The sequence below is a fragment of the Cohnella sp. AR92 genome, assembly GCF_003990975.1.
Taxonomy (GTDB): Bacteria; Bacillota; Bacilli; order Paenibacillales; family Paenibacillaceae; genus Cohnella.
Genome location: NZ_RZJR01000024.1, coordinates 1 through 50,963 on the forward strand (window position 1 = coordinate 1; position 50,963 = coordinate 50,963).

The 50,963-nt window shown below is 52.7% G+C and carries 42 protein-coding genes, 1 pseudogene and 1 riboswitch; of the genes and pseudogenes, 10 read left to right on the plus strand and 33 right to left on the minus strand.

Translation table 11 applies throughout. The annotated features are described in order from the left end of the window. Positions 1-308 precede the first annotated feature (308 nt). The 24 genes from ELR57_RS26415 to ELR57_RS26530 form a co-directional block, all read right to left on the minus strand. Positions 309-1,082, minus strand: a complete 774-nt coding sequence (locus ELR57_RS26415) for a flagellin N-terminal helical domain-containing protein (protein WP_126962705.1) — start codon at positions 1,080-1,082, stop codon at positions 309-311. A 104-nt stretch (positions 1,083-1,186) separates the two neighbouring features. Beyond that, complete coding sequence (csrA, locus tag ELR57_RS26420) at positions 1,187-1,426, minus strand: carbon storage regulator CsrA (RefSeq protein ID WP_126962707.1); 240 nt, start codon at positions 1,424-1,426, stop codon at positions 1,187-1,189. Between the two features lie 15 nt (positions 1,427-1,441). Further along, complete coding sequence (gene fliW / locus ELR57_RS26425; RefSeq protein ID WP_158630185.1) at positions 1,442-1,879, minus strand: flagellar assembly protein FliW; 438 nt, start codon at positions 1,877-1,879, stop codon at positions 1,442-1,444. Positions 1,880-1,952: 73 nt separating this feature from the next. After that, positions 1,953-2,519 (minus strand): DUF6470 family protein, encoded by a 567-nt coding sequence (locus tag ELR57_RS26430; protein WP_126962711.1) that lies wholly within the window; start codon positions 2,517-2,519, stop codon positions 1,953-1,955. 26 nt (positions 2,520-2,545) lie between these two features. Next, positions 2,546-3,478 carry a flagellar hook-associated protein FlgL gene (flgL, locus tag ELR57_RS26435; protein ID WP_126962713.1) on the minus strand — a complete coding sequence of 311 codons (933 nt, stop codon included), beginning with the start codon at positions 3,476-3,478 and terminating at the stop codon, positions 2,546-2,548. Between the two features lie 31 nt (positions 3,479-3,509). Beyond that, on the minus strand, positions 3,510-5,111 hold the full coding sequence (gene flgK, locus ELR57_RS26440) for a flagellar hook-associated protein FlgK (protein ID WP_126962715.1): 1,602 nt from the start codon (positions 5,109-5,111) through the stop codon (positions 3,510-3,512). A 36-nt stretch (positions 5,112-5,147) separates the two neighbouring features. After that, positions 5,148-5,657 (minus strand): flagellar protein FlgN, encoded by a 510-nt coding sequence (locus ELR57_RS26445; RefSeq protein ID WP_158630186.1) that lies wholly within the window; start codon positions 5,655-5,657, stop codon positions 5,148-5,150. 15 nt (positions 5,658-5,672) lie between these two features. Further along, entirely contained in the window at positions 5,673-5,942 is a 270-nt protein-coding gene (gene flgM / locus ELR57_RS26450) for a flagellar biosynthesis anti-sigma factor FlgM (protein WP_192896624.1), read from the minus strand. 78 nt (positions 5,943-6,020) lie between these two features. Further along, complete coding sequence (locus ELR57_RS26455) at positions 6,021-6,434, minus strand: TIGR03826 family flagellar region protein (RefSeq protein WP_126962721.1); 414 nt, start codon at positions 6,432-6,434, stop codon at positions 6,021-6,023. A 106-nt stretch (positions 6,435-6,540) separates the two neighbouring features. Beyond that, positions 6,541-7,323 carry a ComFC family protein gene (locus ELR57_RS26460; protein WP_126962723.1) on the minus strand — a complete coding sequence of 261 codons (783 nt, stop codon included), beginning with the start codon at positions 7,321-7,323 and terminating at the stop codon, positions 6,541-6,543. After that, the gene (locus ELR57_RS26465) at positions 7,320-9,236 is read right to left on the minus strand and encodes a helicase-related protein (protein ID WP_158630187.1); all 1,917 of its coding nucleotides are present in this window, start codon (positions 9,234-9,236) and stop codon (positions 7,320-7,322) included. Before ELR57_RS26465 ends, ELR57_RS26460 begins: the two co-directional genes overlap by 4 nt. Positions 9,237-9,549: 313 nt before the next feature. Further along, the gene (locus tag ELR57_RS26470) at positions 9,550-9,930 is read right to left on the minus strand and encodes a glycosyltransferase family A protein (protein WP_126962727.1); all 381 of its coding nucleotides are present in this window, start codon (positions 9,928-9,930) and stop codon (positions 9,550-9,552) included. Between the two features lie 738 nt (positions 9,931-10,668). Further along, on the minus strand, positions 10,669-11,391 hold the full coding sequence (locus tag ELR57_RS26475) for a response regulator (protein ID WP_126962728.1): 723 nt from the start codon (positions 11,389-11,391) through the stop codon (positions 10,669-10,671). After that, positions 11,366-12,559 carry a sensor histidine kinase gene (locus tag ELR57_RS26480; protein WP_126962730.1) on the minus strand — a complete coding sequence of 398 codons (1,194 nt, stop codon included), beginning with the start codon at positions 12,557-12,559 and terminating at the stop codon, positions 11,366-11,368. The genes ELR57_RS26475 and ELR57_RS26480 overlap by 26 nt, the downstream gene beginning before the upstream one ends. Before the next feature lie 167 nt (positions 12,560-12,726). Beyond that, positions 12,727-15,414: a stalk domain-containing protein gene (locus ELR57_RS26485; RefSeq protein ID WP_238162711.1), complete on the minus strand. Its 2,688-nt coding sequence runs from the start codon at positions 15,412-15,414 to the stop codon at positions 12,727-12,729. Positions 15,415-15,629: 215 nt separating this feature from the next. Then, positions 15,630-16,976, minus strand: coding sequence for a sugar phosphate nucleotidyltransferase (locus tag ELR57_RS26490; protein WP_126962732.1), 1,347 nt, complete (start codon positions 16,974-16,976; stop codon positions 15,630-15,632). Positions 16,977-17,116: 140 nt separating this feature from the next. Then, positions 17,117-17,617 carry a VanZ family protein gene (locus tag ELR57_RS26495; RefSeq protein ID WP_158630188.1) on the minus strand — a complete coding sequence of 167 codons (501 nt, stop codon included), beginning with the start codon at positions 17,615-17,617 and terminating at the stop codon, positions 17,117-17,119. Positions 17,618-17,633: 16 nt separating this feature from the next. Further along, positions 17,634-18,797, minus strand: coding sequence for a nucleotide sugar dehydrogenase (locus ELR57_RS26500; protein WP_126962736.1), 1,164 nt, complete (start codon positions 18,795-18,797; stop codon positions 17,634-17,636). A gap of 4 nt (positions 18,798-18,801) precedes the next feature. Continuing rightward, a complete protein-coding gene (locus ELR57_RS26505; protein ID WP_192896625.1) occupies positions 18,802-20,175 on the minus strand; it encodes a hypothetical protein in 1,374 nt (457 codons plus the stop codon). A gap of 2 nt (positions 20,176-20,177) precedes the next feature. Then, positions 20,178-20,780, minus strand: coding sequence for a YveK family protein (locus ELR57_RS26510; protein ID WP_158630189.1), 603 nt, complete (start codon positions 20,778-20,780; stop codon positions 20,178-20,180). A 222-nt stretch (positions 20,781-21,002) separates the two neighbouring features. Continuing rightward, positions 21,003-22,121: an endo-1,4-beta-xylanase gene (locus tag ELR57_RS26515; protein ID WP_126962740.1), complete on the minus strand. Its 1,119-nt coding sequence runs from the start codon at positions 22,119-22,121 to the stop codon at positions 21,003-21,005. A 26-nt stretch (positions 22,122-22,147) separates the two neighbouring features. Next, a complete protein-coding gene (locus ELR57_RS26520) occupies positions 22,148-23,257 on the minus strand; it encodes an endo-1,4-beta-xylanase (protein ID WP_126962742.1) in 1,110 nt (369 codons plus the stop codon). 96 nt (positions 23,258-23,353) lie between these two features. Further along, positions 23,354-23,437: riboswitch (cyclic di-GMP riboswitch) on the minus strand. A gap of 66 nt (positions 23,438-23,503) precedes the next feature. Beyond that, positions 23,504-24,409 carry a UTP--glucose-1-phosphate uridylyltransferase GalU gene (galU, locus tag ELR57_RS26525; protein ID WP_126962744.1) on the minus strand — a complete coding sequence of 302 codons (906 nt, stop codon included), beginning with the start codon at positions 24,407-24,409 and terminating at the stop codon, positions 23,504-23,506. Between the two features lie 48 nt (positions 24,410-24,457). Beyond that, positions 24,458-25,846 (minus strand): sugar transferase, encoded by a 1,389-nt coding sequence (locus ELR57_RS26530; protein ID WP_126962747.1) that lies wholly within the window; start codon positions 25,844-25,846, stop codon positions 24,458-24,460. Positions 25,847-26,111: 265 nt separating this feature from the next. Here ELR57_RS26530 and ELR57_RS26535 point away from each other — a divergent pair, with 265 nt between their 5' ends. The 9 genes from ELR57_RS26535 to ELR57_RS26575 all read left to right on the plus strand — a co-directional run bounded on the left by ELR57_RS26535 (position 26,112) and on the right by ELR57_RS26575 (position 35,357). After that, positions 26,112-27,137, plus strand: a complete 1,026-nt coding sequence (locus tag ELR57_RS26535; RefSeq protein ID WP_126962749.1) for a polysaccharide deacetylase family protein — start codon at positions 26,112-26,114, stop codon at positions 27,135-27,137. Positions 27,138-27,141: 4 nt separating this feature from the next. Then, positions 27,142-28,416, plus strand: coding sequence for a lipopolysaccharide biosynthesis protein (locus ELR57_RS26540; RefSeq protein WP_126962751.1), 1,275 nt, complete (start codon positions 27,142-27,144; stop codon positions 28,414-28,416). 14 nt (positions 28,417-28,430) lie between these two features. Continuing rightward, the gene (locus ELR57_RS26545; protein ID WP_126962753.1) at positions 28,431-29,558 is read left to right on the plus strand and encodes a glycosyltransferase family 4 protein; all 1,128 of its coding nucleotides are present in this window, start codon (positions 28,431-28,433) and stop codon (positions 29,556-29,558) included. Beyond that, positions 29,555-30,703 carry a glycosyltransferase gene (locus tag ELR57_RS26550; protein ID WP_126962755.1) on the plus strand — a complete coding sequence of 383 codons (1,149 nt, stop codon included), beginning with the start codon at positions 29,555-29,557 and terminating at the stop codon, positions 30,701-30,703. The genes ELR57_RS26545 and ELR57_RS26550 overlap by 4 nt, the downstream gene beginning before the upstream one ends. After that, positions 30,700-31,767, plus strand: a complete 1,068-nt coding sequence (locus ELR57_RS26555) for a glycosyltransferase family 4 protein (protein ID WP_126962757.1) — start codon at positions 30,700-30,702, stop codon at positions 31,765-31,767. Before ELR57_RS26550 ends, ELR57_RS26555 begins: the two co-directional genes overlap by 4 nt. A 45-nt stretch (positions 31,768-31,812) precedes the next feature. Next, entirely contained in the window at positions 31,813-33,699 is a 1,887-nt protein-coding gene (asnB, locus tag ELR57_RS26560) for an asparagine synthase (glutamine-hydrolyzing) (RefSeq protein WP_126962759.1), read from the plus strand. Beyond that, complete coding sequence (gene pssD, locus ELR57_RS26565) at positions 33,696-34,154, plus strand: PssD/Cps14F family polysaccharide biosynthesis glycosyltransferase (protein ID WP_192896626.1); 459 nt, start codon at positions 33,696-33,698, stop codon at positions 34,152-34,154. Before asnB ends, pssD begins: the two co-directional genes overlap by 4 nt. Beyond that, positions 34,151-34,636 carry a PssE/Cps14G family polysaccharide biosynthesis glycosyltransferase gene (gene pssE / locus ELR57_RS26570; RefSeq protein ID WP_126962761.1) on the plus strand — a complete coding sequence of 162 codons (486 nt, stop codon included), beginning with the start codon at positions 34,151-34,153 and terminating at the stop codon, positions 34,634-34,636. The genes pssD and pssE overlap by 4 nt, the downstream gene beginning before the upstream one ends. 85 nt (positions 34,637-34,721) lie before the next feature. Beyond that, complete coding sequence (locus tag ELR57_RS26575; RefSeq protein ID WP_158630190.1) at positions 34,722-35,357, plus strand: YveK family protein; 636 nt, start codon at positions 34,722-34,724, stop codon at positions 35,355-35,357. 55 nt (positions 35,358-35,412) lie between these two features. Here ELR57_RS26575 and ELR57_RS26580 read toward each other — a convergent pair whose 3' ends face one another. Continuing rightward, positions 35,413-37,158: a cyclic nucleotide-binding domain-containing protein gene (locus ELR57_RS26580; protein WP_158630191.1), complete on the minus strand. Its 1,746-nt coding sequence runs from the start codon at positions 37,156-37,158 to the stop codon at positions 35,413-35,415. 208 nt (positions 37,159-37,366) lie between these two features. Here ELR57_RS26580 and ELR57_RS26585 point away from each other — a divergent pair, with 208 nt between their 5' ends. Then, positions 37,367-40,045, plus strand: a complete 2,679-nt coding sequence (locus ELR57_RS26585) for a cellulase family glycosylhydrolase (RefSeq protein ID WP_158630192.1) — start codon at positions 37,367-37,369, stop codon at positions 40,043-40,045. 65 nt (positions 40,046-40,110) lie between these two features. On the opposite strand, the gene metK is transcribed toward ELR57_RS26585, so the two are convergent. The 8 genes and pseudogenes from metK to ELR57_RS26625 all read right to left on the minus strand — a co-directional run. Beyond that, the gene (gene metK / locus ELR57_RS26590) at positions 40,111-41,313 is read right to left on the minus strand and encodes a methionine adenosyltransferase (RefSeq protein ID WP_126962769.1); all 1,203 of its coding nucleotides are present in this window, start codon (positions 41,311-41,313) and stop codon (positions 40,111-40,113) included. Between the two features lie 130 nt (positions 41,314-41,443). Beyond that, positions 41,444-41,710 carry an alpha/beta-type small acid-soluble spore protein gene (locus ELR57_RS26595; protein ID WP_126962771.1) on the minus strand — a complete coding sequence of 89 codons (267 nt, stop codon included), beginning with the start codon at positions 41,708-41,710 and terminating at the stop codon, positions 41,444-41,446. Positions 41,711-41,821: 111 nt separating this feature from the next. After that, the gene (locus ELR57_RS26600) at positions 41,822-45,814 is read right to left on the minus strand and encodes an Ig-like domain-containing protein (RefSeq protein ID WP_126962773.1); all 3,993 of its coding nucleotides are present in this window, start codon (positions 45,812-45,814) and stop codon (positions 41,822-41,824) included. Positions 45,815-45,975: 161 nt separating this feature from the next. Beyond that, positions 45,976-46,454 (minus strand): annotated as a pseudogene (locus ELR57_RS26605) (dTDP-glucose 4,6-dehydratase); the annotation flags it as partial. A 25-nt stretch (positions 46,455-46,479) separates the two neighbouring features. After that, a complete protein-coding gene (rfbC, locus tag ELR57_RS26610; RefSeq protein ID WP_126962775.1) occupies positions 46,480-47,046 on the minus strand; it encodes a dTDP-4-dehydrorhamnose 3,5-epimerase in 567 nt (188 codons plus the stop codon). A 165-nt stretch (positions 47,047-47,211) separates the two neighbouring features. Continuing rightward, a complete protein-coding gene (locus ELR57_RS26615; RefSeq protein ID WP_126962777.1) occupies positions 47,212-47,685 on the minus strand; it encodes a hypothetical protein in 474 nt (157 codons plus the stop codon). Positions 47,686-47,847: 162 nt separating this feature from the next. Continuing rightward, entirely contained in the window at positions 47,848-50,058 is a 2,211-nt protein-coding gene (locus tag ELR57_RS26620; RefSeq protein WP_126962779.1) for a hypothetical protein, read from the minus strand. A 220-nt stretch (positions 50,059-50,278) separates the two neighbouring features. Then, positions 50,279-50,963 (minus strand): fibronectin type III domain-containing protein (locus ELR57_RS26625; RefSeq protein WP_148125567.1); only part of this gene is annotated, 685 nt, incomplete at its 5' end.

Genomic DNA, 50,963 nt, shown 5'->3' on the forward strand with positions numbered 1-50,963 from the left:
AGGCGGCGGCGCGTGAGAAACAAGCACGAAAGGCAGATAAAATTTCATTGATAAATTTCAACATAGTATGGTCGGTCGCGACGAAATCGGGTAAACTAACAGAGTAACCCGATCTAGCGATCTGCTCTCCTTTCTGGCCTGAGAACCTTAAGGATACCACAGAATCGCTGATTGGGTTATTTTGCTATGCGACCATTTTTAGCGAGAACTTTTCACTGTCCAGGTCATTTAACATCTCAAAAATTAGTTATAACAAAAAAACAGAGGCCTTAGATAATCTAAGGTCTCTGTTCGAGAAGCAAGAACGATTAACGAAGCAGCGAAAGAACGCCTTGCGGCTGCGAGTTCGCTTGTGCGAGCATCGCTTGGGAAGCTTGCAGCAGGATGTTGTTCTTCGTGAGGTTGACCATTTCCTTCGCCATATCCGTATCACGGATGCGGGATTCGGAAGCAGTCAGGTTCTCAGTTGTCGTGCCCAAGTTGTTGGACGTGTACTCAAGACGGTTCTGCAGCGCACCCAGTTTAGCGCGCTCAGTAGAAACGCTAGAAATCGCCGTTTCAATGTTAGTAAGAGTCTTAGCACTGGTCAGACCTACGAAATCAGTAGTCGTAATGCTGCCGATCACGATTTGCTGCGAAGCATCGTCCGATTGAATCGTAACGCCGGTCGTGTTGTTGATGTGAATTCCATTGAACGTCGTATCGGTCATGATCTTGTCGATCTGGGAGCCCAGTGCGTTAAGCTCAACGTCGATGTTAGCCTTATCTCCCGTCGAGTACGTGCCGTTCAGCTTCTGAACGTTCAGTTCTTTCATACGAGAAAGCATGGAAGAAACTTCGTTCATTGCGCCTTCAGCCGTTTGTACGTAAGAGATACCGTCTTGTACGTTGCGTTGCGCCATCTCCAGACCGCGGATTTGACCACGCATCTTCTCGGATACTGCCAAACCAGCAGCATCGTCAGCTGCGCGGTTAATGCGAAGACCGGAAGACAGCTTTTCCATGTTCTTAGAAGCTGCATTGTTGTTCAGGGTCATGTTGCGGTGCGTGTTTACTGCTGGAAGGTTGTGATTGATAATCATCTTGAAATTCCTCCTTGAATTTGGGTGATTGCCACATCCTTGTGGACTCACAAGTTCCTTTCGGCGCTTGCTAATTTATATATCGGCTATTTTATGCTTAACATTTATAGCTTTGGAGACATTTTTTTTATATCTGCAAACAAGTTACTAATGTCCTCCGGCATACCCGCCGCTTCTTTATTTGTCTCCTTGACGGACGTTAGCAGCTCTTTTCGAACAATCTGAACGTCCTTAGGCGCTGATATTCCAAGCTTAATCGTGTCCCCCTCTATCTCAAGAATGGTCAATTCAATCTGATCCTGGAGAACAATCGCTTGTCCTTTTTTTCGAGATAATACCAACATGGCGATCGCCCCTTTCTACTTCATATTACTGGCTTCAAACAGCTTGTGCCGTGTCGTATAGCTTGTCGACGTCAGAATTACTTGCTTCCCTAAACGTTTACTATCATTAAGAACGATTGGCGCAACGAGATTGGTTGTAGCATGCTCTAACTTCTCTCGAACGGTTACAATGGTGCGAATTTTAATCTGTTCGGAGGGGTACACTTGCAGTTGCTCCACCGCTAGGTCAGGCAAGTTAAACTCGTAGCTCTTATAGAATTCGAATGGATCTACAACGATGAATGACAAATTCTTATCGTCTACAGATTGCATATACGAGAACGATTCATGTTCCTCTACGTCAATGAAGACAAATCGAGTTGCGTGCTCGAATCCGGGAATACCCTGTTCGAATAGATAAATATGGTCTTCCTCTATCTCAATCTGCCCAAATTGTGCCGTTTCTAATTTCATCAAGACCCCACCTGTCTGAAAATGATAAAAAGCTATAGTGCGCATGATTCGCCTATAGCTAGTTATAGCATGACTATACTGTAATATCGACTTGCGGAGGAGTAATCGTCACTTTCGGATATTGCTGCATGTAGATGTCAACCGAACCGCGTCGGAAGTTGATCTCTGGTTTCTGAATATGCGGTGTGATCTTTACATCCCCCGGAGTAATCTCGAGATTAAGTTCGTTCGGAACGTATTCGAAATGTACGTTCCGAGGCGATGCAAAACCGTATACCTGAAGATCTGGGCCACCTTCGATAAATTCGTTAAGCGCCATATCCGGAATCGGGTTGCGCTTGATTCTTAAGTCACCCATCTGATTGCCTTCGTCGACGATCCGCTGAATGTTCTGTTGAACAACCTGTTTGTATTGGGAGTAGATACGCTCCCAGAATACAACCGGCTTCCCGCCAGTCAACGCATTCTGCGTATCCGAGTTGTCGATGTTCAGCGTTCCCGGAGCCGTATGGGCTGTCATCTGCGGCTTCGTCGTCTCGACCTCTAATTGAGGTCGAAACGTTCGAATTTCATAGCGGCCGGGCTCGGAGTCGATTCCGATTAAACCACGCTGAGAACTAATGGAGATCTGCGGAATCAAGACTCGCCCCCCCCTTGCATTATTGATTAATTCAGAAAATCAACCAAAGTAGGCTGGATGATCTTGGATCCGACAGACAGCGAGGCCTGGTATACATTGTCATTTACTTTCGACTTGATTATTAAGTCGTCATAATCGACGTCTTCTGTCTTGGCCTGCAAGCTTTGTAAGTTCATGTTCAAGTCCGCCAGCCTGGATTGCATCAATTCCACGCGATTGGTTCTAGCTCCAATATCCGCTTGCTGCGTCAATATTTTATCCATTCTAGATTCAAGCAACGAAATTTGATTCGCTACTCCAGTACCCGATTGAAGATTCGTTATCATCTGATCAAGAACATTAAAAATATTATCGTCCTCATAGACGGGTGATTTAACTACACTCTTGTCCACGGAATTAGGCGGATAGCCGAATACAGCATTGCCGCTCAAATTGACCGGGAGCTTGATGCCCGCGCCAATGACGTAGTCAATCGTGCCAGAATCTGTTACAGTCTCGATCGCCTTGTTAGAATCCGGATAGGGAATATCTCCAGTGAACTGGCCGTTGAAAACATACTTACCATTAAATGTACTATTCCCAATCTCGACTAATTGACCCTTCAATTGATTCATCTCAAGGGCTATATTATCCAATGAAACATCCGGATTAGTGCCATTGGATCCTTGCACAGCTAATTCCTTAACGCGCTTCAACACATCGTTCACTTGCGACAATAAAGTATCATTGTAATCTAGCCAAGAGACGGCGGAGTCAACGTTCGATTTATACCTTTCGTTAACGGAGAGGTCACTCCGATACCGAAGAGAATAAGTAATACCGACTGGGTCGTCAGAAGGTTTATTGATCTTCATGCCGGTAGACAACTGCTCCTCGATCTTAGATGATCGATTGAGATTGTTATTCAGATTGCGAAGCAGCTGCGATGTAATCGCTCCTTGTGTTATACGCGCCACCATGGTATGTCAACCCCATCCTCTAATCGATAGATTATCTGCCCACGACACCCGTGCCGTTAATGAGCTTGTCCAACGTCTCGTCAATCGTCGTCATGAACCGCGCCGCTGCGCTGTAAGCGTGCTGGAACTTGATCATGTTAGACATCTCTTCGTCAAGAGATACGCCACTGACCGATTGTCGGTTACCCTCTACTTGAGCAACAACACTCTGAGCGTTCTTCGCTTGCCGCTGCGCTTCCTCGCTCTGAACACCGAGTTGACCGACGATTGAGCGGAAGTAATCTTGCATGGTACCCTTCGAACTGCCGCTGGATGCTGCTCCAACCGACGAGAAATCAATCTTAGTATCCTTATACTGAGCAATTAGTATCGCCAAGTCCTTGTTGCCGTTCACGATCGTCTCTGTACCGTCATCGTTCTTAACCGTCCGCATCGACGAAGCAATCTTGGACGCATCCTTAACGATTTCCGGATTAAGCGCAATATTGCTCGCAGATAGAGGACCGCCATCCGCCGATACGAAGAACAAGCCTCCGCTTACGGGTGCATTGGTCGCACCTTGAATCAAGTAACCAAGCTGATGCAGCCCGTTCAGTCCTTTGACTGTGACGGTCAAATCCGATGTCAGGAATCGATTCGTATCGTTAAAGGTGACGCTTGTTGATGTCGTTCCGTTCTGCACTGCCAATACCGTTCCATCCGGAATCGTCGAGCCGGCCGGAATCTTAATCGTGATGTCGCCGTTCACCATTCCGTTCACGAGCGTATTCAATTGATCCTTGTAGGTCGTAACGTATTGATCGCGAGACTTGATCATGCCGTACACTTCGCCGCCTGTCAAATTACCGCCGAAGCTTGACACCAGATCGTCTGCCGTTAACGGCGTCGCCCTTCCGCCATTCACGAGTTCTTGGTTTCCCATCGTAATCTGATAGTCGCCATTCGGCATCTCAGTGAAACTGATGTTTATGTCCGACGACAGTTTATCGACTAGCAAATCCCTCTGGTCGCGCAAATCATTCGCGTTATCTCCGAGCGCTTCGATCTTCCGAATCTGATCGTTAAGTCCGGCGATTGTCTGGATCGTCGTATTCATCTCCGCCGCCTTGACCCTAATGTTCTCCGTCAGATCGGCCTGAAGGTCTTCTAATTGATCGTAAGATTGGTTAAACGCATCTGCGAGGGATTGAGCAGTCTGACTGACGAGCTTCCTGGCCGTCAGATCTTCCGGATTCTCGCTTAGGTCATACCAAGAGTCCCAGAACTTATCGATGACGCTGCGTAACCCGGATTCCGAAGGCTCATTCACAATCGTCTCCAGCTTTGCCAAGATGCTCTCCTGTACCGACCAACTGCCGGAGTTCGAGCTCTCTTTGCGAAACTGGCTGTCGAGGAAGGACTCGCGAATCCGGTCAATGGAGCTGAACTCAACCCCCGTACCCAGTTGTCCTGGACGAGTAGAATGCGTCAAGCCTACCGCTTCAATCGGTCTGGACGCAACCATATTCACCGTCTGTCGAGTGTAGCCTTCCGTATTAGCATTGGCTACGTTATGCCCTGTCGTATTCAGCGCAATCTGCTGCGTCATTAAGCTTCTCTTCGAAGTCTCGATCCCCATAAAAGAAGATGTCACGGAGAAATCACCTCTCTCATTAGTTGTACAATCGCATCATGTCCGGTAATCAAAAGCCCTTGCGCCGTTACCGTACCCGGTCTGCGCGTCGGGCCGCGTATATACATAATCCTGAGCATCCGTCCCAGCCAGCAAATGCAGCGAGAACTCATTGAACTCCGCCGCATAACGAAGCAACTTCATGTTGCCCTCGTTCAACGCCTTCAATTTTGTCAACAGCTCGTTCAAACGCTGACTGAGATCGATTAGCTTGGCCTTGTCGTGCGCGTTCGGGATCAGCCGAATAATGGTCGAGACTGTTGCTGCAGCTCCAGTTCCCAGCCCACTCTCGACGCAATAGTCAGTGACTGCCGCTATCCTCTGTTCTTCCGTCTTGGAGATCAGCTTCACCAATCTCGATTCTCTCGTTGTCAGTTCGATCAACAAATTGACATCGTTGCGGATAATCGCCTGCTTCTTCTGCTCGGACATCTCGCTCAAATTGATGTGCTGCTCAATCAGAATCTCCATAGCCTCATACAGACGTTCCAATACCAATTCATTCATCCCCGATCTCATAGGCTACGACTGTCTTATGATGAATGGCAGCAACTTCTCGGCAATGACTCCCGCGTCCACATGGTAGGTTCCGGATGAAACTTCCTGCTTTAGAGCCTCAATTTTCTCCGCTCGCGCCGCTTCCGTACCTTGGGCTCCTAGCAGTTCCTTCGCTTCGGCCGATATCTGAACCTCGTCCTTGCGCTTCTTGCCGACCGCCTGGTCGGGACGCGCCTCCGCAGCCTGCTGGTAAGCCTGATACAGGCCGACCCGTTGGGTTTGATTAATCTTCACAGAGATCACCTCATAAATAAAACCGATAATACCTATGTTGGTATTATCGGTCATAATCTGCTAAATGTTTATAGAGAATTATTCGCGGTCGCGAAGGCGATCCCCGATCTGATAAGCGCTGTGCTTGGATGGTCCACGATCCTGCATGTCCCGATTCTGGGCGCTTGCGTTGTTCACGTCCTTGCGCAGCCGGCTTCGGCAATTGTCGCACATGTTTCCTTCCCGAATTAGCGTGCCGCATACTTCGCAAGGGTAAGACATGTTAGGAGCATTATACAACGAGATTCGGCCTTCCTTGATGAATCTCGTGATTTGCTTGACCGACACTCCCGTCTCCTCGGACAGTTCCGTGATCGTCGCGCCCTTGTTCTTCCTTAGGAAGTCCGTGCAAGTCTCGTATTCCTTCTCTATATCACCATAACAATTCGGACAAATGTCGCGGAAGTGGCGGGCGAACAGTCGGCCGCAGCGGGGGCAATTAGCCAGATCCACTTACGTTTCCTCCATTCTCGACAAAGCTCGATAGAAAGTACTAGGATTCATTCTATCATACTAATTTTTTCAATGGAAGAATAGAGCATTTAGGACTAGACGACAGTCAAGACCTCGCCCAGACGGCTCCGTGAATTTCCCCGTTCGGATAGGCTTGCCGCAGCGCCGCCGAGCATTCCGCCATCGTGCTTCCGGTCGTGTAGATATCGTCGATAAGAAGAATGCGAGGACCGGATTGGGGAAAAGGAAGAGCGCGAGACGCTTGTCCCAAAGCCGGAGGAGGCTCGATGGCGGCGAACGTCCCCTTCATGTCTTCGATTCGGTCCCTGCGGCCCTTGAAGCTCTGCTTCCCCGTATGCCGGGTTCGCTTCAGAAGCGGCCGAAACGGGATCCGGTAGCGTTCCGCGACGGCGCACGCGATCCGCTCCGCCTGGTCGAAGCCCCTCTCCTCCAGCCTTCGTTCGGCGATAGGGACAGCCGTGACCGCATCGAAGCGCATCTCCGAGAGCATGGGCTCGACGGCTGCCGACAGCATCGCGGCAAGGATCGGCTCCAGCTTCTCCAAGCCTCTATATTTGTAGAGAGCGAGAAGTTCCTTCATGGCGTCGTCGTACCGGACGGCTCCCCGGCTTCGCACGAACGGCCGGTTCGGACGGCGCAGGCAATCCCCGCAGCGATCCGGCCTTCCACAGATCGGGCAGGCGATCGTCAGGATCCAAGGGATCCAGCCTAGACAGCTTCCGCACAGTCCTTCTCGCAGGATCCGCCTGAAGAAGGCATCCCTGACAGGGAGAGGACCAGAAGCGTTCCTTCCGATTGACTGGCCGCAGAGCACACAGTCGGGCATTCTCGGGTGAAGCCATTCATGCAGACGGTCGGCTAACCTCATGCCCTCTCGCCCTCCTGCCTAAGATACCCCCGCCTTCGCGCCATGCGATTCATCGCGCGTATCTGCCGACAAGCCTGCCGTTGAGAAAGCGTAAGGTAGGGCGAGCCGAAATAAACGCGCCCGAACGGATCGTCCGCCGAACGTCCCGCCCTCCCGGCCATCTGGACAAGCGAAGCGTCGTCGAAGGTGGATTGGTGAGCGCCCAGAATAAAGACATCGCTCTTCGGAATCGTCACTCCCCGCTCCAGGATGGTGGTCGTCACCAGCAGTCGAAGCTTTTTCTGCCGGAAATCCTGCACCTTAGATGCCCGCTCCGGATCGCTGGAGTAGGTTCCCGCAATCTCTTCCGTGCGGATGCCCAAGGCCGGGGCGGCTCTTCGAAGAAGGCCCACGACCGGCAACACGTGTTTAATGTAGGGAACAAACACGAAAACCTGAGCCCCGCGGCGAACGGAGACGGTTATCGGGGCGAGCAGAGCCCGCGGCAGCTCTCTCCTTTGGACTAGCTTGGATAGGGGAGGAAGAGATAGGCGTTGCGGAACCGGAAGAGGATGCCGGTGGTAGCGAACCGGCACCCGAGCGCATCCCGCCTGTCCTCTTCGAATACGTTGGCGCAGCTTCGCGGGAGGGGTCGCGCTGAGCAGAACCGTCGCCCCGTGACGGCGGCGGGCCTTATCCGCGGCATAGTGCAGCACGGGATCATTGTGGTAGGGGAAGGCATCCAGCTCGTCCACGAGCACCAGATCGAACGAATGCTGGAATCGCATCAGCTGGTGGGTCGTCGCGATCGTAAGTGGAGCGTTCGTCCAGCGGTCCTCGCTGCCGCCATAAAGAACCGCCTGGCGAACGTCGGGAAACGCCTTAAGCAGCCGGGGAGCCAGCTCCAGCACGACGTCCCTGCGCGGTGTCGCGATAAGAGCTCGGCCGCCGGCCCTCAACACGGCATCCAACAGCGGGAAGATCATCTCGGTTTTGCCGGCGCCGGTCACCGCCCAGAGAAGAAAGCTTCTAGCCGGATGGTCGGCGTGGGAGGATCGGCCGGAGGTGAGGGCCAAGGAGGCGAGCATGCGGCGAAGCAAGCGCAGGGCTTGCGTTGCGAGATGCTGCGAGCAAGCGAGGGGTTGGCATGGCTCCACCGCTATAGAAGCAGGAGCCTCGCCGACCGCTCGCAGGAAGCGATAGGCCGCTTCGGCCGCGCTGCGCTGCGCGGGACTGAGCCCCCAGCGATCCTCGAACGCGGGGGGCAGCGCGGCTAGCGCCGTGCCCGGCTGCTCGGCCCCCAGCACGAGCAGCTCGCATTCGCGGCTGCGGCCCAGCGCGGCGCATGCCTCGCAGACGGCGCAGCCGCTTCGCCCGCACGAGGCGCACCGCGTGCGGCGCATGCGTTCTTCCCCGCTGCCGCATCGCCGGCAGCGAAGCCCTTGGCGGCGGCGCGAGCCGGCGGAGCCCGCCGCCCGAGGCGCGATCGCGGCGGCGAGGCGCACGGCGCCGCGCAGCGCGGAGAGCTGCAGCGCTTGCAGCGGCTCCCGCTCCCGCAGCGTCGGCAGAGCCTTCGCCAGCATCGCCATCGCCTCCTCTCGCAGCAGCGAGCGGCCCTGCAAGCAGGCCCCCGCCTGCTCTGCCGCCGCGCTCAGTACCTCCCATTCCGTCTCGTTGGCTTTTCGCCACTCCGCGTTTTTTTCGCGTTCGCCTTCACTTCGCGACGTTACGAGTACCGAAACCCCCTTCTCTCCCGCAGCATCCCAGGCACTCTCCGCCGACTGCCGCAACGACATCGCTCGCTGATCCGGCGTCCTAGAATCCCCGCGCTTGCCTGCAAAATTAAATAACCGGCAGCTCTCCTCGGCTATCCCTAAGGGCATTGGCTCGCGCAGCCAACAGACGGTTCGGCCATCCTCTCTTGTTATCTCCATCCGCTCGCATGCCTCCCAATCAACTGAAAATCTCGCCTCTACTTCTCCGTTCTTCTTTTGCCACAGATAGACCATCGCCTTCATCTCTTTCCCCTCCTCGGTTCTCCCTCTCGCTCAGGACCCTATGTCACCTTGCTTCTACTAGATTCCGCTTTACCCGATATGTCGCGTTAGCCCGCCTCTCCCCTTCGCTCAGGACAGCAAAAAAAGCACGCCGAGATTGTCTTATCGACAATTCTCAAGCGTGCTTCGCTCGTACGTATGGCTGATGGATTTAGTATACGCCGACTGTCCCTTGGACGCAATCGTCTTCTCAAAGAGGAAGCCGCGCTAGGTCCTCCTGCTTCGCAAGCTCGATCCAAACGAGCTTTCGTTCCGCGCTTTGCGTCTCCGGTCGGTCCGGCTGCCGCTCATAACTCCAGTCGATCCCTCTATCGGTTCTGGCGAACTGCCTTACGATCGCTTCGGTACCGTCGTTAGAATTCTCGAAGACCACCGTGATCTGAATATCCGTCCCCGTTCTCCGGGAGTACCACTGCAAAGACCTCATGTACCATTCGATCTGTTTCTCGTGATTGCCCGCTACGAGCACGTAATGCTTATCGTCCCGATGAAGCCGGCGCCGCGCCAGCCAATGAACGAGGACGATTCCCAGCGCATATACAACGATGACCCCGCATAACCCAAGCAGCACAGGAGCACCTCCTCCGGCATACTTTTCCGGTCAGCCTTGCCTCCTGGCCGATCACAGTGTCCGGTATGCAAGCAGGCTGCTCCATCCCCTGGCGGCGGAGGCTCCCTTTGACCTCGTGTGACAATATATGCCGGCATTCGGGCGTTCGTTCCGGTATCCGCCTGTCCGCGAATGGCAACAAGCCATTGGTGGAAAAGAAGGGGGCATTATTTCGAGGGGTGATATCCGCCCCGTTTGATCCCGAACAATCGCCTACTGAGCGAAGGGGAGAGGCCAGCTAACTCTTAGGGCATCAGTCCGCCATCCTGAGCGAACGGGAGAGGCCACCTAACCCTACGCACATCAGTCCGTCATCCTGAGCCAACGGGAGAAGCAACCTAACCCTACGCGTAACAATCCACCATCCTGAGCGAACGGGAGAAGCAACCTAACCCTACGCGCATCAGTCCGCCATCCTGAGCAAACGGGAGAAGCAACCTAACCCTACGCACATCAGTCCGTCATCCTGAGCAAACGGGAGAAGCAACCTAAAACCCTACGTGCATCAATCCATCATCCTGAGCCAATGGGAGAAGCCGTCTAACCCAAGTGCTACTATGCTCCTAAACTTTCCTCCCGCTCCTCCGACAAACCGAACGGCCCCCGGAGGAGATCCCGGAGGCCGTTGCTGATGCCGAGTATGTAGGTTTAGTTCTTTCTTGCTTCTTGCTTCTATGAATCACACTTGGCGCTGTTCCATTACAGAACAACCCAGCCATTCTTGATCGAATTGATAACGGCCTGAGTGCGGTCGTCCACTTCCATCTTCTGCAGAATGCTGCTGACGTGGTTCTTGACGGTCTTCTCGCTGATGAACAGGTTCTCGCCGATCGTCTTATTGCTCTTGCCTTCCGCCATCAACCGAAGGACCTCGGCTTCGCGGCGGGTCAGCGGATTGTTGCCGTTCGGGATCAGCTTGGTCACCGTCTCGCGGCTCGCTGCGGCACCTGAAGCGGCTCCGATCTCGTCGAGGTAAGTCATGCGGCGGAGCTGATTGATCAGCTTGCCCGTCACTTTGGGATGAATGTAGGCTTGTCCGAGCGCTACGGTGCGGATCGCGTTGATGAGCGCTTCCGCTTCCATATCCTTGAGCAGATAGCCCGATGCGCCCTTGCGGAGCGTCTCGAACACATAGCTCTCGTCGTCGTGGATCGATAGGATGATCACCTTGATCTCCGGGAAAATATCGCGAAGCCGCTCGGTGGCGATAACCCCGTTCTCCGTCGGCATATTAATATCGAGAAGCACGACATCCGGCTTGATGCGGTTGCAGAACTCGAGCACTTGAATGCCGTCGCCGCACTCGCCGATTACCTCCAAGTCGGACTCCATATTAAGAATTCTTTTAAGCCCTTCGCGGAAGAGCTGATGATCGTCGGCCAGAAGCACCTTGATTTTACGATTCGGAATCTTGTTCTCCATAATGTCCCAACTCCTTTCGCGGCTCTGCATTAATAGGTACCTCAATGACGATGGTTGTGCCTTGACCGACTTCCGATTCGAACTCTATCGTACCTTGGAGCAGATCCACCCGTTCCTTCATCCCGATCAAGCCGAACTTGGAATGCTCCCGCGCATGGGCATCAATCGAATGAGCGGCGAAGCCCCTTCCGTTGTCCCGGATAACCAAGTCGATCGTCGTTTCGCGAAAAGTCACTTCCAGCGACACGAAGGTAGGCTGAGCATGCTTCTGCGCATTCTGGAAGGCCTCCTGCACGAGACGAAACATCGCCGCTTCAAGCGCGGAGGACATTCTTTTCTCCTTGCCTGCGACATCGAACTTGGCATGTATGGTGGTGCGTTCCTCGAAGTCTTGGACAAACTTGCGAAGAGTCGGGATGAGTCCCAGATCGTCCAACGCCATCGGACGCAGGTTAAAGATAATCTTGCGGATTTCTCCAAGATCCTGCCGAATCTGAGTCTTCAGATCGATTAGTTCGCCTCTTACGACCTCCAATTCCTGAGTCCCCAGCATTCTCTCCGCAATCTCCGTACGCAGGATCAGGTTAGCCAGCGATTGCGCGGGACCGTCGTGGATCTCTCTCGCAATGCGCTTTCTCTCTTCCTCTTGCGCCAGGATAATCTTGAGGCCGATCATCTGCCGGTTCTTCGTCGATTCTAGTATTCTCGTCACTTGGGTCAGATCTCCCGAGAGGTACCCCAGAACGACATTCATCTGGGAGCCGATGGACTCGGCCCTCTCGATCGACCTCTCGACGTTTCGGGCGCGCCCTTGCAACTCGTCCCGCCGAGCTTTGAGATAGCCTTCTTTCTCCCGGTACACCATAAGATCAAGCTGGATGTTCGTCGCTTTCTCGTAGGCGGCTTTGATGTCTTTCTCGGAATACTTCACGAAGTCCCGGCTTACTTCCGTAAGCCGAATTCTCGCAAGCCGATAATCCCTCTCCAGCCGGTCTACAAGCTCGATCGTCTCTCCCGTCTCCTGGAGAACCCTCTCCAGTTCCTGGCCTAGAGACTCCAGCTCGCGGCGTGCCGATTCGCATATCTCAAAAACTTGAAACTTGCTGTCTTCCATGACTTTGACGGCATTCTGAATGACACGATCGATCTGCTCCACACGATACTCCATGTGTTGATTCCCCTTTTGTTCTCGGTTCCTCGCGCACACGTGTCCCAGGCCGCTGAGTCCCGTTCCAATCCCCCGCATGCAGAATCTTTCGGCAATGCGGGGTCTTATTTCCATCATAACACATCTTGGTCCTAGTTGTATCCGGGAGCGTGATAGTTAAATTAACATTAATAAATTGTAATAGACTTCTTGGCTTGTTCCCAGACGACCGTCAATCCCAACTGCTCCGATACGACGCGGAGCGGCACGAGAACGCGCCCGTTCTTGACCATCGGAGCCGCAGGGGCCGTCACTCGAACGCCGGTCGCGATCATATCCGGACGGTCCGGCCACAACTCTATCATCCTCGCGCCCCTTAGGACTGTGACTCTCTTCATAGTCTGATCCCAACCCGCCTGGCCGCCGAGAGCCTCGGAGATAAAGCGAAGCGGCACGTAGGTCGTATTGTCTTGAATGTAAGGGGCGGTATCCAGCGCGGTCTTGGTTCCGCCGATCGTCGCTTCCTTGCTTCCGACCGTCAGGACGACGGTCTTGCCGGTCGTCGCGGAAGCCCCAGGCGGATACTGCAGCGAGAGGTTGTCCAACGCCACGGTGCCGGTCGTCGCGCGTTCGTCCTGGTCCTGCGCCAGGTTGACGACATAGACTTTCGTCAGCTTCGCCGGATACTTGATGCCCGCTGCGGACAGGTCGACGCGCAGCGACTTCCAGCCCGTCCAATTGATCTTGTCGGCAAGCGTCAGATAGGCGATCGAGCCATCCGCGTTCTTGACTTCGGCGCGAAGCCAGCTGTTGCTGTTGTCCCCCATCGCGTCCAGGGTGAGGGCGCTCGCGCCGCTATCGAGCGTAAGCCCCGTTCCCAGAACCGCGTAAGCATACTTGTTGCCGCTGCCCAGCGTGAAGTCATAATCCAGCTTCAGCACCTTGGACGATTCCCGCCCCGTCACTCCGCTCGCGATCGAAGCGGCGCCGACCGTCTCCGCCGGCGTTGCCGTGAAGCTGACGGAGTAGCCCGGATTCTCGAAGTCTTCCAGCTTCTTCTCGGAGCCGGATGCGAGAACGATCATCGTCGAGAAGCCGTCGTACCGCGCGATCGCGTAAGCGTTAGCCGCGTTCCCGCTCACCGACTTCACGACGAGCTTGCCTCCGCTGACGTCCGCCGAGAAGCCCTTGAATTCCCACTTCACGGAAGACGCGGGCACGCTCAGCTCGCGGCCGTCCTTCAGCTTGGCGGTTACCGGCACGGATATCGTTTGTCCGGCCTGAAGCAGCGTCGTGCTCGGATTGATCGACAGCTCGTTGATCTGATCCGCGCCGATGACTTCGATATTCACGTCGTTCGTTGCGCTCCCCGCCTTGACCGTCAGCTTCGCGGTCCCTGCTTTGGAAGCCGTAAAGACTCCGTTCTGTATGCTGCCGACGTCCGAGCTCACGCTCCAGGTCGGAGTCAAGCTGCCGGCATCGATCGGGTTGTAGTAGGTGTCGTACGCCTTAAGGGAATAAGAAGCCTGCTGGCCGATGAACAGCGTCTTCGAGCCGCTCGCGACGATGCCTTTGATCGTGCCTTGCGGAGCCGTCGTGTACACGCCGATCGCGTTGGCGATAAGCCGTTGGTAGGTTCCGGACGAGGTCGGATGAGTCAACGTCACCGCCGTCTCCCCGAGCGGGCGGGACACCATCGTCGTCGAACCGCCGCCGTCCATGTTGACGCCCTTGTAGACGCCTAGCTGCAGCATGATCTGCTGCAGTTCCTTGAGCGTGACTCCCTTGCGGCCGCCGCTCTCCTCTACCGTGATCAGATAGACCGTCTTGCCGTCCTTCGAGTAGCCGACGGCCGTACGCGCGCGGTCGTTATTGCCGCTCAGTCCGGTAATATCCCGGGAGAAGGCTGCCGCCGCTCCGTTGTCGACCAGAATCGTATGCCCTCCCACCATCATCTGGAACGTGGCCGGATCATACGAAGCGCCGGTCGTCTGCGAGACGAGCTGATAGCTGGAGGATATTCGCTGGCCGACCGCGAGGTGGTTCACGATGAAGTCCGCCGCATCCTTATGGCCGCGCAGAATGTAGCCGTTAGCCGGTATCGGCGTCGCGATCTGCGAGCCCTTGGCGATCTCGGCGACGACGCCGTCTACGACGAGAGCCTCCGTCGGGGTCGTGTAGCTGTTCATCGGGCGTTGGGATGCCGTCCAATTGTCGGTATAGATATAAAGCTTGTTGACATGGCTGTACGCGTTGTCCGGCTCCGTCATATAGGCGCTTTGGTTGATGCCGGTGAGCGCGAAAGCGGAACCGTCGGCAGCCGTCACCGAACCGGTGAAGGTAAACGTATCGATCATCGGCACTCGGTCCTTCGTGACCGCGAAAGCGTACATGCCTGCCAATTGAGAGGTGCTCGTGAGCAGCTCTCCCGAACGAATGGCCGCGCCCATCGCGACCCCTTCGCTGCCGGTCGTCGAAGTGTTGAAGACGTCGCCGTTGATTCCGGCAACCGCTCCCGTCTCCTTCGCCATGCCGCCGACCGATTGCTTCGAAGTGACGTCGGAGGCTTTGCCGGACATCGTATTCAGTTGAACGTAGGGATTCGTCAGGTCGATCTGAATGACATGAACGAGCTGCGTCGTCTCCTTGTCGTTGGAGGAGACCCATTGATAGTCGACTTGCTTGGCTCCGGCCGTCACCATCGTCTCCGACTGCTGCACCAGCTTATAAGTGGCGGCGATCGTCGCGGCAACCGCGACCGGAGAGGAAGCGAACGGAAGCCCGATACCGCTTACCGAGGTAAGGATCAGCGTTCCTGCCAATACGGGGGCGAGACATTTTCTGCAGAATGGAATCATATGAAATTTACGAGACATGAACGTTCTCCCATGTAGGTATGTAGGATTTGGGTCTATGGTTAATCGTTACTACCAATTTCCCTATTAAATAAGACTCCGAAATCCTCAAAAAGTTACATTAGAAATAGATTAAGATAAAATAATCCGAAGCGGTCGGCAGCCGAAAAACGACAAAAAGCCAGCTTTTCGGCTGGCTGTGTCGACCTTTATTCGGCTCGGTTCGTTCTTTTCGACTAAATAACCGCGTTCCCCGGCTCTTCGTAATCCTCTTCGGCGAGCTCCGCTCCCCTCTGGACCTCCATGATCTCCATGCGGGTATGCGCCAGCAGGGTATGCTCCGTGTCCGGCGGGATCAGCAGCGTATCCCCCTCCCGCACCATCCGCCGCACTCCGTTCAGGGATACCTCTCCTTCTCCATACAGAACCAGCCACAGTTCCTCCCGCTGATGATGCAGGTGGCTCGGGATTCTTTTGCCGGGATGGATGTTCATTCGCCTTGTCAGCATCTCCGATTGCGGCTCGTAATGGTTATAATCCACGACCCGGTACCAGCCCCACGGGCATTCCTCGTACATCGGTCGCTGCTCGAGCGTAAGCAATTCCTTAAGCCTAGGGCTCGCGGCCTTGTCGGAGACAAGGATCCCGTCTGGGCTGACCGCCACCACGGCATCCGAGATGCCGAGCACCGCCACGGGAATATCGAGCTCGTTGATGAGGTGAGTGTTGCGGCTGTCCGAAGAGAGGATTCCCTTGCCGATCAGCCTGGCGTCCATCTCCTCCGTCAGCGTATTCCAGGTTCCAAGGTCCTTCCAGTTGCCGTGATACGGAAGCACGGAGATGCTTCGGGTCCGCTCGACGACCTGGTGGTCGAAGCTGATCCTCGGAAGCTGCTCATAGCGGGCCCTCAGCTCCGCATAGTCGGTAGGCAGCCCCAGATTCTCGAGATGGTCCAGGATCCAACCGATCTGGAAGGCGAACACCCCGCAATTCCACAGAGCTCCCTGCTTCAGCAGCCGGGCCGCTTGCTCCTCCGTCGGCTTCTCTTGGAAGTGGCTGACCCGCAGATTGGCGCCGATCGCCTGCTCCGGATCGAATTGAGGAACGATATAGCCGTATTTGGAGGAGGGAATCGTCGGCTCGACCCCGATCAACGCCAGCTCCACCTTGCCGCTCTGAACGACATGCCTCAGCTCCATCACCTTGGAGAAGAAGTGGTCGTCCACGTGGGAGTCCACGGGAAGAACGGCGACCGCTTCGTACATGCTGACTCCTTCCACGCTGTACAGATAAGACGCCGATAAGGCAATGGCGGGAAAAGTATCCCTGCGTTCAGGCTCGATCACAAGAGGAACGGAGGAACCGATCTGGCTGTATAGAATGTCCGCTTGGGCACGGCTTGTCGCCACGATCGCGTTCGCTTGAAGGTCCGCTTGCTGCAGCTGTCTCCAGACCCGTTGGATCATCGACTCCGGGTTCCCCTCGGGGTCCGTCAGCACCTTCAGGAATTGCTTCGACCTGGAATCGTTGGACAGCGGCCACAGCCTTCTGCCCGAACCTCCAGATAACAGAATGATTCTCATCGTTTCACCTCGCGAATCGGTATCGAGACGGGGTCAGAAACCATCTATTATTCATACCGACGAAGCAGGTGCAATATGATTAGCCAAGCTAAATAAAACACTCACGATCCCATCATCCCATAAATTGTGAGGACAAGATCTCAGCGGAATTTAAGTTTAATGGAAACTAGTAGGACTAGTCCGATAGATAAGCTTGCTCCGAGCAGATCGACACCTACGTCGAGAATCGTAGAAGTTCGATTCGCCACATGGGACTGGTTCGACTCATCCGCTAGAGCAACGGCTACCGCTAATGCAAGTGCGCCGACGCTGCGCTTCCCCTTGCCGTTCATTCGATAAAGCAGCAGGTAGAGCAGCAGGCCAAGCAGTCCATACTCGAACATATGGGCTCCTTTGCGAATGAAAAATTCGATAAAACCATAAGGGTTGTCTTTGCCGGACACTATCCCATTATGATAACGAAAGCTTATATCCGGGACGACTCTCTCCGCTACGTTTTCCGGGATCAGCTTTTTGAGTTCGGGCTTAATATCTTGTTGTTGATAAGGTTGAGAAGAAAAACCGAAAATCATGAAGAGCCAACCAATTAGAATGATCGGGAGTAGAAGTCTCCATGTTCGTATGAGTCGCACTCTCTTCATTCCATAGTATCCCTCCTTAATCCCTGCTGAACAAATCTCTCGTGTATACTTTATCCGCCACATCCGCCAACTCTTCGGACAAACGGTTCGCGACGATGACATCCGACTTTTCTTTAAACCGTTCGAAATCTTTAAATACCTTGGAATTAAAATAGTCCCCTTCCAAAGCCGGCTCGTATACGATAACTTCGATCCCTTTCGCTTTTATGCGTTTCATAACCCCTTGAATGGCCGATTGCCGGAAGTTATCCGAATCCATCTTCATGGTAAGCCGATAAATTCCGACTACCTTGGGGTTTCTATTAATGATCATTTCCGCGATATGATCTTTGCGAGTTCGATTAGCTTCAACGATAGCTGACATGATATTCTGAGGAACATCGGAATAGTTCGCGAGCAGTTGCCTCGTATCCTTAGGCAAACAATAGCCGCCGTATCCAAAGGACGGGTTGTTATAGTGATCTCCGATGCGCGGATCCAAACTGACGCCGTCAATGATCTGCTTCGTGTTGAGCCCTCTCACTTCCGCGTAAGAATCAAGCTCATTGAAGAAGGCCACCCTCATGGCCAAGTATGTATTGGCGAAGAGTTTAATGGCTTCGGCTTCCGTCGAGCCCGTAAACAGGACAGGTATATCCCTCTTAATGGCCCCCTGCACAAGTAAATTCGCAAAAACTTCAGCCCGTTCCGACTGCTCGCCCACGACTACTCTGGAAGGATAAAGATTATCGTATAAGGCTTTGCCTTCTCTAAGAAATTCCGGCGAGAAAATAATATTGTTCGTCTCGAACTTCTCTCTCACAAGCTGAGTGTACCCAACGGGGACCGTAGACTTAATAACCATTACGGCATTGGGGTTAATCGACAACGCCGTAGCAATAACCGCTTCAACGCTTCTTGTATTGAAGTAGTTCTTGTCCGGGTCATAGTTCGTCGGCGTCGAGATAATGACATAGTCCGCGTCCTTGTAAGCGAGATAATTGTCCGTCGTCCCGATCAAGTTCAATTCCTTGTTGTCAAGGTAGTCTTGAATCTCCTTATCGATAATCGGCGACTTCCTCGCATTGATCATATCGACTTTTTCTTGAATGATGTCAAGTGCGATGACTTCGTTGTGCTGGGCGAGTAGCACTGCGTTCGATAGGCCTACATACCCGGTTCCGGCTATGGTGATTTTCATAAGATTACCCTCCCGCTATACGCTCATATTCCGGCGGACTCGATTTACTTCCCAGCCGCGCTTGCCGATGCGCGAAGAAATAGGCAAGAAGATAGAACAGAGCATAGATGTCGATTGTCTTGACACCGAATGAGTTCATCGCGGATAGGGCAATTAACATAATGATTACAAAGTACTTGAAGTCGACGCGCCTGATAACGACATACAGATAGGCAAGGAACAAAAGGATGAAATAGCTGACTTCAAAGAACAAGATAATCCATGGATTCTCCAGATATACTTTCTCATAACGGGAATTGTACAGGGCAATCGTACTTGTCGCCCCTCCCAACCCAAGCATCTGGAAGGAGAATAGATGGTGCAGGAAATAATTAATAAACAAAAATCGCGCTTGCGTGGACTCCCCGGCGTTGTTAAAGCGATTAATGATCGTCTGGCCTAAAGGCGAGAAGAGCATGCCCAGAACAAGCAAGACGGCTGGCACCAGGAAGTACAAGTATTTCTTAAAGAATGCCCAGCCCGTTTCCTTGATGGAGTTGTTATACAGCAGGACAAAGAAGGACAGAAGGAAAATGCTTCGCGAGCCGGATGCAAGCAAATCTACCATGAAGAGCAGCAGGATTCCGTACTTTAAATAAGCGTTGCGAATGTTGGTTTGAACAAGAATCATCGCGAATAGGAACATGATGGCGTTATCAAGCGGATGACCGATCGAGGTCTTGATCCGATATCCCTCGTGATAAGAGCCTTCGATCCAGGTCGGGGTCTCCGTATCGTAGATGGTTTGCAGCGGAGTCGCCTGATTGATGTATTCGACAACGCCCCATATTCCCATCAGAACCATGACGACAATCAAGACATTCGTGAACAATCGCAGCTTGTGTAAGTCGTATTTCTTCTGGCTGTAAATGAAGTAGAAGAAGGACAGCGGCCCGAGGTAATTCTGATTGAAGTAGCTTACCCCGCTAAGTCCTCTCTTCCAAAGCGTTATGCCCAGGAAGACGACGAAGATCGCTACAGTAAGTTTTGCAACGCGATCCCATACGAATTTGCCGCGCAAAACATCCTCGAGAAGCGTCAAATAAACAAGCACCAGCAGCGATAGAACCAGCGGATGAATCTTGATCGGATTTAGACCGTTATGGTCATAGAAGTCGAGTAAGAAGATCTGCCCGACAAGCACAAGAGCGACAGTGACAATCGGGATCAGGAACAGGAACGACATCTCCCTGCCGAACCGCCGAACCAGCAAGTAGTAAAAGACACCCAGCAATAGGTAGACAAGATAAACGTAGAAGTGAGTACTCAGGAGATACGCGAAGAGGGCGCCGATCAGGAGCGGCGTTACGGCCAGCGTGGCCCCCCGTCTGATGGACAAGTTCATAAATTCACCTTCAAGAGCGAGATTCGAGCGGTTTGCATCGAGAGAATCAATCCAGTCAATAGCCCAACGATGATTGATAATGTCATGTACTGTACCGGTTTGGGGGAATCGGCAGACTTCGGAACTTCCGCTTCCTTTATCGGAATGATGAGGTCCTGTGCTGTAAGCTTGGTCGCAAACGATTGAAACGTCTTATTGACCGTGTTAGACAAGATGGCGGCATGCTCCGGGCTGCTATCGTATCCGATGATGTTGAGGACTCGGGTATCACTGCGAAAAGTGACGTCCACGTTCTGGTGCAGATCCTCGAGAGTAATGCCTCGCGCCCACTCATATTCGCTGTTTAGTCGGGCTTCAACCTGCTCCAGGAACTCATTCGACAGAATTATGCTCTGGAAGTCGTTCGCTAATGCCGCTCCAGCCAGTAAGTCTAGAATCAACTCGGGCGGATCCCCGTGATCGTTGTTAAGTTCCGCTAGAGGAGGCTGGTTCAGAATCATGAAGCTGGACACGGCCTCGTATCGGGCCTCGGCGACAAAGAAGGTGAAATACCCGCCAATAACCGCGGTTACCGCGATGCTCCATGCGATGATTGCCAAGCTTCGAATGATTCTCCCAGATCGGGATTGTACCTGGTTAGACAACTGGACCATCCTTTTATGTAAGGTGACAAATGCTCATTTCCATAACCGCACGTCTTATCATACCATAATCAGGGTATAAATGACTGTTTTTACAAAGAGATTCGTCGAATATTGTTAGAAATGGAACTCTTCATACAAAAGAGCTTCTGGGATCTCCAGAAGCTCTTGGCCTATCTTCTACTCTATGCCCTCCAGCTTCTCCAAGAAAGCTGTATATGCCGGTTTGGAATTATAGGAGTTATCGAACAACAGAGGGTACTCGTTCTGACCCGTATAATTCGGCAGCCAGCTCTGGTTGTCTTTGAGCCCCCAAATGACGATCGATTTGACGCTCGGAGTATCCATCACAACGTCCATGATATTCCGGTAAACGTCGGCTTGGGCCTCTAGCATGTTTTGTTCTGCTCCATCGAAGGTATGAGTGATGACGTCGAATTCCGTAATGTCGGTATCTACTCCAAGCTTTCCGAAGCGATTCAGATTCTGCTTCATCAACTCGTAGTTGACTCCAGGGATTTTCAAATGAGTCTGGAAGCCGACGCCGTCGATAGGGATCCCCCGTTGCTTCATGCTCTTCACCATCCCGAAGATGGCATCCGAACGCGGATTGGCTACTTCTGTATCGAAGTCGTTGTAGAACAGTTTGGCATTCGGATCGGCTTCGTGGGCGAATTGGAACGCGAGATCAATATATTCGGGACCAATGTTGGTATACCAGATACTCGGACGGTAATCTCCATTCTGATAGAAAGCTTCGTTCACGACATCCCAGGCATAAATTCTGCCCTTGAAGTGAGACACCGTAGTCGTGATATGATCCCTCAGAATCTCGATCCATTCGTCCCTGCTGTACTGGCCGCTTGTAATCCAGTCCGGCAGCGACTGATGCCAGACCAGCGCATGCCCCCGGACGAGCATATCATTCTTCTCCGCATAATCGACGATCTTATCCGCTTCCGTGAAGTTAAAGGCGCCTCGCTGCGGCTGAATCTGGCCAATCTTCATCTGGTATTCCGCAGTAAGAATATTGAAGTTGTGCTCTACTACGGAAGAGTAAGTCTTATCGTTAAGATACCAGGATTGAGTGGCGATTCCGATTAATTTCCCTTGCTTCTTCGCGGCCTCGCGCAAGGATGGCCCGCTCTGCTGCGTATTCACCTTGTTGGCAAGCTGATCCGACACCGAATTAGCCAGGTCGATCAAACTCCGGGGAAGAAACAAATTTACGGCCAGCAGTACGGCGACTCCGGCTTTCCAATAGTTTTTTTGCCAGTAGGCTTTAGATCCGAATCTCAAGGCCTAATACCTCCTATACAGTCCGATTATCTTTTTACTAGGTTGAGAAGGGCAGTGTAGGCCGGTTTCGGATTGTAGTCGTTGTCGAACAGCAACGGATATTCCTGGTATCCCGTATCAGTGTTCAACCAGCTGTGATCGTCTCGAAGGCCCCAGACGACGAACGATTTGGCGCTCGGAAGCTTGAGGAACATGTTAAAGACGTTCTTGTAAACTTCCGCTTCAGCCGCCAATTTCTGCTCGTGGGTTCCCTGGAACGTATGCGTTACAACGTCCATCTCGGTGATGTCGGTATCCAGACCAAGAGCCGCGAATCTCTTAAAGTTGGCTTGCATGTCGTTGTAGTTTACGCCATTGATCGCCAGATGGGTTTGGAAGCCGATTCCGTCGATAGGGACCCCTTTGGCTTTAAGCGATTTGATCATGTTGTAGATTGCATTCGATTTCTCGTTCGTGACTTCGGCATCGAAGTCATTGTAGAACAGCTTGACGTTCGGATCCGCCGCGCGGGCGAAACGGAAGGCCATCTCGATATATTCGGGGCCGATGTTGGTGTACCAGACAGAAGGACGGTAGTCTCCGTTCGTGTAGAAGGCTTCGTTCACGACGTCCCAGGCGTAAATCTTCCCCTTGAAATGACGAACCGTCTGCGTAATATGGTTCTTTAGAATCTCGATCCATTGATCTCGAGAATAATTGCCATTCTCCACCCATGACGGCAAAGCGTCGTGCCATATCAACGTATGACCTCGAACAAGCTTATTGTTCTTCTTCGCCCAATTGACAAAGTCGTCGGCTTCGTTGAACCGGAACACGCCCTTCGTCGACTGAATTTCGCTCATCTTCATTTGATATTCGGGCGTAACCATGTCAAAATTGCTGTTCGCCACCTTAGAGTATTGGCCATCGGATAAGTACCAGGTTTGTGTGGCAACGCCGAAATGCTTGCCGCTGCTCAGATAACGGGTAAGGGTATCGCTGGTGCTCGTCTTGTTCGATTGGCGGACAGCATTGCTTAGCTTGTCGGCATATTGGGTTACATGGTCCATGATCGGAGTTTGAACAGCCAGGTTCAGTGCCAATAAGGTACCCAGAATGACTTTCCAATAATGCTTACTCCAAAAGCGTTTGTTCATCTGCACCACCCTTTTCACCATAAAATTAGAATAAAAAAGGGCTTATCCGAATTCTCTGCGGATAAGCCCTCTGCCGAAGACAGAAGTATTTCCCTTATCGGCAGCTGGCTGGCATGGCTCGTCGCCGAAGCCCCTATAGCTTTGCGTCCCCAACTTTCGGAAGGTTTGCCATTATCGATCTCGGAATAAGCTTTAAACCCATAATTAACCAGATTAACCGAATAAGAAATAGTTCCAAAGACTCATTTATTGTGTTTTGGCTTGATTTTCTATAGGAATATTGTATTTTTCGAGCATTCTCTTCATATGTCCGATCAATTCGGGCCGAAGTTCATCCCGATTCAAGGCGAATTCAAGCAGAGTCTGAATGAACCCGAGCTTCTCTCCGACATCGTACCGGGTCCCGCTGAATTCATATGCATAGACCGCTTCGACCATATTTAAAGTCGCGATCGCGTCGGTCAATTGAATTTCGCCACCCGCACCGGGAGCCTGACTGTCGAGAATTTGAAAAATTCGCGGTGTCAGAACGTATCGGCCCATAATGGCTAAATTAGAGGGGGCTTCATTGCGCTTCGGTTTCTCGACCAGACGGGTAACGCGGGTAATTTTCTCCTCGAGAGACATGCCGTCCACGATTCCGTACCGGGAAACATCCTCATTCGATACGTGCTGAACGCCAAGAACGGATACGCGATACTTGCTATATACATCGATAAGCTGCTGCAAGCAAGGACTTCCTTCTGATTCGACAATGTCGTCTCCCAGCAGAACGGCGAACGGCTCGTTTCCGATGAATTTGCGTGCACACCAGATAGCGTGTCCAAGTCCTTTCGGCTCGCTCTGGCGAATATAGTGGATGTTGCCTAGCTTCGTAGAAAGCTTTACTTGATCCAGAAGATCAAACTTCTTAGAATCGGCCAGAATCTTCTCGAGCTCCATAGAGCTGTCGAAGTGATCCTCGATCGCCCGCTTGCCCTTGCCCGTTACGATAATAATGTCTTCGATTCCGGAAGCGACGGCTTCTTCGACGATGTACTGAATCGTCGGCTTGTCTACGATAGGCAGCATTTCCTTCGGCATCGCTTTGGTAGCGGGAAGGAAACGGGTTCCTAAACCCGCTGCAGGAATAATCGCTTTTTTGACGGTCATGTTCTCTCTCCATCTCTCTTTATTAATATGTTAGCAAAGAGTTTTCGGTTAATAGGCTCCTCTTCTAACGAATACAACTAAGCAGGTCTTGGCTATTATCTTGAGATCAAGCCAGATCGACCATTGATCGATGTACTCCGTGTCTAATTTAACCACCTGATCGAAGTCGGTGATCTCGCTCCTCCCCCCCACCTGCCACATACCAGTCAATCCGGGTTTGATGCTGATCCGGCGATAATGATGATTCTCGTATCTGCTCACTTCGTCAATGGTTGGAGGTCGCGTTCCGACAAGGCTCATCTCGCCTTTAAGGATATTGATGAATTGCGGAAGCTCGTCCAAGCTTGTCTTGCGAAGAAACCTGCCTACCTTCGTAATCCTGGGGTCGTCATCCATCTTAAACATGAATCCGCCCTCGATCTTGTTTTGTCTCATCAACTCTTCCTTGCGTTTCTCCGCATCTATGTACATCGTCCGGAACTTATAAATTTTGAAGATACGACCATTGACGCCAACGCGCTGCTGAGCGAAGACCGCCGGCCCCCTGGAATCTAGTTTGATTAGCGGATAGATAACGAGCGACAGAACGAAAGTCAGGACTATTCCGACAATTGCCCCGGCTATATCCAGCAATCGCTTAGAGATGAGCTGGAAGTAATTCAAGCTGACCGTATGGAGCGTCAGCATGGGCAGCGTCCCGATGCCGGCAAAGTGGGATTTCGCTATGCTGAGCCGGAAAAGGTCAAGAACCAGACGTGCCGTTACGCCCATCTTCTCGCATAGAGCCACATAACTCTCGATGCTTGAAACATGCTTGTCACCGACCGCAAAATAAACTTCGTCGACGATATGCTCCTTCAGAATGGATTCGAGTTCGGAGACGTCGCCAAGCATCGGCGTGCTCGTAAGCGCTTCGTCTTGATGGATGCAAGCATAGCCGACAATGGTATGATTGACGCTAGTCTTCCCCAAATAATATTGGAACTTATCGATGACCGACTGAACGCCGACGATTAGAACCCGTTTCCGCAAGCCGCGCTGCCTTCTAGCATAGGCGATGTAGCTTCGCATAACAACGATAATCAATAAGGCAAGAATGAGGAACGAATCGAAGAAGCTTTCGTTGAATGAAAGATGGGGCTCCAACCAAGAAATAATGGTAAGGACGCCTCCGGTAAACAGGACGGAATAGAAGACGTGGCGAAATATCCGGTCATAGTAATTAAAGGTGAGCCGGTCGTACATTCCAAAGACATTCATGGTCGAGGTATACAACGGGACAAAAACGAGCAAGAGCCAGAGATATTCTCCTTTTTCCAGCAAGTCTCCCGGGTGGCCAATAAACTTGTAGGAGATTCCATAGGCGAGCAGAATCGACACGATGTCGGCGAGGAAAAGCGGGACGTGAAAAAAAGAATTCTTGTTAGATCGATGCACGATTTCCACCCTTTTGTTACCGTGAAGCATGCCTACGGAACTAGCTTGCTAGGAGTTAGGCTAGCTTTCACTCTTTCTTTATATGAAGATTGTACCATAAGTTTCGTTTTGTTGAAGAATTTCATGGAATAAATTTATATAAATTGTAGTTTGAAGGCGACAATTGGTTGCTCTTGCCCTTTAGACCTATTAGAATGTAACCATATAATCAAATACAGGGGATGCGTTCCTACCCATAAATTCTCGCAACGAAGGAGGAACAATTGTGTGGAATTCGTTGCGCCGATTGGTGAAACACATTATTTACTTTGCATTCCACTATTCGGGATTGCTTGCGCTATTCGAGTTCCTTCTGCGCCCAAAAGGCCTGTTTATCGTTGGTTATCACCGCATTAGCGAGGATATGCCCGACCGCGATGTCCATCCGCTTGCTGTTACCAGAACACGTCTGGACTCTCACTTTCGCTTTTACCGCAAGAGGTTCAAGGTTATTGGCATGGATGACGTCGAGAAGGTGCTTTCTCAACCTAAGCTCGACGCCAATTACTTGGTTGTGACGTTCGATGATGGTTATCTGGACAACAAAGCGCTTGCGGAGCAGCCGTTCGTTGATTACGAAGTTTGCGCGACCCTCTATTTGACCGCTTCGCCGATCGATAAACGGGAGCCGCTATGGACCGACAAAGTCGATGCGTTTCTCTTCTCCTCTGCGGAGAAGAACGTTACGCTGAACTACCCTGGTCTCTCGGGAACCTTCTCTCTAGCCGACAATACGGACCGCATCCAGCTCGCAGAACGGGTTAAGAACGAGATCAAACGATATGACGAGACGGCAAAGCGCAAGATGCTGATAGAGCTAAGAGATTCCCTGCGCCCCGAGTTCGAGGGAGATGATTCTCTGATGCTGACATGGAGCGATGTGGGAGAATTGGCGGCTGCCGGAGTGACCCTCGGAAGCCACACCATGAACCATCCGACTCTCAGCCGGATTCCCGAAACAGCCGTGGTGGAAGAGCTGCGCGATTCGAGACGGCTAATCGAGGAACGAACGGGGATCGACGTACGCCACTTCGCGTATCCGTACGGCAGGGAGACGGACTTCACGACCGTCGTTGCAGAAGAAGCCCGCCGGCATTATCGGACAGCCGTTACGGCCATTAACGGAATTAACTATCCAGGCCAGAACCTGTGGGAGCTGCGCAGGGTGATCGTGGAGAACATTCCCGCCAGCTTGCTCCGTCTCCGCTTACTCAAGCTGCGGGCGCAAGATTACATAAGGAATAGAAGGTAAGGGCATGGCTCAGATCGAACATAATTCCCTCCGGCGCAAGCTGTTTCGTCATTTAGGCATCGTTTTCTCGGAGAATGTGGCAACTAAGGCAATGAACTTTGTCATTATTTTGCTCTTGTCGGTGCATCTAGGCCCCGGCGATTACGGCAAATACTCCTATATCTTTGTCAACGTGGCTTTCTGTGCCGCCTTCTTCGACTTTGGCATGGAGAATACGGCCGTCCGCTTCTCGGCCCGGGACAAGAATAGCACGAACGTGCTTTTCGGCTTGTACGCGCTCGCCAAGTTGACGATAGTCGGCGTCGTGACGTTGGCTCTAGCGCTTTTTGGCGAACAAATCTTCACTCTCCTTGGCAAGCCGGAGATGGTTCCCTACCTTCCGTATTTCATCGTCGGATTTATTGGAGAATCCCTACTCTTCGTTAACGACACCTATCTGCAGGCAATTCAACGGTTCAAGCTTCGGGCTATGATCAACATCGGCCGCTTTCTCCTCTCTCTCTTCTTCGTCGGCGCGTTGTACTTGGTCGATGACCTGAAGCTTGAGTACGCGCTCCTGCTTTACTATTTGCCAATTGCCATGTCTTTGTTCTTCCTTCCGAAGTATGCTTCTTTCCTGAAGTCGTACTTTACCGCCCGTCTTCGCAAAGAGGCTTTGGCCGAAGTTCTTCATTACGAGAAATGGATGCTGCTGGTCTCAATTCCGACCAACACCTTGGGGAGAATCGATTTTCTCATGATCGCCCTCTGGGTCACTTACGATCAGATCGGCATCTACAACGTGGCGTTTCAGCTGTCGGCGATCGTAGCCTTCCTTCCGTTCGTCCTGAGCAAGGTGATGCTGCCCAGCCTGTCGGAGCTCACCCCCTCTCGTGTCGTCTCGTTCACCCGCGGGCTGGCGAAGCCTACGCTGCTCATCTCGGCCGGAATGTTCGCATTGATTCCGCTCGCCCGTCCCGTCATTAATCTGATTCTCGGCGCGAGCTACCAGCCCGCCATCACGATTCTACAATTCATGCTGGTGTCAGCTATTGTGGCATTCGCTCTCATACCGATTGAACAAGCGCTCTACTCGCTGGGAAGGCCGAAGTACATTACGGTCGGCAAGTGCGTTCAGATCGTGTTCATCGTTATCTTGATCTCTCTTACCGTGCCGACGCTGGGGCTTGTGTGGGCGGCCGTATCGGTCGCGATAGCCCGCCTGTTGTACGGACTCCTGCTTCTTGGCATGTACATGTCCTTCGCTAGAACCGTCCCTGCCGAGTCGGAAGCCGCCTGAAAGGAGAGGATAAAATGAACCGTCCCGTTCGTGTCCTACATCTGATCTCCGCCTTCCAGATGGGTGGTGCGGAGAAGCTTCTTCTGGACCTGGCCGCGGAGAACGCCCGAGACAGAGAGATCGATTTTACTATTGTCGTGATGAACGACCTTCTGAATGAAGAATTGGTAGACGAGCTGCGCCGAACCGGAAGCGAAGTCCATCTGCTGCGCCGTCCCCCGACCCACCGGCACCCTCGGTATCTATGGAGCCTGCTGCGGCTCATTCGACGGAGAAGAATTCAAATCATTCATGCCCATAACTACGGCAGCAAGATGTGGGCAATTCTCTGCAAGCTCGCTTTTCCTAGGCTTAAAGTAGTCTTCACTATTCACGACACGAACATCGTAAGCAGGCTCGGAGCTTTCTCGCGTTGGTTGCACCGATGGGCGATCGACCGAAATATAGCCATCTCCAACTCCGTCCTTGCGGAATGTCGGGAAGCCCGATTTGACAACGCTGTAAGGATTTACAACGGAATCAGGACAGCCAAGTTCTCGGAGCATCGCCGGACGCCGGCATCTGCAGACGCTAAAGCGGGTCTAAGGCTTGTCAACGTAGCGCGTCTAACCCACCGAAAGAAAGGCCAGGATGTGTTGATCCGAGCCGTCAAGCGCTGCGCGGATCAAGGATTGAACGTGACCTGCGATTTGATTGGCGGAGCGTATGAGTACGATAAAGGCTCCCCGCTCTATCTGAACGAGCTTGTTCGAGAGCTAGGACTCGAAGGCCGTGTACGATTTCTCGGCAACCGGTATGATGTCGAACGCCTGCTGCCCCAGTATGACGCGTTCGTCTTGCCGTCCCGTTTCGAAGGGCTCGGCCTCGTCCTGCTTGAGGCGATGGCAGCAGGCCTCCCGGTCGTCGCCTCCAATATTGACGGGCCGGCCGAGCTCATCGAGAACGGGAAGAACGGCCTGCTGTTCCCGAATGAAGATGATGCTGCTCTTGCGGAGATGATTTGTGATCTGGCTCGCAACGAGCGGCTGATCGATGATCTATCCGAGAATGCGGCCTTATTCGTGAAGGACTTCGACATGGACGTGATGCTCGGCAAGTACAAGGACATGTACGAACAATTGACGGTCGGAGGAATGCGATGAGCGTCAGAGGAACGATCACAGGCCATGCGGCGCCCGGCGTGCTCCATCTCGTCTCGTCGCTGGAGATTGGCGGTATCGAGACGCTATTGACGAACTTCGCGGAAGCAACCGGAAGGCGAGCGGAGAACTCCATCGTTATAACAATTCTAAACGACAAGATCGATCGGGGCCTTAGCGACCGGCTCGAGCGATGCGGATTGCCCGTATACTTTCTCCGACGGCCTGAAGGGAGCAAGAATCCGGCATACTTCCTCCGCCTCCTACGGATTTTCTTTCGTCACCGGGTAAAGGTTATCCATGCCCATGACCACGGGAGCAAGCATTTCGGCATGCTGTGCAAGGCGCTTCGACCGTCGCTGAAGATTCTCTTCTCCGTTCATGACCGGTTCTTGTTCGATGGACTATCTTCGCCGAAGCTTTACCTGCACAAGCGACTGGTCCATTGCAATATCGCCATCTCCCGATCCGTACTTTCGTATTGCGCGGAGAAAGGGATTCATCGTGCGCGTGTGATTCCTAACGGAATCAAGCTCGACCGTTTCTCCAAGGGAACCCGAACGTTCATGGAAGACGGAGTCTTGCGGATCGTCAACGTTGCCCGGCTTACCCACGAGATTAAAGGCCAAGACGTTCTCCTTCGCGCGCTCGCACTCCTGAAAGAACGCGGCTGCTTATTCCGCTGCGATCTCATCGGAGGCGAATACCCGTACGATCCGGATTCACCGGTTTACTTGCGTGAATTGACAAGTCAGTTAGGATTAACGGAGGAGGTCGCCTTCCTTGGCAATCGGCCGGACGTCGCAGATCTTCTGCCAGGCTATGATGTGTTCGTCCTACCTTCGAGAACGGAAGGATTCGGCCTTGTGCTGCTTGAAGCTCTGGCTTCCGGTCTCATGGTCCTAGCCAGCCGTTTGGATGGTCCACAGGAGATTCTGGGGGAAGATCGGCTCGGATGGCTGTTTTCTCCGGGAAATGAATGGGGTTTATTTGAAAAACTGCATCGTTTATACGAAAAAAACTATGATATAATAAACCCCGACGTCATTCGTCAGGAAATTTCTAGGTATGATATCGAATTTATGACTAATGAGTATTTGGACCTATACAACGAACTTATGCGTAACGGCAAGCGAGGTGCCCTATGAAAGTGCTGGTAGTCGCCAGTTCACCGAAGGTCAAAGGCGGAATCAACTCGGTGGTGGTGTCTCTGCTTGAAGGGTTCCGAACAAGGACAACCGATCTTCAATTCGAGAGATTCTCATCCTATATTAATTCGGTTCCCCCGTTCCTGCGCATCCTCTACTCGACAGCAACCTTCGCAAAGTTCGCATGGAGGGTATTGCCGTTCGATGTCGTGCATGTTCATTCAGCGGCACATGGAAGCTTCTATCGCAAGAGCGTCTATACCTATTTGGCTAAGCTGCTAGGCAAGCAGGTTATCTTCCATATTCATGCCTCCGGGTTTGAACAATTCCAGAAGAGCAACCGTTTCAATGCCAGACTGGTAAAATCGACGCTCGAGAAGGCAGATGAAATCATCGTTTTGTCCGACCAGATGAAACTTCTCGTGAATGGGGCATGCGGCAATCCCAACGTTACGATTCTCCCGAACCCGGTAGCCATTCCGGATGCCGCGGCTATTGCTCCGCTCAGACGTCATCGAGATCGGGTCAATCTCTTGTTCCTGGGAGAGATCGGCCCTCGCAAAGGCATTTACGATCTCATAGACGCTATCGAGAAGCTGACCGAACGGGAGCGCAGTGAACTGACGCTGCATGTATGCGGCAACAACGAGATCGACCAGTTGAAGGCGTACATAAAGGACAAAGGACTTGAGGATAGCTGCATCGTTCACGGCTGGATCGACGGCGAGAGGAAGAAGGACTTCCTTGCTAACGCTGACATTTATATTCTCCCCTCCTATGCCGAAGGGCTGCCTATCTCTATTCTGGAGGCCATGGCCTACAGCCTTCCCATTATCAGCACGAACGTTGGCGGGATTCCCGAGATCGTCCGCGAAGGCGAGAATGGCTTCGTGCTGGAACCGGGACAGACGGATTCCCTTGCCCGTGCGATCCGCACGCTAGTGGGCCATCCTCAACTAAGAAGAGCCTATGGACAACGCAGCCACGAGATCGTCACCCCTCACGATATCCATCAAGTTCTCGATACTCTAACCAATATTTACAAAAAGGCATTACGACGGTAAACAAGCCATTCAAGAACGAACGTTCTTGGCGAAAGGGTGTTGCGGATGTGTGGTTTGGCAGGTTTTCATACTCGAGTTCCTCGCGGGGATTATGCCGAGGTTCTAGCCTCCATGATCGAAGAAATTCACCACCGCGGTCCGGACAGCGATCACTTGGAACTCATTGAGCCCCCAAGCGGCGGCGTCATCGGGCTGGGACATAAGAGACTAAGTATCATCGATTTGTCCGATAATGGCATTCAACCGATGACATCCGCCAGCGGGAAGACGACGATTATTTTCAATGGCGAGATCTATAATTACCGAGAGCTTCGCGAACGGCTCACCCAGGAAGGAATGACGTTCCGCACGGGTACCGACACCGAAGTCATTCTTAATCTCTACGAGAAATTCGGCGAAGACTGCCTGCGGCATCTGAACGGCATGTTCGCATTCGCTATCTACGATCGGGACAAGGACCAGATCTTCGTAGCCCGCGACCGGTTGGGTGTCCGTCCGCTGTTCTATAGCTATGAGCCGGGCTCCCATTTTGCCTTCGCCTCGGAGCTAAAGAGCCTGTTTCTGTTCCCTTCCGTCATTCGTTCCATTAACTATGGAGCGCTCATCGGGTATATGCGAAACCGATATGCGAGCTATCCGGATACCGTTTACGACGGTTTGCGCAAGCTTGAACCCGGCCATTACCTGATCTACCGACAAGGACAATTGACCAATGTTCGTTACTGGGACATCGAGCGCTTCGACAAGACGGACATGAGCTTCGAGGAAGCCCAGGAAGAACTGGACCGTCTCCTTCGGGACTCCATCCGGCTTCGAATGATTAGCGATGTCCCCTTCGGTGCCTATCTAAGCGGCGGGTTGGACTCCAGCTTGATCGTCGCGATTATGTCCCAGATGAGCGGTCAGCCCGTAAAGACCTTCTCGGTAGGCCTGGAGAACTCCAGATACAACGAGCTCGGGTATGCTAAGGTCGTCTCCGATCTCTACCGCACGGACCACCAGGAATTCATTATCAATTCGAAGGACTTCAGGGACACTATCTACAAGGTGATCCACTATCGCGATGCGCCTGCCTCCGAGACGGCCGATATTCCCATGCTGCTCATGTCGCAGCAAGCGAAGAAGAAGGTCAGCGTCGTGTTGACAGGCGAAGGCTGCGACGAGTTGTTCGGCGGATATCCGAAGTATGCTTTTGACGGGTTAAGACAGACGTTCTGGGGGCGCCAGGTGTTTAACAACTCCGCTGTATCCGGCCTTGTTAATCGGCTGCCTTACTCTTTCCGCAAAGCAAAGCTGGCCTACAGCAGCTTGAGCATCCAAGACGACGTAAAGCGCTATAACAACTGGTTCGCCTCCTTCTCCGAGGATCAAGTCGGAGCACTGCTCTCTCCGGGTTTCAAGGATGCCCATTATCCGGCCTTCTCGGCCCGGGAATTCGAGATACGCGGGCACTCGAATCTCGACCGGATGCTCTATTACGACACCAAGTACTGGCTAAGCGATAACCTTCTGGAGAGAGCGGACCGCATGATGATGGCAGCCTCCATCGAGGGTAGGGTTCCTTTCCTCGATTACCGCCTCGCGGAATTCGCTTTTCGCCTGAAGGATTCTTATAAGGTTCGCGGGATGCGGCGCAAGTTTATCGTGAAGAAGGCAGCGGAGAAATATCTGCCCAAGTCGATCATCCACCGCAAGAAGATCGGTTTCTACATGCCGATCGCAGACTGGTTCCGCACCGAGATGAAAGACTTCGTGACGGACCACTTGCTCTCGTCAGCCTTCCGGAACCGAGGGATCTTCCAGGCGGACAAGGTTGAATCGATGTTGAATGCTCATCTGAACGGGATCACGAATCATGAGAAGGAGATTTGGATGCTTCTCAATCTTGAGATTTGGCTACGCACATCCATCGATAGGAGGCCAAACCTGTGAAGATCGCCCTCGCATGCTCGGTAGGCGGTCATCTGACCCAGATGCGCCAGTTATCCAAGTTCTATAAGAAGCACGAATACTTCTTTATCACCGAAGATACCCTCATGACTCAACAGATGGCTAAGCATGAGAAGGTTCGGCTTCTGCGTCTTATCAATCGCAAGAAGTGGAACTTCCCATTGTTGTTCCTGTTCAACACCATCAAGTCACTCTACTACTTGATCAAAGAGAAACCGGATATGATCATCAGCACAGGCGCCCTAAGCGCGGTTCCAGTGCTATTGATCGGTAAGTTAATGCGTAGGAAGATCGTCTTCATCGAGAGCTTCGCGAAGATGCATTCTCCAACGTTGACGGGGCGAATCGCTTACCGGTTCTCAGATCTCTTTATCGTGCAATGGGAATCCATGCTCCGTTTCTATCCTAAAGCCGTTTTTGGAGGGAGTATCTATTGATTCTGTTATCATTGGGGACCCAGGACTTTCCCTTTGAACGACTTCTGAAGGAAGTTGACCGCCTAATCGAGAAGGGCGTCATCCGAGAGGAAGTCTTCGCTCAGCTTGGTTACAACGATTACAAGCCTATGCACTTTGAGGGCAAGGCTTTCACCGACTTTGAAGAATTCGACGCTCTGCTCGATCGTTGCAGCTTCTTGATCACCCACGGCGGCACGGGTACGATCGTCGGTGCGCTTAAGAAAGGCAAGAAAATCATCGCGGTTCCACGCTTGGAGAAATATCAGGAGCACGTCGATGATCATCAGAAAGAAATCATCGGATTTTTCGCGGAGAGCGGTCTAATCATCGGATTGGACGAGGTCGAACAACTAGAGGACGCGCTTGGGCAGATCAATCGTTTCGAAACCAGGCCTTTCATTAGCGGCAATGATCGGATTATCTCCTTAATCGAAGAGGCTGCCGCAGGCAAGATTGATTGACTTTATCCATAATGTAAGGACGATTAACTACTACGGCATGGGCGTTCGAGAGCGCCGGTATGCCCGCAAAGGAAGAGGATCGCTCGTGAAACCAAGCTCGGTTGCATTAACGATTGTGAAGAGGTCTTGGATCCTGTTAATCGGGGTTGTCGTGTTCCTGGCGCCCATCTTCTATCTGGATCAGACCCGAACGGATGAATACAAGGCAAGCGCCTCGGTATTCATTCTGAGACAGACGGACAGCACTTCAACGAACTTGTACCAAGAACTGCTTGCTTCGCTTAGCTTGATCAAGGATTATAAGGTTCTGCTGCCTTCTACGGCGATCACCCGACCGGTCAAGCAGGAGCTGGCCGATCAATTTGAGTGGGCGCAAACGATATCTCCGGAGGAATTAGCGAATAAGATCTCGATAAAGAACGATAACGATAGCCATATTCTCACAGTCAGCGCCACTGACGAAGATCCGGAACGCGCTGCCATTCTGGCTAATGCAATTACCACTTACTTCAAAGAGTTCGCCAAGAAGATCACGGTGGATGAGAGCGTTATCAGCATCAGCGATGCGACGCCTCCTTCCAGTCCGGAATCCATGAGCATTCTATTCTATGCCGCAGGTGGGCTTATCGGTCTTGTCATAGGCGCTATCGTTGCTCTGCTTCCCTTCGGAGGCAGACGCTCACAACGAAGCCAGCGGACGGGCTATCAGTCAGAAGCCTAATCGCGTCAGAATAGAAACAAACGATGGCGTTCCATCCGGAACGCCATTCTTGTTATTAGAAGCTTACATTCTCTCTTGCATGAACGGCTCTGCCGCATCGCGGGCAGTAATGACTTCCGAACGGAATCGTGCTGCTGCATTCGGAACAATCGATATAGGTTACGGGTTCTTCCCCTCTATTCAGCAATTCCGGATTAAGAGCGATGATCGACTGTCTCTCATCCCGAAGACCTTGCCGGACGATCTTCTGCAGGGAATAGAGGCCAAGCGCTCCAATCAGCAGCATCTGTAGAAGATAGGAACGGCTAGGTAATACCTGCAAGTCCCAGAGAGCGTGAAGCGCCAGCGCGAGACTCACGCAGAGAGCGCATACGACTTTTTGATTGTGAACGTACAACTGCCATAACCCATAGGCGGCGATAGCCGTCCAGGTGCCATGTCCGAACGGGGCGAACAACGCACGGAATAGAATAACGTTCAGCGCTTGCCCGGGGTCATGCAGATGGTTTAACCCGTACAGGATATTCTCGAAAGCGGCGAAGCCCATACCGCATGCCGCCCCGTACACGATACCGTCCATGAGGAATCGGTTGCGGCGAAGCCGCAGAAGCCAGAAAACAAAAATGAGCTTCGCGGGTTCTTCGATCAACGCCGTCAGGGCGCTGTTCAAATAAGGACTCTTATCCATAAGGCCGGAGGTTAGCTCTTCCAGCCAATAGGCGATCGGAATGCCTCCGGCAGCGGTAGCCGCAAACATCGTCGCCAGGAGAAAAGGCCTGTTGGTCAGGATGCTTCTTGCATGGAGATAGGCGACGAAGGCGACCGGGCCGACGAAGCTGCCGACGGCGATGGCCGGAATTAACAGTTCATTCAGCCCTAGCCCCAAGCTGGCGTAAGCAAGCGCCGCGAAGCCAATGAGTCCCGCGAGCAGTACTCCTATATGATAGCGTTTCTTGCCGCTCTCGATCTCTGGCATTTCAGTGTTGAGTACCGCCCTTGGATGACTTCTCATGATATCGGCATACCGGATGCGGACGATTTCCTCGAATTGATTAGGCAACAGATTCTGCTGCTGGAGGATGGCTTGGAAATCTCGCTTTGAAATCGTCAGCACTTCGCAATTCGTCGTGCTCTCGACGGTGAAAGGCTCTTCTTGATTCAGAATCAAGCTGCACTCGCCGAAGAAATCTCCTTTCTGGAAAGTCTCCAACGGTCGGCCATTTCGGGTTGCGCGAAGCGTACCCGTTACCACCATGTAAAAGTGGTCCCCGAAGACTCCTTCTCGGGTAACAACCCAATTATCCGGGAAATGGAGGTAGGCCGCCCTTCTTGCGAGAGATTCCAGCGTCTCCTCAGGCAGTCTTGCGAAGATGGAGGCCAAGCGCAAGTAGGTTGTCTTCTGCCGCTCGAGGGAGAACTCGATTAACTGGTTATAGAACGAAGGAGCCTCGGAGACGATTCGTCCGAACGAGGCATGATTGATCATAAGCAGAGAAGCATCCTTGCACGCGCGCGCGGATGTTCTCCGTACCGTGTCCCGATGCAGCGTGATATCGCCGAAGATACGGCCGCGGTCCAGCGTCGCTACAACTGTATCCAGCCCGATCAGATCCTTGCTTACGATCTCGATCGCTCCGTTGTATACAAAATAGCAAGCATCGCTGTGTTCGCCTCTGCGGACGATGTACTCCTCCTGCTCGCAGGTAACGGCTTCGATATGGCGGTGCAAAGCGGCTGCCTCTTCGAGGGAGAACTCCCGTATGAAAGGCAGGGAGAGGATGAACGCATGAAGTTCACTCACATCCGGTTTCCGAACACTCATCATTTCATCTCAACCTTTGAGGCATGTCGTGATTTCATTGTATGATGACGGACTCTCCCATTCAAGAAGAGCTCGTCGATTTTTGCGAAATTTGGAAGATTTCCTAAAGCGTATATGGAAATTTATATCATTTAATTTTAGAATAAAAGGATTAATGTGGAAGATTAGGTTCGAGGGGGCTCCGTACATGCGAAGATTCGGTAAATACTACCTCGTCATATTCGCAATTCTTGCCATTCTGTCGGCATTTTGGTATTTCAATGCCGTCGGGCAGGAGAATTCGCCGCAGACCGTCTCCCTTCATCCCGGCGATAACCTATTGGATGCCGGAGCGATCGTCCTGGACGCTCCAGCCGGCAAGTATGGTTTTGTTCGTGCGGAAGGAGATCAATTCTCTTTTGAAGGCGGCAGGATGTTTAAGATCTGGGGAACGAACCTTTACTTGCGGGGAGCCCTCCAATCCAAAGAGAGCGCCGAGAAGCTGGCAGATCAACTTGCCAAGCTGGGATACAACCTTGTTCGTCTGCACGGTCTCGACAACGTAGATGGCGGTATACTGGCTCAAGGGGATCGTTTAGCCTTGGATGCAGAAGCGATGGATAAGCTAGACTATCTCATCTACCTTCTTAAAAAGAAGGGTATCTACATCGATCTGAACGTTCATGTCAACAACCGATACGAACATTCCGATCTACCTCAGACGGGCATCCCGATTGACGGTAAACAGGTGCACTACTTCAGCGAGGACGCGGAGAAGCATCTCAGAACGTATATCGAGCTGCTAGCCTCTCATCTCAATCCCTATACGGGATTAGCTTACCGAGACGAGCCTGCTATCGCCGTCGTAGAACTTCTGAACGAAGACGGCATGCTTCAAGCGTCCCTCGCCGGACAGTTGAACGGAAAATATGAGGCCAATTCGGCGAAGAACGTAAGAGGCTCTTATGATCTGCTTCTGACCCAGAAGTGGAACGAGTGGCTGAAACAGCGGTATGGAACGAACAAAAAGCTCTCCGACGCCTGGAAGGGCCGCGAAGCCGGCCCCAATCTATTATCCTCCCCGGAGAGCAAGAGCGGGCTTGATTGGTTCTTCAAGACGAACGCCGAAGGGCTTCAATCAACCGTAAGCTACGACTCCGGTCTGCGAGCGATAAGAATCTCGACCAATAAACTGGCCAAGGCTCCGGAGAAACTGCACATCCAATATGGACAGAAAGGGTTCTCCATGCAACGAGGAGAACGTTATGAGCTGCAATTCGACGTTAAAGCGGATTCCGTGCGAACGATTGCCGTCGAGCTAACGAACGCTTCCGAAGCTAATGGAAGCTTAGGTACCTATCTGGGAGACGAGACAAGAAAGGAATTCGAGGAGATTCCCGTAACGACGTCATGGGAACATCGCCGGTACGTCTTCACGAGCTATGACGGTTCCCCGGACGTACCCGCCAAGCTTGATTTCGCTGTCGGGGATTCGACGGGCAAACTTTATTTGAAGAATATTTCGCTTCGCATCGCGGAAGTACAATCGCTGTCTCCCGGAGAGTCTCTCGAGCTAGGGACGGTCAAACGGACATACATCTTTGATTCCGAAGACGATTCCAAACAGCGCACACAGGATCTAACGGAATTCTATTACGAGCTCGAGACCGGCTTGAACGAACGCCTGTATAAGTATGCTCGCTCCGCTGGGTTCAGGCAGCCGCTTAGCTTCAATAATTGGTACAACGGCGGCAACCTGTCTACTCTCGCCCAATCAAAGGGCGATTTCACGGATAATCACATCTTCTGGGATCCTCCGTCAAGTTGGGCTCGGAGCCAACCGTTCACGATGAATAACCGATCTCCAGTTTCGGATCCCGAGAAGCTCTTGCCGCACATGATGATGATCCAAGCCATTAAGGACAAGCCTTATTTGCTTTCCGAAGTGAATAACACCTTCCCATCCGATTATGAATATGAATTTTACCCGGTTCTCGTACCTTATTGCAGCCTTCAAGGAATCGGCGGGATCATTCAATATGCGTACACGGACGCCGATATCGGCACCTTGAAGGACGACTATGTTAAATCGTTCCTTTATACGGTCAACGACCCCGTGATGAACATCCAGTCTTTCGTCTACTCGATAGCGTTCCTCAAAGGCTATGTCCAGCCCGCTCGGGAAGAAATCGTTCTGAACTATACGAAGTCTTACTCCCTGAGCACTTTTAAGCAATTCCAGGACAAGACCAACTACAACCTGATCGGCACGGATTGGAGAAAGGGGATCGATCTGTCGAAAGGCTTGTTCGCCGCACACCGCGTCAGAAAACAGTTCGTCCCGGACAACGAATCGACGACCAATGTATCGGAAGTGCGTCCGGTCGAAGCGGCCCTGCTGGACAAGGCCGACAAGCTTCAATCCGATACCGGCGAGTTGACCTGGACTCGGCAGTCGCCGGAATCTTCTTACTTGAAAGTAGATGCCCCGAAATTCCAATCGCTAACGGGGAGAATAGCAACGAAATCCTTGTACACGTCCAACTTGTCCATCCAGTTGGACGGTGATGCATCCGTCTCGCTCCTTTCGCTGGATGACCAGGCGATTGGCAATTCTTCGAAAGTCCTGCTATCTATCACGAGTAGTGAACAGAATACGGGACAGACCAAGGACCCCGTTACGGGGAATTTGAGCAACTGGGGTACCGCTCCCGTCATTTTGAATGAGATTCAAGGCACGGCTAAAGTTCTGGCGAAAGCCGGGGTTAAGGTATACGCGCTCAATCTGCAAGGTGACGTCGTATCAGAATTGGAGTCCTCTAGAGAAGGGGAATGGGTCCGCTTCCGGATCGATAAACGTTACCCCTGGTATTTACTATCCAACTAGTCTTTCACCCAAAGAAAAAGCCTCATCCCTTTTGCAGGGATGAGGCTTTTTCTTGTAGGGTTGGACTACGATATTGCGCCTTGCTTAAGAGCATCGACCTTGTCCAGACGCTCCCAAGGAAGATCCAGGTCGGTGCGGCCGAAGTGGCCGTACGCGGCCGTTTGCTTGTAGATCGGGCGGCGAAGATCCAGCATCTTGATGATGCCGGCCGGACGAAGATCGAAGTTGGAGCGAACGAGCTCCACCAGCTTCTCTTCGGCCACCTTGCCCGTGCCGTAGGTGTCCACGTTGATGGAGACCGGATTCGCCACGCCGATGGCGTAAGCGAGTTGAATCTCGCACTTGTCGGCCAGGCCGGCTGCCACGATGTTCTTCGCTACGTAGCGCGCCGCATAAGCAGCCGAGCGATCCACCTTCGTCGGGTCCTTGCCGGAGAACGCGCCGCCGCCGTGACGGGCGTATCCGCCGTAAGTGTCGACGATGATCTTGCGGCCGGTCAAGCCCGCATCGCCTTGCGGTCCGCCGATAACGAAGCGGCCGGTCGGGTTAATGAAGAACTTGGTCTCGGCATCCAGCCATTGCTCCGGAACGACTTGCTTGATCACATGATTGCGGATATCCTCCTGAATCTGTTCAAGAGCGATGTCTTCCGAGTGCTGGGTAGAGATGACGATCGTATCGACGCGAGTCGGCTTGCCGTCCACGTACTCGATCGTGACTTGCGTCTTGCCGTCCGGACGCAGATAGTCCAGCGTGCCGTTCTTCCGAACTTCGGACAGGCGGCGGGACAGACGGTGCGCCAGCGCGATCGGAAGCGGCATGAATTCCGGAGTCTCGTTCGTCGCGAAGCCGAACATCAGGCCTTGGTCGCCCGCTCCGATATCGGCGTTCTCTTGAAGGACATCCTTGCCGTCGCGATTCTCGAGCGCGGCGTTAACGCCCTGCGCGATGTCCGCGGATTGCTCATTAAGCGAAGTAAGAACGGCGCAAGTGCTGGCGTCGAAGCCATACTTGGCGCGTGTATAACCAATTTCTCTGATCGTGCTGCGCACGATGGCGGAGATATCTACATAATCGGCTTTGCTGCTGATTTCCCCAATAACCAGAACGAGTCCGGTGGCGACGGATACTTCGCACGCAACGCGCGCATAAGGATCCGCTTGAAGGAAGGCGTCAAGCACCGCGTCGGATATTTGATCGCATATTTTGTCCGGATGGCCTTCCGTGACCGATTCGGACGTGAAGAGATGTCGTCCTTTGATCGACAAATTCTCCAACCTCCTCCTGCACAAAAAATTAACCTTTTCCAATAGGAAAAGGTTGTAAGACAGACCTTCAGATGATAATGATACCGGAATAGTCGAGGGGTGTCAATGGACCTTTGCCTATGTCGATCCCTTACAGAATCGTCTGTTGAGCTTGCTGCACAAGCTTCTTGGTGATTCCGCCCCCGACCGCTCCCGCTTCGCGCGCCGTCAGATTGCCCAGGTAGCTGGAGCCGGATCCGGACGGGGAGAAGCTTCCCAATTCTCCCGCGAATTCCGTATCCTGACCGCCGAATCCGCTCTGCCCGAAGGGCACTCCCAGCTCCGAAGCCACTTCATACTTCAACTGATTCAACGCGCTCGCGCATTCCGGTACCAGCTTCTTATTCCGACTTGCCATTCGTTATAGCACCTCCTTATAAGTTGACGGTCTTAGTATGGATCGGGACCGGACTCCGTAGGCGTATAACATCATGGGCATGGGGGAAAATAAAGGCGGTTCTGCACGTTTCTACACTTGCATGAAGCCGATATACTTCAGAAGACGATCGATCATGACCGCAGCTTGGGCGCGCGATGCGTTATCCTGCGGCTTGAATTGATTGCTCGACACTCCGTTCATGATCCCCGCCGCAACGCTCTGCAGCGCTGCGTTCTTGGCATAGGAGCTGATTTTCGCCTTGTCGGTAAATCCATTCAGCTCCGAGCCCGTGGCGTTCACCGAGAGCCCGACGTACGTGATCGCCCGCTGCATCATCGTCGCCATCTCTTCGCGGGTAATGTATGCGTTCGGCCGGAACAGTCCGTCCGAACCTCCTTGCACGATACCCGCCGCGCTGGCCGCTCCGATATAACCGGCGTTCGCGCCGTTTACCCCGACATCGCTGAAGCGAGCCGCCGCGCTCTTCTGGCTGGACAGCCCCAAGCCCTTGGCGATCCACTTCGCGAAGTCCGCGCGGGTAACGTTCTGGTCTGGTTGGAAGGTATTCAAGCTCTTGCCTTCCACGATGAACTTGGAGGACAGGCCGTTGACGCTCTCCTTCGCCCAGGCGGCCGTTACGTCGCTATAGGACTTGGCATAGTACACCGCAGCATATACGCTGTTGCCCTTACGCTCGAAGCTCAGCTTCGTGGTAGTGCCGTTGCGGGTAATCGTCGTCGGTACATAAGAGATATCGTTGGCGTCCGGGTCGTAGCGAACGACGGACAGCTGCGAATTCTTCAGGTTGGACGCGTTCCCTACCGTAATCGACCGTGTGACATAGTTATCGTATGCCGTCACTTCGGTACGGGTCCCGTTCACGACCGTATAAGCCGAGAAATCAACCAAGGAAGTCAGAATCGTTCCGCCTTGCGAAGTGATCTTGCTGACCAAGGAGGAGTTCGAAGACTTCTCGATCTGGAGGAGCAAGTAAGCGGAGCCGTCTTGGTAGAACTTCTGGTTAAGGGAGCTGCTGCTCAGCGCAAGCAGCGGATACTCGAATTGATAATCGCCATAGTCTACCCGAATAACCGCTTGCGGGTTGATGGACGCTCCGGTGATAAGCGCCTGAAGCGGCAAGGCCACGAGCGCTCCGGACTCCGTCGTCGGTACCACGAAGTTCACCTGCAGCTTCGATATATTGGTTCCCTTCTGCAAGAGAGCCAATGCATTCGTTAGGTATTCTGCGTTCAGCGTATATAGATTCGCAACCGCTCCGGATGACAGCGTGCTCGTAGAGGTCGTCGCGCCCGTCTTGTTGAAGGTCAGGCCGCCCTCGCTGTTATACTCGAGGTAGCTGTTCAGGCTGCCCGCTCCCGAGCTGTTGGTCAGCGTTACCGGCCCGAAGCTTGCGACGGTCAAGCCCAGGTTATCCTTCAGCGAGTTGCCTGTCGAATAATAAGAGACCGTAACCGCTTGTCCCGCGATCGCTTGGGACGTCAGGTTCAACGTAACGGCTGCTCCGGATACTTGAACCGTCGATACCATCGCGTAGTTCCCTCCGACCGTTACCTGGAACTGGGTTCCGTTAGGCACGTAACCGGAGTTCAGGGAGGACGAGAAGTTCAACGTGATCGTCGAGCCGTTAATCGAACCGCTGGAATACTTAGCCGCGTTGCCCGAGCCGACGGTAATCGCGTAGCTGCTGATCAGAGCGGCCTCGTTGCCCGCCAGGTCCTCAAGCGGCGTCGTGCCCGGAATGTATGTAACGAGCACCGTGCCGGACGTAATGGAATAGGACAGCGTGAGCACCACAGAATTATTATTGATGGCCACCGAAGAGATCGCAGAAGCGGTACCATTCGACAGCACCGAGAAGCTGGACTTCGGAGGAACCGAATTCGGGTTCAACCCTTCGTTGAAGTTAAGGGTAACCTGATTCCCCGATGCCGTTCCCGACGACAAGGTCGGAGCCGTCGTATCGATGCCGTTCGTCACGTAGAAGTCCGAGAACGCGGTCATCGCGTTGCCGCTCTTGTCCCGAATCGGAGTCGTGGAATTCGGCGAATAGGACACCGACACGCTCTGCGAGGTGGAAGGGCTGCCATTGAGAACGAACGTGATCACCGTGCCGTTCAGCGACACGCTCCGAATGCCGACGGAGCTGCCGTCGTACTTCACGGAGAATTGTGATGCCGCGTTGCTAGGCAGATCGTTCAGCGTCTTATTGAAGGTTAACGTCAGGACATTGCCGGCAATCGAGCCGGAGGACGGCTTCGGAACGGTCGTGCTGGATGTGTTGGACACCGTGGTGGAACCCAAGCTGGCAGCCCGGTTGCCGGACAGGTCCATGAGCGGGTTAGAGAAGACGGTATAAGCAATCATTACTTTCTGGCCGACCGCTACGCTCTTCTGCAGCTTAACCCACACTTGCTTGCCTGCAACTTCCACGCTCGAGACTTGTACGGCCACGTCGTTGACCGTTACATAATAGTTGGCCGGAGACGGGACGGAGTCTTTGTCGAGTTCCTCGTTGTAGGTGAGTACGACCGACATGCCGTCCATCGCGGCGCTGACGAAGCTAGGCGCGGTAGTATCCGAACCGACGGTCTGGAAGCTCCAGCGGTAATCGTTCAAGATGCCGGGGAACACGTTGTTGTTGTTGGTCGTATCCCAAATAACTCCGGGCTCGATGTAGACGGCGTACTTGGTGGACCTCGACAAGGTCGTCCCTGTTGGAAGCTTGATATTAACAACCGTTGGATCACTTGATGAGACGCTTAGCGGGATATCCGAGATAAAATAGCCTGCGGAGGGGCCGCTTACGGTCTTGATTCGCGCATTCCCAAGAACATTCACGGGCTTATTGAACTTCATGCTCAAGGTGCCCACGTTCACCTTCACGTTAGTAGCGCCGGCCGCCGGCGTCAGGGAGACGATCTCGGGAGCCTCGACGTCATCGACCACCTTGAAGCTCCAGTTAGAGGTTCCCGCATAATTGTTGCCCGCGGCGTCATGGAATGCCAGATTCGAGATGGTTACCGAATAAGTCGTGTTGTCTACGAAATCCGGGCAGTAGCCGTTCGTCGGATTTATCGTAATGGTGGAATCGGAATTGCCATAACCCGAGACAGCTCCGGAATCCGCTGCGATCGTACAGATCGTCGTTGAACCTTTTTTAAGAGTAATAGTGCCGCTTCCGGCATAGACCGGCTCGCTGAACTCAACGGAGAGCGTTCCTCTCAGCCCTCCCATCGTCCCTCCGTTCGTCGGCTTGAAAGCAACGACGGTCGGCGCCGTTTTGTCGATCTGAGCCTTCGTCGTGAAGTTCCAGGTTGTCGAATCGGCGATCCCGTATTCGCTGTTCTTCGAATCCAGAATGGCTCCCATATCCATTAGAATGTAATAGCTCGTCGAATAATCCAGCTTGCTCAGCTTGATCGAGACCTTCTGGCCGCTGACCGTCACCGAACTGCCGGAAGCGCTGATCGTCTGGACGGTTGCGTTGTCCGACGCACGCTTCACATAGATATTACCGGTGCCCTTCTTCATCGTCTTCGAGGTCGAATAGGTCGCGGAGATCGTGATAGCCGCATCGGCGCTAACATCATTCGTATAGTACGGATCATAGGTTGTCGCAATATTAGCAACCGTGAACGACCAGCTTGTGATCGCGCCGAAAACTTTACCCGTGCTTTGGCTGGCGAATACGCCTTCAGGGATGGTTACCGAGTAGTTGCCCGGAGTAAGCGTTCTCTTCGGCACAATGGTAACTACTTTAGTAGGTTGCTCGAGCAGGACGTTGCCCAGGTCGTTCTGCACGTCCAAGGAATCGAACGGATTGCCGTCCTTCGTAATCGTGATAGAGCCCGCGCCGCGAATGATATATTCGTCGAAGGTCAGCTTCAGATCGGAGCCCGAAGGAACCTCCGTATCTCCTAACTGGGGAACTTGTTGGTTAAGCGAAGGACCGTTCGTCCCGCTTGCAAGTGCCGTCGTTGCCCCACCCATGCCATAAGGCAGGCTTAAGGAAACAAGAAGAGCGGCAATAAGAACGATAGCTAGTGATCGTATTCGAAGCAAAATGAACCCTCCCGAAAGGCATAGTCGTACCTTATATTTCGGCTTTCGGGCTGGAGAAATTTAGGTTTGAGAGGGAATCCAAGCAAAAAACCTGACCGCCTCGACGCCTATGCATCGGTTCGGTCAGGCGAAAGCAGGAGAGTTGTGCGCCGCTGCCCATTCTATTGCTCCGAGAGATATTGCCGATAGGCTCCCGACTGTACCCGGTTCATCCACTCTCGGTGCTCCAGATACCAGCGAATCGTCTCGCGAATTCCGCTCTCATAGTCATGTTTGGGGCGCCAACCGTGCTGCGGATCTTCGTTGCGTCAATCGCGTAGCGGCGATCGTGGCCGAGCCGGTCCTGCACGTACGAGATCAGCGAATCCGGCTTGCCTAGCTCCCTCAGAATTGTCGACACGACCTGAAGATTCGTCCGCTCGTTGCTGCCTCCGACATTGTACACTCCGCCGACCGCTCCCTTATGAAGAACGAGATCGATCGCGCTGCAATGGTCCTCGACGTAGAGCCAATCGCGAACGTTCAACCCGTCTGCGTAAACCGGAAGCGGCCGATCGTTAGCAGCGTTATCAATCATTAAAGGGATTAACTTCTCGGGGAATTGCATAGGACCGTAGTTGTTCGAGCAGCGAGTAATGTTCCGGCTCCGCCGGTTACCAAGAGCCTCAACTCACCCCACCCTCGTAAACGAAGTTGATCTCGGCTTCTTGAAGAGTCGGATGCCTGGCATCCTTGTCCGATAGAATCGGCTTGCTCGTCGGCCAATCGATCGCCAGATCCGGATCGTCCCAAGCGATGCCGCGATCATTCTCCGGCGAGTACAGCTCATCCACCTTATACAGCACTTCCGTGTTCGGGACCAGCGTGCAGAAGCCGTGAGCGAAGCCTTGCGGCACGAGCAGCTGACGCTTGTTGCTGGCCGAGAGGATAAAGCCCTGCCATTGCCCGTAAGTGGGAGAGCCTCGGCGGATATCGACTACCACGTCGTAGACAGCGCCTGCCGCGACGCGAACGAGCTTGGTCTGAGCCTTCGGTTGAAGCTGGTAGTGCAGTCCTCGCAGGACCCCTGCCTCCGCGGACAAAGAATGGTTGTCCTGCACGAACGTCATCGCGATCCCGTTCTCGGCGAACGTCTTCGCGTTGTAGGATTCCAGGAAGAACCCGCGATGATCGCCGAATACGGTAGGATCAATCAGAATGACCCCTTGCAACTTCGCCTCCGTCAACTTCATAGGGTACCACTCCCATCTCGTTTTTTTGTTTTATTTTACCAGATTCATCTCACTCATATATATTCCCTTTAGGTGTTAAATCGTTTAGGCGGTTGCGGTTTTTCTTGTCTTGCACAAAAAGAAGGACTCCATCGGCTGTCGATCAGCCTGCAGAGTCCTTCGTTGTTATTGGAGCTGATAGCTTCCGCGAACCAGCACGATCAATCCGTTCTTCTGGTTCGGATCGGCTTCGACGCCTCTTCCGCCGCGCGGGAACAGGATCAAGTGATTCGTCGCCACGGCCTTGCCGGGAGCGATGTCGAGTCCGTCCGTCATGTCGGACAGCCCGTTCGCGTCCGTGCTGTAGGCGATGGCCTTGCCGCTGCGAACGATCAGCTCTCCGCCGTCCTGCACGATAATCTTCTTGCCCAGAGGCACCGTCACCACTTCAAGCTTCGCCGCTCCGCCGGACGAGCCGCCCGAGCCAAGCGCTTCCGCGATCTTTTGATCCACGTACGATTTGGAAACTATAGGGTCGCTTGTGCTTCCGGGAGTCGTCGAACTTCCGTCAGCCAGCGCTGACTGATAGTAGACCGCGCTGCCTCCCACGATTCCTGCGGCGGCTAGCAAGGCTGTCAACACTTTCATTTTCTTCCGCAAATTCAATAACTCCTTTCTATTCATGCTTAAAGCCCTATAGTTGATATCGGCCATCCTCTCGGAGCTCGTAATAGTTTTCTACCAAAACATTCGGCGAAATAGAAAAGGATTTTCTCATAAAAACAGAACCGCCGCGGATTGCGGCGGTTCTGTCCTTCGGGATTATTGCGCGGTTGCGGTTGAAGCGGCAGAAGCGGCTGCGTTCTCTTCGGTCCAGTTGTTCTCGATGAACCAGTTGAGCTTATGTTCCGCTATCAGCTTCTTCGAGTTCTCGACTAAGGAGTAGATTCTCACATAGTAAGTCAGTCGTCCGTCGATCGAATCATAGTTTAGAGGCTTGCTAAGAGTAATTTCTTGATCCGAGCCCGGTTTAAGCGAAGTATCGGTATCCTTATCGATCTCAAGTTCTTGGGAGGAGTACGTGTAAGTCTTGCCGTCATCCTCGTCGAAGCCTTCGATATTAATCATAAGCTTGGATCCGCTCGGTACGGCGTTATAAGTCATATCTTTCTCCAACGTGTAATCCAACTCAAGGTTAAGGGTTGGAGTAAGCACATTCGGAGTCAGCTTATTAATCGTCAGTTTATAGTTCAGGAACGGAATCTCGCTCATGACCGTCATAAGCCTCGTATCCATCGGAAGATTGAACTTAGCGGCGCTCAGGTAAGCATTCGGTGTCGCAGTACCTGTCGAATACGCTGCATCCGTTACGGCTTCACCCAGGATCAAGCGCATGTTGCCGGTGAAGTAGTCCTGCGGCAAAGTGGTCGTGTATGTCACGAGCGACTTGTTCGATGGGTTAATCAATCCCGTGCCTTCATTCAACTTAGCCGGGAAAGTATCCCCATTGTCGTTGACGAAGTATCCTACGAGCTTGGACAGATTAGCGGACCTTGTTTGGTTGTTCTGGAGACCCACCTGAACTTCAAGAATCTTGGATGTCGTGCTGTTGTATACATTCACGTTATTAATTGTTGCCGTCATCTTGCTTCCGTCTCTTGTGATCTTGTAAGACTGATCGGCTGCATAGATCGGCATAGCTGTCTGCGCGGATGTTCCAGTCAACTCTCCGGCTTTGGTGTAAGTATTGTTGTCCTTCTGATCGTTGATAACAAGCGTAGCCTTGGAGAACGAGTAGCTTGTTGGCATCTTCGCATAGACATCCAAGTCTATGTAAGCTCCTGCGTTCAGACCGAGTGGAATGCTCGTCGTGACCGGAGTGAAGTTCACCTTAACCTTGTTATCCAGGTAGAAATAGCCTGTCAACGTTGGAATCGATATCGACGTCTGGGAGGTGTTCTTAATTCGGATCCGCGCGGACAGGATATCTTGATTATCCCAAGGCTGTCTTGTTAGTTGGCTCAAGTTGAACGAATAAGTTCCCTCGCTCGTCGAGTAGTTGAAGGACGTGGTACTCGTCGACGTGCTCGTCGAGCCGAACTTGATCGCGTATCCTCCAACCGGCAAGTAAGTTGCCGAGTCTCCTCCGTCCTTCTTAGTGACGACTAGGGTCCATCCTGCCGTTTTGATTGAGGATGGGATAGTGGCGTTCAAGGTAACTTCGGTTCTCTTTAGAGGTTCCATCACCAAATCGGAGGTGTTGGATGGCGTTGCCTCGTAAGTCTCGCCTGTTGCCGTAACGATGTAATACTTGTAACCGCTCAGCGTAATGGCTTTCTTGCCGATGTTGTTGTATACGAAGTTCACCGTCGCATACGTGTCATCTCCGGACGTGCCTACGGATGCTGAGGAAATCTTGGAATAGAGAGTCGTATTGTTAAAGTACAGGGCCTTGAATGCGCCCGCCGATACGATGTTGTTGAAACTTTTCGGGAAGGAGAACTTGCCCAAGCTAACCTCGTAGTTTGCCTTAGTGAAGTCGAATTTAACGACCTTTAGGCTCAGGTCGGACAATTTCGTCGTTTCTCCTACTTCTGCGTATAGGGTGATGAATGATTTCGTTTTCGATGCGATTTTAGTCGTCTTTGCATCAGCGGAAGCCGTCTTGATCGTATAAGCTCCTCCCGAACTATTCGTCAAGCGGAACCAATAGTCGGATAGATCAAGTGCGCTGGAACCGCCATTGTAGATACTGAGCGTGAGAGCCACAGTTTGGCCGCTATCGGATGGTGAGATAGCAGCATCTACGAGATTGATATAGCTGTTCTGCGACAGAGCGATCGGTTTAATGAATTTAGCCAACGATGCCATTCCTGCCGGAATGCTTGAAGTCGCTGCCGCGGCGTCTTTGGCTCCGGAAGTCAGCGTGAAAGGAGAAGCGACGAGCGCAAAGGCCGTGATTCCCAATAATAGTTTCTGCCCTTTGCGGGAATGCTTGCGATGCAAGGCCTTATCGTTCGAATGTTGATCCATCGGTACGTAGTCCTCCCTGATCATAATTGCATATAGTATAGTCTTCCTAAATGAATAGAACGTGAATGGAACATAAAAACTATCTGAAAGAAATTCTGGAGGCGTATGTATTATATACGTATATTCAAGGTAAAAAGTTGTAGCTGCTCCTGTTTTTACGTAAGAAAAGAGCCAGAAACGATAAATACCATCGTTTCTGGCTCTGCAAGTCTATTAATCCTTATTTCGTTATGAAGGTGAACTCCTCGGAAACTCCTTCTTTATAACCGCCCTCGACAACGATCCGGAACGTATAGCGCGTGCCCGATTGCAGACCGGTCACCGTCGCAGAGGTTGCCGTTGGGTTAATAACCCCCGTAACCGCAGATACCCATTGTCCTCCGTCCCACTGTTCAATGCGAACGGCTTCCGCCTTCGTTGCCTGACTCCAACGAAGAGTAAGACTGCTCGTTGTACTCGAGTACAGACTGAGGCTAGGAACAGCTTGAGTATCCGTCTTCACCGTGATGACATTGGAAGGACCCGCATTCTCACCGCCGGTTACATTGAGCCGGATGTAGTAGGTCGTGTTCGGAGTTAAACCCGTTAATGTCGTGGTCTCAAGCGTCTTCGTCACCGATGTCGATGTCCAAGTCGTGCCGTCCGTCGAGCGTTGTACCTGCACGGCCGTCGCTTTCTTTGGCGCCGTCCAGATCAGGGTGATTCGACTGTCGCTCTTCACCGTGCTCTTCAGATTGCTTACCGCGATCGTATCCGTCGTTGCCGTTACCGACTTCGAGTCGCCCCCATAGACGCCATCGCTGATATACAGACGGAAATAATACTTCGTGCCCGGACTCAGACCCGTTACCGTCACTCCCGTCTCCGTAATGGCAAGGTCCTTGGCGGACGTGCTTGTCCAGGAG

Excerpts from the sequence above, each read along its gene's own strand:
- rfbC (WP_126962775.1), bottom strand. The coding sequence starts at position 47,046 with ATGAAGTTGACGGAGGCGAAGTTGCAAGGGGTCATTCTGATTGATCCT.
- ELR57_RS26540 (WP_126962751.1), top strand. The coding sequence starts at position 27,142 with ATGGCTCAGATCGAACATAATTCCCTCCGGCGCAAGCTGTTTCGTCAT.
- ELR57_RS26595 (WP_126962771.1), bottom strand. The coding sequence starts at position 41,710 with ATGGCAAGTCGGAATAAGAAGCTGGTACCGGAATGCGCGAGCGCGTTG.
- flgL (WP_126962713.1), bottom strand. The coding sequence starts at position 3,478 with ATGGTGGCGCGTATAACACAAGGAGCGATTACATCGCAGCTGCTTCGC.
- fliW (WP_158630185.1), bottom strand. The coding sequence starts at position 1,879 with ATGAAATTAGAAACGGCACAATTTGGGCAGATTGAGATAGAGGAAGAC.
- ELR57_RS26520 (WP_126962742.1), bottom strand. The coding sequence starts at position 23,257 with ATGAACAAACGCTTTTGGAGTAAGCATTATTGGAAAGTCATTCTGGGT.
- ELR57_RS26495 (WP_158630188.1), bottom strand. The coding sequence starts at position 17,617 with ATGAAGAGAGTGCGACTCATACGAACATGGAGACTTCTACTCCCGATC.
- ELR57_RS26545 (WP_126962753.1), top strand. The coding sequence starts at position 28,431 with ATGAACCGTCCCGTTCGTGTCCTACATCTGATCTCCGCCTTCCAGATG.
- ELR57_RS26620 (WP_126962779.1), bottom strand. The coding sequence starts at position 50,058 with ATGGATCAACATTCGAACGATAAGGCCTTGCATCGCAAGCATTCCCGC.
- galU (WP_126962744.1), bottom strand. The coding sequence starts at position 24,409 with ATGACCGTCAAAAAAGCGATTATTCCTGCAGCGGGTTTAGGAACCCGT.
- ELR57_RS26490 (WP_126962732.1), bottom strand. The coding sequence starts at position 16,976 with ATGAGAATCATTCTGTTATCTGGAGGTTCGGGCAGAAGGCTGTGGCCG.
- ELR57_RS26460 (WP_126962723.1), bottom strand. The coding sequence starts at position 7,323 with ATGAGGTTAGCCGACCGTCTGCATGAATGGCTTCACCCGAGAATGCCC.
- ELR57_RS26555 (WP_126962757.1), top strand. The coding sequence starts at position 30,700 with ATGAAAGTGCTGGTAGTCGCCAGTTCACCGAAGGTCAAAGGCGGAATC.
- ELR57_RS26465 (WP_158630187.1), bottom strand. The coding sequence starts at position 9,236 with ATGGAGATAACAAGAGAGGATGGCCGAACCGTCTGTTGGCTGCGCGAG.
- ELR57_RS26415 (WP_126962705.1), bottom strand. The coding sequence starts at position 1,082 with ATGATTATCAATCACAACCTTCCAGCAGTAAACACGCACCGCAACATG.
- ELR57_RS26500 (WP_126962736.1), bottom strand. The coding sequence starts at position 18,797 with ATGAAAATCACCATAGCCGGAACCGGGTATGTAGGCCTATCGAACGCA.
- asnB (WP_126962759.1), top strand. The coding sequence starts at position 31,813 with ATGTGTGGTTTGGCAGGTTTTCATACTCGAGTTCCTCGCGGGGATTAT.
- ELR57_RS26585 (WP_158630192.1), top strand. The coding sequence starts at position 37,367 with ATGCGAAGATTCGGTAAATACTACCTCGTCATATTCGCAATTCTTGCC.
- ELR57_RS26480 (WP_126962730.1), bottom strand. The coding sequence starts at position 12,559 with ATGGAGTATCGTGTGGAGCAGATCGATCGTGTCATTCAGAATGCCGTC.
- ELR57_RS26485 (WP_238162711.1), bottom strand. The coding sequence starts at position 15,414 with ATGTCTCGTAAATTTCATATGATTCCATTCTGCAGAAAATGTCTCGCC.
- ELR57_RS26550 (WP_126962755.1), top strand. The coding sequence starts at position 29,555 with ATGAGCGTCAGAGGAACGATCACAGGCCATGCGGCGCCCGGCGTGCTC.
- ELR57_RS26445 (WP_158630186.1), bottom strand. The coding sequence starts at position 5,657 with ATGAATGAATTGGTATTGGAACGTCTGTATGAGGCTATGGAGATTCTG.
- ELR57_RS26475 (WP_126962728.1), bottom strand. The coding sequence starts at position 11,391 with ATGGAGAACAAGATTCCGAATCGTAAAATCAAGGTGCTTCTGGCCGAC.
- csrA (WP_126962707.1), bottom strand. The coding sequence starts at position 1,426 with ATGTTGGTATTATCTCGAAAAAAAGGACAAGCGATTGTTCTCCAGGAT.